This window comes from Butyrivibrio sp. M55 (genome assembly GCF_900116865.1).
Lineage (GTDB): Bacteria > Bacillota > Clostridia > Lachnospirales > Lachnospiraceae > Butyrivibrio.
This window is the reverse complement of record NZ_FPCD01000012.1, coordinates 1-57671: the sequence shown is the minus strand read 5'-3', so window position 1 is coordinate 57671 and position 57671 is coordinate 1. Positions and strand designations below refer to the sequence as shown.

Annotated in this window: 49 protein-coding genes; 36 read left to right on the top strand and 13 right to left on the bottom strand. The window is 41.5% G+C overall.

The genetic code is table 11. The annotated features are described in order from the left end of the window. Position 1 precedes the first annotated feature (1 nt). The 20 genes from BM398_RS12515 (at position 2) to BM398_RS12415 (ending at position 25033) form a co-directional block, all read left to right on the top strand. Positions 2–970, top strand: a complete 969-nt coding sequence (locus BM398_RS12515; protein WP_242949812.1) for an N-acetylmuramoyl-L-alanine amidase — start codon at positions 2–4, stop codon at positions 968–970. A 212-nt stretch (positions 971–1182) separates the two neighbouring features. Further along, entirely contained in the window at positions 1183–2505 is a 1323-nt protein-coding gene (locus BM398_RS12505) for an ABC transporter substrate-binding protein (protein WP_092337962.1), read from the top strand. A 124-nt stretch (positions 2506–2629) separates the two neighbouring features. Beyond that, positions 2630–3508 (top strand): carbohydrate ABC transporter permease, encoded by an 879-nt coding sequence (locus BM398_RS12500; protein ID WP_092337961.1) that lies wholly within the window; start codon positions 2630–2632, stop codon positions 3506–3508. Then, positions 3508–4362: a carbohydrate ABC transporter permease gene (locus BM398_RS12495; RefSeq protein WP_092337960.1), complete on the top strand. Its 855-nt coding sequence runs from the start codon at positions 3508–3510 to the stop codon at positions 4360–4362. The genes BM398_RS12500 and BM398_RS12495 overlap by 1 nt, the downstream gene beginning before the upstream one ends. A 21-nt stretch (positions 4363–4383) precedes the next feature. Continuing rightward, the gene (gene gtfA, locus BM398_RS12490) at positions 4384–5799 is read left to right on the top strand and encodes a sucrose phosphorylase (RefSeq protein ID WP_092337959.1); all 1416 of its coding nucleotides are present in this window, start codon (positions 4384–4386) and stop codon (positions 5797–5799) included. Positions 5800–5833: 34 nt separating this feature from the next. Further along, positions 5834–6814, top strand: coding sequence for a LacI family DNA-binding transcriptional regulator (locus tag BM398_RS12485; protein ID WP_092337958.1), 981 nt, complete (start codon positions 5834–5836; stop codon positions 6812–6814). A 244-nt stretch (positions 6815–7058) separates the two neighbouring features. Next, positions 7059–7916: an ROK family protein gene (locus BM398_RS12480; RefSeq protein WP_092337957.1), complete on the top strand. Its 858-nt coding sequence runs from the start codon at positions 7059–7061 to the stop codon at positions 7914–7916. Between the two features lie 61 nt (positions 7917–7977). Continuing rightward, positions 7978–10443 (top strand): beta-mannosidase, encoded by a 2466-nt coding sequence (locus BM398_RS12475; protein WP_092337956.1) that lies wholly within the window; start codon positions 7978–7980, stop codon positions 10441–10443. Between the two features lie 56 nt (positions 10444–10499). Continuing rightward, positions 10500–11483 (top strand): glycosyl hydrolase, encoded by a 984-nt coding sequence (locus tag BM398_RS12470; protein ID WP_092337955.1) that lies wholly within the window; start codon positions 10500–10502, stop codon positions 11481–11483. Then, positions 11480–12562, top strand: a complete 1083-nt coding sequence (locus tag BM398_RS12465) for an SGNH/GDSL hydrolase family protein (protein ID WP_092337954.1) — start codon at positions 11480–11482, stop codon at positions 12560–12562. The genes BM398_RS12470 and BM398_RS12465 overlap by 4 nt, the downstream gene beginning before the upstream one ends. A gap of 43 nt (positions 12563–12605) precedes the next feature. Further along, complete coding sequence (locus tag BM398_RS12460) at positions 12606–14777, top strand: alpha-galactosidase (protein ID WP_092337953.1); 2172 nt, start codon at positions 12606–12608, stop codon at positions 14775–14777. A 59-nt stretch (positions 14778–14836) separates the two neighbouring features. Further along, positions 14837–15874: a LacI family DNA-binding transcriptional regulator gene (locus tag BM398_RS12455; RefSeq protein ID WP_092337952.1), complete on the top strand. Its 1038-nt coding sequence runs from the start codon at positions 14837–14839 to the stop codon at positions 15872–15874. Further along, positions 15864–16889 (top strand): LacI family DNA-binding transcriptional regulator, encoded by a 1026-nt coding sequence (locus BM398_RS12450; RefSeq protein ID WP_092337951.1) that lies wholly within the window; start codon positions 15864–15866, stop codon positions 16887–16889. The genes BM398_RS12455 and BM398_RS12450 overlap by 11 nt, the downstream gene beginning before the upstream one ends. 276 nt (positions 16890–17165) lie before the next feature. Next, on the top strand, positions 17166–18611 hold the full coding sequence (locus BM398_RS12445; protein WP_092337950.1) for an ABC transporter substrate-binding protein: 1446 nt from the start codon (positions 17166–17168) through the stop codon (positions 18609–18611). 85 nt (positions 18612–18696) lie between these two features. After that, positions 18697–19656 (top strand): carbohydrate ABC transporter permease, encoded by a 960-nt coding sequence (locus BM398_RS12440; protein WP_092337949.1) that lies wholly within the window; start codon positions 18697–18699, stop codon positions 19654–19656. Between the two features lie 44 nt (positions 19657–19700). Next, positions 19701–20537, top strand: a complete 837-nt coding sequence (locus tag BM398_RS12435) for a carbohydrate ABC transporter permease (protein ID WP_027208195.1) — start codon at positions 19701–19703, stop codon at positions 20535–20537. 6 nt (positions 20538–20543) lie between these two features. Further along, the gene (locus tag BM398_RS12430; protein ID WP_092337948.1) at positions 20544–21710 is read left to right on the top strand and encodes an AGE family epimerase/isomerase; all 1167 of its coding nucleotides are present in this window, start codon (positions 20544–20546) and stop codon (positions 21708–21710) included. Further along, positions 21700–22875 (top strand): glycoside hydrolase family 130 protein, encoded by a 1176-nt coding sequence (locus BM398_RS12425; protein WP_092337947.1) that lies wholly within the window; start codon positions 21700–21702, stop codon positions 22873–22875. The genes BM398_RS12430 and BM398_RS12425 overlap by 11 nt, the downstream gene beginning before the upstream one ends. Before the next feature lie 9 nt (positions 22876–22884). Then, on the top strand, positions 22885–23826 hold the full coding sequence (locus BM398_RS12420) for a type I phosphomannose isomerase catalytic subunit (protein WP_092337946.1): 942 nt from the start codon (positions 22885–22887) through the stop codon (positions 23824–23826). Next, positions 23783–25033, top strand: coding sequence for a GDSL-type esterase/lipase family protein (locus tag BM398_RS12415; RefSeq protein ID WP_175531935.1), 1251 nt, complete (start codon positions 23783–23785; stop codon positions 25031–25033). Before BM398_RS12420 ends, BM398_RS12415 begins: the two co-directional genes overlap by 44 nt. Before the next feature lie 13 nt (positions 25034–25046). Here BM398_RS12415 and BM398_RS12410 read toward each other — a convergent pair whose 3' ends face one another. The 5 genes from BM398_RS12410 to BM398_RS12390 are packed head-to-tail and all read right to left on the bottom strand — an operon-like array spanning position 25047 to position 28441. After that, positions 25047–25715: a hypothetical protein gene (locus tag BM398_RS12410; protein WP_092337944.1), complete on the bottom strand. Its 669-nt coding sequence runs from the start codon at positions 25713–25715 to the stop codon at positions 25047–25049. A gap of 45 nt (positions 25716–25760) precedes the next feature. Further along, complete coding sequence (locus BM398_RS12405; protein ID WP_092337943.1) at positions 25761–26447, bottom strand: hypothetical protein; 687 nt, start codon at positions 26445–26447, stop codon at positions 25761–25763. Position 26448: 1 nt separating this feature from the next. Beyond that, on the bottom strand, positions 26449–27117 hold the full coding sequence (locus BM398_RS12400; RefSeq protein WP_092337942.1) for a hypothetical protein: 669 nt from the start codon (positions 27115–27117) through the stop codon (positions 26449–26451). Positions 27118–27133: 16 nt separating this feature from the next. Continuing rightward, a complete protein-coding gene (locus BM398_RS12395) occupies positions 27134–28051 on the bottom strand; it encodes an ATP-binding cassette domain-containing protein (RefSeq protein WP_092337941.1) in 918 nt (305 codons plus the stop codon). Between the two features lie 18 nt (positions 28052–28069). Further along, positions 28070–28441 (bottom strand): GntR family transcriptional regulator, encoded by a 372-nt coding sequence (locus BM398_RS12390; RefSeq protein ID WP_026655267.1) that lies wholly within the window; start codon positions 28439–28441, stop codon positions 28070–28072. A gap of 505 nt (positions 28442–28946) precedes the next feature. Here BM398_RS12390 and BM398_RS12385 point away from each other — a divergent pair. The 3 genes from BM398_RS12385 to BM398_RS12375 all read left to right on the top strand — a co-directional run bounded on the left by BM398_RS12385 (position 28947) and on the right by BM398_RS12375 (position 34008). After that, a complete protein-coding gene (locus BM398_RS12385; protein WP_092337940.1) occupies positions 28947–29627 on the top strand; it encodes a DNA alkylation repair protein in 681 nt (226 codons plus the stop codon). Positions 29628–29825: 198 nt separating this feature from the next. Continuing rightward, complete coding sequence (locus BM398_RS12380) at positions 29826–31574, top strand: nicotinamide-nucleotide amidohydrolase family protein (RefSeq protein ID WP_175531934.1); 1749 nt, start codon at positions 29826–29828, stop codon at positions 31572–31574. Positions 31575–31596: 22 nt separating this feature from the next. Continuing rightward, positions 31597–34008 carry a glycoside hydrolase family 3 protein gene (locus BM398_RS12375; protein WP_027208206.1) on the top strand — a complete coding sequence of 804 codons (2412 nt, stop codon included), beginning with the start codon at positions 31597–31599 and terminating at the stop codon, positions 34006–34008. Positions 34009–34139: 131 nt separating this feature from the next. Here BM398_RS12375 and BM398_RS12370 read toward each other — a convergent pair whose 3' ends face one another. From BM398_RS12370 to BM398_RS12345, 6 genes are all read right to left on the bottom strand, one after another. Continuing rightward, on the bottom strand, positions 34140–34571 hold the full coding sequence (locus BM398_RS12370) for an SH3 domain-containing protein (protein WP_092337938.1): 432 nt from the start codon (positions 34569–34571) through the stop codon (positions 34140–34142). 41 nt (positions 34572–34612) lie between these two features. Continuing rightward, on the bottom strand, positions 34613–35995 hold the full coding sequence (locus tag BM398_RS12365) for a hypothetical protein (RefSeq protein WP_092337937.1): 1383 nt from the start codon (positions 35993–35995) through the stop codon (positions 34613–34615). Positions 35996–36037: 42 nt separating this feature from the next. Continuing rightward, positions 36038–36730: a hypothetical protein gene (locus BM398_RS12360; protein WP_092337936.1), complete on the bottom strand. Its 693-nt coding sequence runs from the start codon at positions 36728–36730 to the stop codon at positions 36038–36040. Positions 36731–36809: 79 nt separating this feature from the next. Further along, on the bottom strand, positions 36810–37343 hold the full coding sequence (locus tag BM398_RS12355) for a hypothetical protein (RefSeq protein WP_092337935.1): 534 nt from the start codon (positions 37341–37343) through the stop codon (positions 36810–36812). Positions 37344–37386: 43 nt separating this feature from the next. Further along, entirely contained in the window at positions 37387–38058 is a 672-nt protein-coding gene (locus BM398_RS12350; protein ID WP_139233819.1) for a hypothetical protein, read from the bottom strand. Between the two features lie 34 nt (positions 38059–38092). After that, complete coding sequence (locus BM398_RS12345; RefSeq protein ID WP_092337933.1) at positions 38093–38695, bottom strand: hypothetical protein; 603 nt, start codon at positions 38693–38695, stop codon at positions 38093–38095. Between the two features lie 149 nt (positions 38696–38844). Here BM398_RS12345 and BM398_RS12340 point away from each other — a divergent pair, with 149 nt between their 5' ends. Then, positions 38845–39516, top strand: coding sequence for a hypothetical protein (locus tag BM398_RS12340; RefSeq protein ID WP_092337932.1), 672 nt, complete (start codon positions 38845–38847; stop codon positions 39514–39516). 103 nt (positions 39517–39619) lie between these two features. On the opposite strand, the gene BM398_RS12335 is transcribed toward BM398_RS12340, so the two are convergent. Beyond that, positions 39620–40159 carry a QueT transporter family protein gene (locus BM398_RS12335; RefSeq protein ID WP_092337931.1) on the bottom strand — a complete coding sequence of 180 codons (540 nt, stop codon included), beginning with the start codon at positions 40157–40159 and terminating at the stop codon, positions 39620–39622. A gap of 185 nt (positions 40160–40344) precedes the next feature. Between BM398_RS12335 and truA the strand changes: the two genes are divergently transcribed. From truA to BM398_RS12320, 3 genes are all read left to right on the top strand, one after another. Beyond that, positions 40345–41094 carry a tRNA pseudouridine(38-40) synthase TruA gene (gene truA / locus BM398_RS12330; protein WP_092337930.1) on the top strand — a complete coding sequence of 250 codons (750 nt, stop codon included), beginning with the start codon at positions 40345–40347 and terminating at the stop codon, positions 41092–41094. 97 nt (positions 41095–41191) lie between these two features. Next, positions 41192–42811, top strand: a complete 1620-nt coding sequence (locus BM398_RS12325; protein ID WP_092337929.1) for a DUF5722 domain-containing protein — start codon at positions 41192–41194, stop codon at positions 42809–42811. A gap of 30 nt (positions 42812–42841) precedes the next feature. After that, positions 42842–44593, top strand: a complete 1752-nt coding sequence (locus BM398_RS12320) for an ArnT family glycosyltransferase (RefSeq protein ID WP_092337928.1) — start codon at positions 42842–42844, stop codon at positions 44591–44593. A 151-nt stretch (positions 44594–44744) separates the two neighbouring features. On the opposite strand, the gene BM398_RS12315 is transcribed toward BM398_RS12320, so the two are convergent. Then, on the bottom strand, positions 44745–46706 hold the full coding sequence (locus tag BM398_RS12315; protein WP_092337927.1) for an ABC-F family ATP-binding cassette domain-containing protein: 1962 nt from the start codon (positions 46704–46706) through the stop codon (positions 44745–44747). Between the two features lie 181 nt (positions 46707–46887). On the opposite strand from BM398_RS12315, the gene BM398_RS12310 reads away from it, so the two are divergent. The 9 genes from BM398_RS12310 to BM398_RS12270 all read left to right on the top strand — a co-directional run bounded on the left by BM398_RS12310 (position 46888) and on the right by BM398_RS12270 (position 57546). Further along, positions 46888–47736: an NUDIX hydrolase gene (locus BM398_RS12310; protein WP_092337926.1), complete on the top strand. Its 849-nt coding sequence runs from the start codon at positions 46888–46890 to the stop codon at positions 47734–47736. Positions 47737–47887: 151 nt separating this feature from the next. Continuing rightward, positions 47888–49078, top strand: a complete 1191-nt coding sequence (locus BM398_RS12305; protein ID WP_026655242.1) for an SPFH domain-containing protein — start codon at positions 47888–47890, stop codon at positions 49076–49078. 39 nt (positions 49079–49117) lie between these two features. Next, entirely contained in the window at positions 49118–50047 is a 930-nt protein-coding gene (locus BM398_RS12300; RefSeq protein ID WP_026655241.1) for a diacylglycerol kinase catalytic domain-containing protein, read from the top strand. 93 nt (positions 50048–50140) lie between these two features. Continuing rightward, a complete protein-coding gene (locus BM398_RS12295) occupies positions 50141–50773 on the top strand; it encodes a CPBP family glutamic-type intramembrane protease (protein WP_092337925.1) in 633 nt (210 codons plus the stop codon). Positions 50774–50828: 55 nt separating this feature from the next. Beyond that, positions 50829–52175 (top strand): NCS2 family permease, encoded by a 1347-nt coding sequence (locus BM398_RS12290; RefSeq protein WP_092337991.1) that lies wholly within the window; start codon positions 50829–50831, stop codon positions 52173–52175. Between the two features lie 93 nt (positions 52176–52268). Further along, positions 52269–53216, top strand: coding sequence for an FtsH protease activity modulator HflK (gene hflK, locus BM398_RS12285; protein WP_242827144.1), 948 nt, complete (start codon positions 52269–52271; stop codon positions 53214–53216). Further along, positions 53203–54096 (top strand): protease modulator HflC, encoded by an 894-nt coding sequence (gene hflC, locus BM398_RS12280; protein ID WP_092337924.1) that lies wholly within the window; start codon positions 53203–53205, stop codon positions 54094–54096. The genes hflK and hflC overlap by 14 nt, the downstream gene beginning before the upstream one ends. Before the next feature lie 246 nt (positions 54097–54342). Then, complete coding sequence (rho, locus tag BM398_RS12275; protein ID WP_092337923.1) at positions 54343–55782, top strand: transcription termination factor Rho; 1440 nt, start codon at positions 54343–54345, stop codon at positions 55780–55782. Between the two features lie 975 nt (positions 55783–56757). Continuing rightward, the gene (locus BM398_RS12270) at positions 56758–57546 is read left to right on the top strand and encodes a hypothetical protein (RefSeq protein WP_092337922.1); all 789 of its coding nucleotides are present in this window, start codon (positions 56758–56760) and stop codon (positions 57544–57546) included. The last annotated feature ends 125 nt before the right edge of the window (positions 57547–57671 follow it).

The following is a 57671-nucleotide window of genomic DNA, read 5'->3' as shown; positions in this document are numbered from 1 at the left end:
TATGAATCTAGTAGAAAGTATTATGACTGAAAACCCCTGCTACACAGAGGGAAGAAAAATTACTGTGAAAGGACTTATGCTCCATTCGGTTGGATGCGCACAGCCCAGAGCGATGGCATTTATCAATAGCTGGAACACACCTGCACACGACAACTCATGTGTACACGGCTTCATAGACGGAAATGACGGAACTGTTTATCAGACACTTCCTTGGGATCACAGAGGCTGGCACGCAGGAGGAGCAGCAAACAATACACATATCGGAGTTGAGATGTGTGAGCCTGCAAGCCTTAATTATATAAGCGGCGCGACATTTACCTGCTCAAACAGACCTGAGGCACTCAAAACTGTGAAGAGGACATATGAAGCGGCAACAGAACTGTTCGCAATGCTCTGCAGATTATATAACCTGGATCCTCTTGAGGACGGTGTTATCGTTTCACACAATGAGGGACATATCAGAGGAATAGCTTCCAACCACAGCGATCCCGAGCACTTATGGAATCAGCTAGAAACCGGATATACAATGGACGGATTCAGAAGTGCGGTAAAAGAACTGATGGACAAAGAGGATGCCGGAAATATAAATGATGATAACGGCAAATATCCGAAGACACCTTTTTCCGTAAAAGTTCTCATTGATAACCTCAATATCCGCGCAAATCCGTACTTTGGAAACAACATAAAAGGTCAGACCGGCCGCGGTACATTCACTATTGTAGAAGTAAGGAACGGCTGGGGAAAGCTTAAGAGCGGAATCGGCTGGATCTATCTTGAGGAAGAAAGCTACTGCACAGTCTTAGACCGCGTGGTTGGGGAAAGCTACGAGAAGAAGACTATTGATGAAGTAGCAATAGAGGTAATCAACGGTAAGTGGGGCAACGGAGAAGAAAGAAAAATGCGCCTTACAGAAGCAGGCTATGATTACAATGCAGTACAGAAGCGGGTTAACGAGCTTATATGGTATTAAAACATGTTAACCGCATAACATACAACTTAATGCCGAGCTGCCAAATAACTTGTGCAACATATACAAAAACCGCACATTACTAATGTAATTAATTCACGAAACGGATAATTTTTTGATAAAAACGTATGTCAACCGATTGACATAAATATACGTCACGTGATAATATCTTTTTACAATAAACAAAGACCTTTTAGAAGGAGGGGTTATTTAAGATGAGAAGGAAAATAGTTTCATTAGTAGTTTGTGCAGCTATGGCATTATCAATGGTTGCATGCAGTACACAGAATCCGGAAGAGCCTGTTGCTCAGACTGCCGGAGAACAGGTTGCAGATAGTAGCAAGGCCGGGGGAGCATCTATCTCAATTTTAAATTCTAAAACAGAGATTCAGACACAGTTCGAGGATATGGCAAAAGAGTATGAAGAGAAGACAGGTGTGCATGTTGAAGTATACAACGCCGATACGGATACAACAGTTGCTTCACAGATTGCAACAAAGTATGCATCACACGATCCTTATACACTTTCAATGGTGGATCCGAAAGATATATATGCAGTAGCAAATGAGTATGCTTACGATCTTTCAAATGAGGACTGGGCAAAGAAAACAAAGCTTGGAATCACGGTTGACGGAAAAGTTGTAGGATTTCCTTTCTGTGTAGAGGCAAGAGGTATCCTCTACAACGCAGATGCGATCGAGAAGATCACAGGAGAGTCATTCGATCCCACATCTGTTGCTAAGCTTGATGATTTCCAGAAGTTACTTGATAAGCTTGTACAGGGCGGAATGGAGAAGCCTGTAGGAATCCTTTCAGAGTACTGGTCACTCGGTGCCCACTGGTTCCCTATGGTATATGAAGAGCAGCAGGATCCCGATGCATTTGTAAAGAGCCTTCTTGATGGTTCAGGCAATCTTATGGAGAATGAGAAATTCAATTCCTTAATGGATTCATTCGATACACTTATTAAATATAACTATGCAAAAGGTTCTGCTTCAAACGCAGATCGTGAAGAGACATCAATGATGCTCGCAGAAGGACAGATCGCATTCATGTTCGGTGGAAACTGGGATTGGTCAGTTATCAACCAGTATGATTACACAGAGCACCTCGGAATGATGCCTGTTCCTCAGAATACAACAGATACAAGCAACTTCAGCATCGTAGGCGGTGCAACAAAGTACTTCTTTGTTGACAGTTCATCAGATACTTCAGATGAGCAGAGACAGGCTGCGCTTGACTTCCTTAACTGGCTTGTAAACGATGCTGACGGAAATGCTTTCCTTACAGAAAAGTGTGCGCTTGTTCCAGCTTTTGAAAATATCAAAGCCGATAAGCTCGATCCATTTTCTCTTTCTGTAAAGACATATGCAGATGCAGGAAATATGATTCCTACATACAATTACCTTCCCGACGATCATATGACGGTAGTAGGACAGGAAATCATGCAGAAATACCTTGATGAGTCAATGGACAGAGCAGCACTTGCTGATGCGGTAACTGAGTATTTCAAGTCTGCAACACCTATTGAGCACTGATATTTTACTCAATAACGATTTAATTAAAACAGATTACATCAGGGCTTCGATAACCAAGAAGCCCTGATAAAAAAGAAAAGAGATTTAAGTGTTTAGTGCACGGGTTTTTTGAAAGGTGAGGCATATGAAAACTAATACACTGGGGTATAAATTTAAGCAGTATCTAATATTTGCGGGATTAACAACAATAATCTTTTGCAGTGTAGTTATAATACCTTTTATTTATGGTTTGTATCTTACATTTACAAGTTGGAACGGAGTATCCAGAAACAAGCCTTTTGTAGGTTTTGAAAATTATGTCAATGCATTTGCGGATGGGGGATATTGGACTTCCCTTGGACGCACATTTATTTATTCGGCAATAGCAGTTGTGTTGGTAAATGCTGTAGCATTTATCATTGCATACATGGTAACCAGCGGAATCAAAGGTCAGAACTTTTTCAGAGCAGGATTCTTTGTTCCGAATCTTATCGGTGGTATCGTACTTGGTTACGTTTGGAAATTTGTATTTAATAAGGCGCTGGTAGAACTTATGGGTCTTATATCAGACGGAAAAGTTAAGTCACTCCTTGCTACGGAAAACGGAGCAATCGCAGCACTTATTATTGTTTCGGTATGGCAGTATGCCGGCTACATGATGCTTATCTATGTTGCAGGTTTTATGAGCGTATCGGAAGATGTTATTGAAGCGGCTAAAATTGATGGCTGTACAGGCAGACAGTCTATCATTCACATATCAATTCCACTTATGACGGCATCATTTGTACAGTGTCTTTTCCTCACAATTACAAGATGCTTCATGGTTTACGACGTCAACCTTTCGTTGACTAACGGTGATCCTTATGGAAGTTCAGCGCTTGCAGCAATGCACGTTTACAATCAGGCTTTCGTAAACAAGAACTATGGAACCGGCCAGGCAGAGGCTCTTATCTTGTTTGTGATCTGCGCGGTGATCGGTGGAATTCAAGTATACGTAGGTAAGAAAGGGGAGGTGCAGGCATAATGGAAAATGAAAAGGCAAGACGCAATAAAATAGTAAAGCATGCCATTATGATCATGATCTTGACGATTATGTTTGTAGCATTTATTTTCCCTTTCATAATGGTAATAATAAATGTATTTAAGGTAAAAGCAGATATAACGGGCAATCCGTTGGCACTTATCGGTAAGCATGGATTTACGCTTGAGAACTTCCCTAAAGCGGTTGAAAAAATGAAATTCTTTAATTCATTCGCTAACTCCTTTATAGTGACAGTGTGCTCAACCATAGGAACAATCGCGCTTTCGTCTATGACGGCTTATCTTATTGTAAGAAATAACTGGAAGGCTAATAAAATATTGTTTGTTCTTATGATCGCATCAATGGTAATTCCTTTCCAGGTACTTATGATCCCGCTTGTTTCACTTTACGGCGGTATTTTCGGTATCCTGAACCACAGGATCACTTTGATATTCATGCACATTGGTTTTTCACTTTCAATGGCAACATTCATGTTCCATGGAAGTATCCACACCAATGTTCCGTGCTCTCTTGAAGAGGCGGCTACAATAGACGGATGTAATAAATGGCAGATCTTTTCCAAGATTGTATTTCCTATACTTAAGCCCACGATCGCAACGGTAGCTATTATCGATGCAATGGCATTTTGGAACGATTATCTTTTGCCCAGTCTTGTACTTGGAAGAAAAGATCTGTATACGATCCCTATCGCGACAAAAGTATTCTACGGCACATATTCAACAGATACAGGTTTGATCATGGCTGCACTTTTGCTTGCGATGCTCCCGATATTGTTGTTATATCTTTTCCTTCAGAGATACATCGTTGAGGGAATTACAGCAGGCGCTGTTAAATAATTATATGAAAGGTTTTATGTTATGAAAAAGCTAGAAAACAAATGTATGTTGATCACATACGCAGACAGCATGGGTGAGAATCTTAAAGATCTAGCGTTTGTAATGGACAAGTACTTTAAGGATGCAGTAGGCGGTATACATATACTTCCTTTTTTCCCATCTTCCGGAGACAGAGGATTCGCTCCGATGGATTATCACGTTGTAGATAAGACGTTTGGAGACTGGGACGATATAGAAAAGTTGTCAGAACAGTATTACCTCATGGCCGATTACATGATCAATCACATTTCGGCGCAGAGTGAGTATTATAAAGATTTCCTTGAAAAAAAGGATGATTCAAAATACAGAGATCTTTTCATACGCTACAAGGATTTCTGGAAGAACGGCGAGCCTACGCAGGAAGAAGTAGACGTTATCTATAAGAGAAAGCCCAGAGCTCCTTATGTTGATGCGATGTTCGCTGACGGAAGCACAGAGAAAGTCTGGTGTACCTTTGATGAGCAGCAGATTGATATCAACTGCAAGTCAGATACGGCAAAAGAGTTTATTAGGGATAACCTTGTAAATCTTTGCGAGCACGGACTTTCGATCATAAGACTGGATGCGTTTGCATATGCGACGAAAAAAGCAGGCAGTTCATGCTTTTTCATAGAGCCCGAAGTCTGGGAGCTTATGGACGGATGCCAGAAGATCGTAGGACCTTACGGCGTTACGCTTCTTCCCGAGATACACGAGCACTATACAATGCAGCAGAAGATTGAAAGTCATGACTATTATGTATATGATTTTGCGCTTCCAATGCTACTCATAAATGCGTTATACTATGGACAGTCTACATATTTGAAAAATTGGCTTAAGATCTGTCCGAGAAAGCAGTTTACGACGCTCGATACTCACGACGGAATAGGAGTTGTTGATGTAAAAGACCTCCTTCCCGATGAAGAGATAGAGAGAACAAAAGAGGACATCTTTAAATACGGAGCCAATGTAAAAAAGATATACAACACGGCTGCTTACAATAACCTTGATATTTATCAGGTAAATTGCAGCTACTATTCAGCACTTGGTGATGACGATGATGCATACCTTCTGGCAAGGGCAGTTCAGTTTTTTGCCCCCGGTATTCCACAGATTTATTATGTGGGACTCCTTGCGGGAAAGAATGATCTCAAGCTCCTTGAAGAGACAAAAGTAGGAAGAAATATCAATCGCCATTATTACAAGCTGGATGAGATAGAAAAGGAAGTTGCGAGACCTGTCGTAAAAGATTTGCTTGAACTTATGAAGTTTAGAAATGAGCATCCTGCATTTGACGGTGAGTTTATCCTTGAAGATTGCAGTGATGAGGAACTTGTTATCCTCAGGAAAAAGGGTGACGATTTCGCAAGACTCAAAGCAAATTTAAAGACTAAGAAGTTCACTATCGAACATTCGTGACAGGCGATCGATATGAAATGACATCGGAGGGAATATGGCTACATTAAAGGATGTTGCAGCTCGTTGCGGGCTGACAGTTACAACTGTATCAAGGGTTTTGAACAATAGAGGATATATCTCTGACAAAACACGGTCCAAGGTATATGCTGCTATGGAAGAACTTAATTATCAGCCCAATGAAGTAGCCAGATCGCTGTCCAAGAAGTCGACCAATACGATAGGCGTTATTATGCCTCATATCAGACATCCCTATTTTTCCGAGATGATAAGTAATATTGAAAATGCGGCAAGTAAGAGGGGTTACAAAATATTACTTGCCAATTCAAAGGGTGCGGATCATAAGGAAAAAGAGTACCTTGATATGTGTACGAGCAATCGCGTTGCCGGTGTCATAGTTTTTTCCAATACGGTAAAGGGACTCGAGTTTGCCAACAGCAATATTCCGCTTATAACCGTTGAGCGTTTTGTTGAGAACGGAACGGCAGCAGTTGAGTGTGATAACGAGCAGGGTGGTATGCTCGCGGCAGAAGAGCTTATAAGAAGCGGTTGTAAGCATCTACTTATAATAAGTGGTGTTTCTAAGAGTGCCATGCCTGCCGATGATCGTCTGAAAGGTTTTGCCAAAGTCTGCGAAGAGCGCGGCGTGGTTTATAAGGCTGTTTCTACCAGTATGAATCAGTACAATAACCTCGAGTATCACTCACTTTTGACTGGAGAGCTTAAACTCGACAAAGATATAGACGGAATCTTTGCAAGTTCAGATCTGATCGCAGCACAGGTTCTTCAGGTTTGCAGAAAAATGGGCAAAAGAGTACCTGAAGACATAAAGCTTATAGGCTTTGACGATGTTCTGCTTTCACAGCTTACAACACCGCCTATTTCAACAATACACCAGCCCATCAAAGAAATGGCTGAAATGGCAGTCAATCTTGTCATTTCATCTTCTGAGGGCAAAGTTGTTCCCAAGCGCACAATTCTTCCTGTTTCTTACATAGAGAGGGAGAGTACCAAGTGACTGATTTGAAAAATAGAATATTTAAAAGATACCGTTCTGACAGGCCTTTAACAGCTTGTTAGAGCGGTTTTTTTAAAGATAAAGAAAAAGATGGAAATACTATTGAAAAATAGATTGATATGTGCAATATTTAAGTAAAATATAAATGCATTGTGATTGAGTTAAGTTAATTTAACTAAATTAAATTCCGGATTGGAGTTTTGGTAGCATATTTACTTTTTAGTGATAACGGAGGGGAATATAGATGTATGGCGCGATAGAAGCAGGTGGGACAAAGATGGTATTGGCTGTTGGGGACGACAAGTCAAATATAGTAGAGACCACAGAGATAAAAACGAGAAGTCCGAGGGAAACAATCCCTGAGATTATGGATTTTTTTGGAAAGTATGACATTGAAGGCATGGGAATAGGCGCGTTCGGCCCTGTGTGCCTTGATAGGAACTCGGAAAGTTACGGAAAGATAGGAAAAAGCCCGAAGCTGGAATGGGTTGGCTTTTCCTGGATGGAAGCTTTTTGCAAGGCAGATTACCCTGTGACAATAGATACCGATGTCAACGCGGCATGTTTGGGAGAAGTCAAATATGGGAATGGAAAAGGGCTGAATAACGTAATCTACATAACAATAGGCACCGGGATCGGAGTTGGAGTTTATGCTGAAGGCAATCTCCTCCATGGAGCGCTTCATCCTGAGGCGGGACATATTCTTTTGCCTGTGAGCGGCAGAGACGGTTTTGAAGGAATCTGTCCGTATCATAAGAACTGTTTTGAAGGACTGGCATCGGGACCTGCAATAGAGGCTCACTATGGCAAGAAGCCGCAGCTTTTGCTCGATGATATGAGCGTTTGGGAGCAGGAAGCAGACTACATCGGAAAGGCATTGATGCAATATATATGTTGCTATTGCCCTGAGAGGATCATTCTCGGCGGCGGTGTTATGCATATAGAAAAGCTCTTTCCCATGATCCGCGAGAAAACACTTTCCTATATGAACGGATATGTTGATACAAAAGAGATGCAGGATATTGAAAGTTATATAACACCTGCGGGACTTATGGGGCAGCAGGGAATAAAAGGCGCATTGTTCTTGGCATCACTTAAGTAAGACAAGGGATGCTGTAACGGTGCTGAGACAGAACACTAGGCAGTAAATACGGAGACAATAGATGGAAAAATTTGCAATAAATAACTGGATACTGAAAAGAGTATCCGATGGCAGCAGCTACAGGACAGAGGTTCCGGGTAGCGTTCTCTATACATTGCAGGATGACGGAGTGATCCCGGATCCGTTTGTGGCAGACAATGAGAAATTTGCTCTGAAAATGATGGAAGAGGATTTTGAATATGAGGCTAAGTTCGATGTTGATCATGCACTGATGACATATTTGAAAAAAGAGCTTGTATTTGAAGGCATTGATACCATAGGCGAGGTGTATCTAAACGGAAGAAGGATTCTATGTGCCTGCAACATGCACAGGACTTACAGAATTGATATCACAGATTTTTTAAAGGAAAAAGACAATGAATTAAAGGTCTGCATCAGGTCACCGCTTAAATATATAAAGGATGCTTATGAAAAAAGTGAGTGCGACGGAACAGAAGATGCCATGGAAGGCTTTGTTCACATAAGAAAAGCTCATTACATGTTTGGCTGGGACTGGGGCCCGAGAATCCCTGATGCGGGACTTTTCAGACCTGTATATATTCTTGGAATAAATACTGCACGTATAGAGAATGTCAGGGTTCATCAGAGACACTCGGGCGGTAAAGCTGGGCTACGTATTTTTATTGACAGAGAAGTTTACGGTGATGATAAAGGCATTTCCTGTGATGTGATTCTTACAGATCCGCAGGGAAAAGAGCTTAAGTATGAAGATTACAGATCAGGCGATGAAATCGTGGTCGAAGATCCTTTGCTCTGGTGGCCGTCCGGATTCGGAGAACAAAATCTTTATAACCTGGATATAAAATTAAAACTTGGAAATACGGAGCTTGATTCTCTGACAAAAAGAATCGGCCTGAGAACCCTTACCATAACCGGAAAGAAAGATGAGTGGGGAGAGAGTTTCGCACATTGCATAAACGGCTTTGATGTATTTGCTTTTGGCGCGGACTATATACCGGAAGATAACTATCTGACAAGAATGACGCCCGAAAGGACAAGGAAACTTCTTGAAGATTGTAAATTGGCCAACTTCAATTCCATCAGGGTTTGGGGCGGCGGCTTTTTTCCGGATGATGCTTTCTATGATATCTGCGATGAGCTTGGAATTATGGTATGGCAGGATATGATGTTTGCCTGCGGTGTCTATGACCTTACCGAGGAATTTGAAGAGAATATCAGGCTTGAAATAAAAGACAATTTAAGACGAATAGCGGATCATGCCTGTCTTGCTCTCATTTGCGGCAATAATGAGATGGAGATGTTTGTAAAAAACGGAGTGTGGGTTAAGACTCATAAGCAAAAGGCTGATTATATCAAGATGTATGAATATCTTTTTCCTAAGTGGGTAAAAGAATATGCACCTGATGCGGCATACTGGCCATCCAGTCCGTCATCGGGAGGATCTTTTGACGATCCCAACGACTTTGACCGCGGAGATGTTCACTTCTGGCAGGTATGGCATGACGGAAAACCTTTTACCGAGTACAGAAAGTACTTCTTCAGATATCTGTCGGAGTTTGGTTTCCAGGCTCTTCCGTCAAAGAAGACCTTGGAAACGGTAATGATAAGCGAGGAAGACTTCAACCTTTTTTCCTATAACATGGAAAAGCACCAGAGAAACAAATCTGCCAATTCCAAGATAATGCAGTACATGCAGGCAACTTTCAAGTATCCTACGGATTTTGATATTTTAATATATGCATCTCAGCTTCTGTCGGGAGAAGCGATAAGATACGGTGTTGAGCACTTTAGGAGAAACAGGGGGAGGTGCATGGGAACTCTGTATTGGCAGCTAAATGACTGCTGGCCTGTTATAAGCTGGGCTTCTGTTGACTATTACGGAAGATGGAAGGCGCTGCACTATTATGCCAGGAGATTTTTTGCTCCCGTGCTTATTAGCTGTGAGGAGACGAGCACTGTATCTGAAGGGATTGAGATCAATTCCGAGAAGAGTCTGTTCGTACCTGCTATAAAGCTTAATATCTCCAATGAGACCATGACGGAGAGAAAGCTTACGGCAGAGTGGAAACTCAGAGATGCTTTTGGAAAAGAGATTGATGGAAAAGGACTTGAAATCGAAACTTCGGGTACTGTCGATGTAACTGTTTCTCCGCTTTCTTCAAAGTGGGTGACTGAGCAAAGCTTCCCCGAAATCGACATATATTCCTGTTACGTGTCCTTTAAGGCCATAGAAGAGGGCGAGGTGGTATCGGAAGGAACGGCTCTTTTTGTGCCGGCGAAATATTTCCGCTTTGAAGATCCGGGGCTCGCAGTAAGAATGCTCTCGGAAAATGAGATAGAAATAAGCGCAAAGGCTTTTGCCAAAAATATAGAAATTAGAAATGAGAATGACAATCTGGTACTCTCAGACAACTTTTTTGACATGAATCCCGGAGTAAAGATTGTCAGGATCATAAGGGGAGATGCCAATAATCTTACGGTCAGAAGTGTTGCTGATATTCACTGAGTGAAAAAAGACTTACCACGAAATGACCTTAAATGAATTTTTACCGGAGGAATTGTATGAGTGACAAGATTTATGAACCGAGTAACGCGAATATGCAGCAGGGAGCAAGAAATGTGCTTAAATATCTGGCCGAGATCACATATGAAAAGATGATCACAGGACAGCATACGCAGACGATGGAGCAGGAAGAGCTTAAGCTGATAGAGGAAAAGACAGGAAAGAGACCGGCGCTTTTGGGCTTTGAACTTTTGTCTTATTCACCGAATATAAACTATCTCGACTCAGATGATGAATGTATGGATGAGATCGTTCATAACAACGGAACGCTTAAAAAAGCCTGGGAATGGGCTGAGGAACAAGGGCTTATCACATTCACATGGCACTGGTTCTCACCTCTTTACGGCAGGTCAAAGGCTTTTTATACGGAGAATACTTCTTTTGACCCTGAAAAAGCTGCAACCGAGGGCACTGCTGAATATAATGCATTGATCTCGGATCTTGACGTAATGGCCGGGATACTGAGGCCTTTTTGCGAAAAAGAGATCCCTATTTTGTGGAGACCGTTCCATGAAAGTGACGGAACATGGTTCTGGTGGGGCGCGAAAGGATCAGAGCCTGTCAAAAAGTTGTACAGAATAATGTATGAGCGCTTTGTGGGCGTGCATCATCTTAACAATCTTATCTGGGTGTGGAATTCGCATATTAAGGAGTTCTATCCGGGAGACGACGTTGTAGATGTGATATCGGTCGACCTTTATACCGATAAACATGTTCATACGGCATATTCCGAGCAGTATAATGCGCTTAAAGAAATAACCGAGATGAAAAAGCCTATGATTCTAGCGGAAGTCGGTGTTCTTCCGGATCCCGAGGCGGTCCACAGCGAGCATATAGGATGGGCGAGCTTTATGACATGGTCTCTGGATTTTTGCAGAACAGAAGAATATAACACATTTGAATTTTTGAAAGATGTATATAACAGCCCGAATGTTGTAACAAAAGATAATCTCCCCAAACTATATGAGGTTAAAAAGATATGAATGAAGTAGAAGGAATAAAGCGGATAAAAAAACTGATTGATAAGGCCAAAGCGGGTGAAGAACTTGTACTTGGCTTCTTTGGAGGTTCGATAACTCAAGGATCTTTGTCATCCAAGCCAGAACTGTGCTATGCACACAGAGTTTTTGATTGGTTTAAAAAAGAGTTTCCGAATGCAAAGTTTCATTATGTGAATGCCGGAATAGGCGGAACCTCCTCATATTTTGGAGTGTCCAGAGTTTATAAGGATCTGCTTATGTACAGACCTGACTTTGTAATCGTGGATTTTTCCGTAAACGATGAAGAGGCAGAGCTTTTTAAAGAAACATATGAGGGACTGATAAGACGAATATGGTACTCAGATACAGAGCCTGCAATGCTGCTTCTTAACAATGTGTACTATGACGATGGCAGAACAGCAGAGGATATACATTTAGAAGTCGGAAAGCACTACGGAATTCCCAACGTGAGCATCAAAGATACGATATATAAGAGAATGCTTGAAGGAAGATATAATAGAAATGATATTACACCTGACGGATTGCATCCAAATGATCTGGGGCACGAACTTCTGGCAAAAGAGATAACGGATAAGATCAGTGAAATATGCGGTATGGATGTACCTGCGGGTGAAAGAGATCAGGGAAAAGAACCTGTAACAGCAAATCGCTTTGAAGATTCTATAAGATATACCATCGAAAACAGCAGTCCGATATTATTGGGCTTTAGAGCCGATGCGAGAGAAAAAGAAGGACATCTTGACTTCTTTAAAAATGGCTGGATAGCTACAAAAGAAGGTGATTCAATTCACTTTGAACTTAGCGGCGCAAGGACGATTGCCATTCAGTACAGAAAGACAATAAACAGACCTGCTCCCGTTGCGCTGGCGGTTTTGGACGGATGCAGGGAAAAAGCTGTTGTACTTGATTCGAATTTTGATGAAGACTGGGGCGATTGTCTTTATTTGCAACCTGTGCTGAGCGAAAACGAAAGAAAAGATCACATATTGGATATAGAAATAGTAAGTGCCTCGGAAGCAGATAAAAACAGCTTTTATCTGTTATCATTAATAGTATCTTAAAGCAAAGCGTGAGCAACAGCGGGGTAAGGAGATTGGAGGAAAGATGGCGATAGTATATAACGACAGAGAACAAATATGGAAACTTGATACGGAAAATACATCATATGTTCTTGGAGTAGTGGATGGGAAGTATCTTTCACATATCTATTACGGCAAAAAGATAAGAAGCAGCGAGCTTTCGTATCTGCTAAGACCTGATGAGATTGTTCCTCCGTCAATCAGGCCTGCGGAGCAGCTTGGCTTCATGGATGCGATACAGCTTGAGTATCCTTGCGGCGGGATTGGTGATTTCAGGGAGTGCTGCATTTCTGTAAAGAGCGATGCGGGACAGATAGGATGTGACCTGTCATACAAGGGGTATGAGATTGTAAAAGGGAAAGCAAAGATTGCGGGACTTCCTACATGCTTTGGAGACAATGCAGATACGCTTGTGATAAGGCTTGAGGATGAGATTTACGGTTTGGTTGTATCTTTGTCTTTTACCGTATTTGATGATTGTGATGCCGTAATACGTTCTGCAATTATCGAGAATAGGGGCTCGAAAATATTATGTATAGAAAGAGCTATGTCTTCCTGCCTTGACTTTGAGATGAGGGACTGCGAAGTTATAACGCAGTGCGGCGCATGGGCGAGAGAGCACATAATTGAAAGGACGGTTCTTAATCATGCGGCTGTAATAGCGGAGTCGACAAGAGGCGAAGAAGGCCATGATTCCATGCCTTTTATGGCTGTCGTTTCCCAAAATACCGACCGGAAAAGCGGTGAAGTCTACGCTTCTCAGCTCATTTACTCCGGCAATTTTATGGCAAAGGTAAAGAAAAATGCTCACGACCAGATAAGGATGGTCATTGGAATAAATCCAGAGACATTCTCATGGAAGCTTGAACCGGGAGACTCTTTTCAAACGCCTGAGGCGGCTCTCGTTTATTCATCCTGTGGTCTTGGAGAGATGACAAGAGATTATCATAAGCTTTTTAGGAAACATCTGATAAGGCAAGACTGGGTGAGCAAGGAAAGACCTATACTTATCAATAACTGGGAAGCAACATATTTTGATTTTGATAAGGACAAGCTTCTTGATATTGCAAAGACGGCAAGGCAGTGCGGAATAGAACTTCAGGTTCTTGACGACGGCTGGTTTGGATATAACAGAAATCAGCCAAGTGGAGGGCTCGGAGACTGGTATGTCAATGAAGATAAGCTGGAAGGCGGCCTAAAGGGGCTGACCGATGAGCTAAAAAAGATAGATATGAAGTTCGGACTTTGGTTCGAGCCTGAAATGGTCTGTGAAGATACGGACCTTTATAAAAAACATCCGGGCTGGATATTACATCAAGTGGGAAGAATACCTGCGCGAGCGCGTGATCAGTGGGTTTTGGATTATTCCAATCCTGAAGTGAGAAACTATATCTATGAAAGTATGGCCAAAATACTGCGTGAAGTTCCTGTTGTATATATTAAGTGGGATATGAACAGGTCTCTTTCCGATGTCGGTTCTGAGTATCTTCCTTCAGACAGGCAGGGGGAGATTTGGCACAGACACGTCCTTGGAGTATATGAGATTCAGGAAAAGATAACCAAGGAATTTCCATATGTTCTGATCGAGAACTGTTCTTCGGGTGGAGCCAGGTTTGATGCGGGAATGCTGTATTACAGTCCTCAGATATGGTGCTCGGATGATATGGATCCTGTTGAGCGTCTTTCGATTCAGGAAGGAACTGCAATGCTTTATCCGATATCAGCGATAGGATCTCATGTTGCAAAAAGCCCCAATGATATTTCGGGAAGAGAAGTTTCTTTTGAGTCGAGAGCTGTGGCGGCTATGTTTGGAACTTTCGGATACGAGCTTGATGTAACCAAACTTTCAGAAGATGAACTAAAGCAGATTCCAAAGCAGATTGCCAGATACAAAAGCATAAGAAGACTGGTCCTTGACGGAGAGTATTACAGGATAGCGTCATGCAGGGAAAATAAAGAATATGATGCATATATGATAGTTTCCGAAGACAAAAAGGAAGCTTTTATGATATATATGCAGGTATTGTCAAAGGCATTTTCAAGAAGCAGATTGCTTAGACTTGAAGGACTTGACTCTGATATGAAATATGATGTAAACGGAAAAGTTTATGACGGAGATGTGCTGATGAATGCGGGACTTTTGATTCCCGGAAGCAAGGACTTTGAAGCACAATTCATTAAAATTACAGCAGTATAAACTGTTATGGATTGATTATTAAGTTAATTTAATTCATAATAAGAGCCGGAGGATAACAGATGAGACCAAAACAGAAGGTAAAACTAAAAGATATTGCTGACAGCCTGGGAGTATCTGTTGTTACAGTATCTAATTCACTGGCGGGCAGACCCGGAGTGAGCGCTGAAATGCGCACGAAGATAAAAGAATGTGCGGCAAAGATGGGGCTTGATTACAGTAAATACGGGAAGACTACGCCTAAAAAGGTTGAAAATCCGGAACTTATAGGAAAGACCATCAGCGTCATTGTTTCAGACAGATATATTTATATAGGCGCTTCTTTTTACTGGGAGATGTATCAGAAGGTCGCTTATGCGGTTTCTGAAAATGAATGCTTTACGTCGCTGAGTATGGTCAAGGATTACGACGATGACGAAATACTTCCGCCTGTAACGGATGCCGACGGAGTGATAATAATAGGACCTATAAAAGAAAAGTTTCTTAACAGGCTGCTGGCGGCAGTTAAAGTGCCGGTAGTTTTCATGGATCAGCAGATTGAGACAGGTAATTACACTTCCGTCTTGTCGGGAAATTATTACGGAATGTACAGAGCAACCAAGGAGCTGGTTAAAGCAGGTCATAAGGAAATTGGATTTGTCGGAGCGCTTGATTATTCCAGAAATATAATCGACAGATACTATGGATATAAAAAGTGCATGCGTGAGAACGGCCTTAAAGTGAATCGCGAGTGGCTTTTGCCGGACAGGAGCGGAAATGACGAAACTCCTATGATAGAGCTACCCAAGAAACTGCCTACTGCATTTGCGTGCAGTAGCGACTTTGCTGCGGGCTTATTGTATGAAACGCTTAAAAAGCAGGGAAAACGGGTTCCGGAAGATATATCAATTGTTGGTTATGACAATTACCTGCTTAACAGCGATCTTGAAGGAAAGCTTACAACTTACAACGTTGATCTTGTGAAAATGGCCAGACTCACAGTGGAGCAGGTCATTAACGAGATAGAGGATCCGTCACTTGCGGGAACGATATTTGAGGTGGATTCCAACGTTGTGAAAAGAACATCGATAAAAGAGTTGAGGGATAATAATGCAGAGTGATGTTACATTGTCTGATATTGCAGAAAAGCTTGGCGTAAGCAGTGTTACCGTGTCGAAGGCTCTTGCGGGGAAAAAGGGCGTCAGTGATGAACTGCGTGAGGAGATACTAAGTCTTGCCGACAAAATGGGATATGTGCGAAAAGAAAAGAACCATCATTCCAAAAAGAATACCGTAATTGGAGTGATAGTTGCGGAAAGATATCTGAATCACAGTAGGTCATTCTACTGGCACATTTATAAAGAATTATCGGTGCAGTCAAATGATAAAAGAATTCTTACTCTTTTGGAGGTTATAAACAGAGAGGCGGAAGAGTCCGAAAGTGTTCCCAATCTCATTGCACAGGAGAGTGTGGATGGACTGATAATTCTTGGAGCTTTCAATGTCGGATATCTTCGTATGCTTAGAAACAAAGCCAAGATACCGATGCTTTCGCTGGATTCTTTATATGAGGAGATAGAAGGTGATGCGGTGATAACCGATAATATCCTCGGAGGGTATGAGATTACCAGATATCTGTTTGATAAAGGACACAGGAAAATCGGATTTGTCGGTACTTTGAAGGTGACACCGAGTATTGACGAGCGGTATATAGGAATGTGTAAGTTCCTGTCATCGGCAGGTCTGGATGTTGAGTTTAGGGATAATCCATTGGTGATCAATGACAGGGATAAATATGGTAATCTTGACGCAGAGGGGACATTTGCGCTTCCTTCGGCAAAAGAGATGCCGACAGCATTTTTCTGCAATTGTGATGTATCTGCGCTTTTGCTTATCGAGCATTTGAAAGAAAAAGGATACAAAGTTCCCAAGGATATTTCTGTCATTGGATTTGATAATTATGTTCCCGATATGAACAAGAGCATTGAACTTTCAAGTTATGAAATAGATCTTAGTGTAATGATAAGTAAGGCAATGGAGCTGTTGACGCAGAGACTTCGTAATCCCGATATGCCTTTCAGCTCCGCGATGATACGCGGAAAGCTGATCGTCGGGGACTCTGTGAGAGCTGTCTGATAGTGGAAAGGCCAATCGTTCGCGCGTGGGCATTTCGCGAGTGATTGGTCTTTTTTTGCTTTAATTAATTTAAGTTAATTTAAGAAGGCTTGTCTATAAATAATTAACAATATTTAAGGAGTCGTTTTGTTGAGGATTAACGAAACGGCTCTTTTTTACTGAATTTTGTAAAAGTGCTATTGAAAAATGGTGATGAACAAATATAATATTAATTAACTTAAGAACAATGTATTGGAACCATGGTTTTACTTAAATTAATTAAAAGGGGTGAATGAAATGAATTTAAAAAGGACTATTGCTCTATTGGCTGCTGCAGCTGTGGCTGCATCTCTCGTCGCATGTGGCTCTTCACCGAGTGCAGGTACGGAACCGGGAACGGCAGGTTCCGAGGCTTCCGGAAATTCCGGTAATGCTGGTAACGGTGGCACTGCAGATACTGCGGATAACAACTATACATCTGTTGTTCTGGGTGAGACGGGGAAAGATATCAAGACTACGATCAAGGTTTTGACTCACAGAACGGACATGCTTGGGGATGATTATACGGGAAAAAGCTGGAAAGACTATATTGCGGAATTTAATAAGATTTATCCCGGAATTACAGTAGATATCGAAGGTATTACAGATTATGCGGAAGATTCGCTTCTTCGTCTTCAGGGCGGTGAATGGGGCGATATCATGATGATCCCGGCAATTGATGCATCTGAGCTTTCAAATTATTTCATGCCGTACGGAACGGTCGATCAGATGAAAGGTGCCATCCGTTTTGCTACGGACAAGCAGTATGACGGAGTATGTTACGGGGTTCCGTCTACGGGAAATGCTCAGGGTGTTCTTTACAACAAGGCAGTATTTGAGAAGGCAGGAATCACAACATTACCAAAGACACCTGAGGAATTCATAAATGACTTAACTCTGATAAAAGAAAAGACGGATGCGATCCCTCTTTATACAAACTATGCCGCAGGCTGGACAATGGGAGCATGGGATGCATATATTGCGGGAACTGCTACAGGTGATGCAACATACATGAATCAGAAGCTTGCTCATACGGCAAATCCCTTCGCAGATCCCGGTGACGGATCACATGCATACAATGTGTACAAAGTCCTTTATGATGCGGTTGCTAAAGGTCTTATCGAGGATGACTATTCAACTACAGACTGGGAAGGCTGCAAGGGCATGCTTAACAGAGGTGAGATCGGAACTATGGTACTTGGCTCATGGGCATATTCACAGATGCAGGCAGCAGGAGACAAGCCTGAAGACATCGGATATATGAGTTTCCCTATCACGGTTAACGGCAAGCAGTATGCTACGGCAGGTCCTGATTATGCATTCGGAATCAACAAGGATGCAAGCGATGACAATCGTATGGCGTCACTTCTCTTTGTAAAGTGGATGACAAACGAGTCGGGATTCTCATACAATGAAGGCGGTATTCCTATCAATGCCGAAGATGACAAATATCCCGATCTTTATGCGGCATTTGACGGAGTTGAATATGTTTCCGACGAACCTGCACTTGCGGGAGAAGAAGATCTTAAAGATACACTGAATTCCGATTCGGAACTTAGCATTAACAACGGTGGTGACAAGAAAGTTCAGGCAATCATTGAGCATGCTTCCAACGGGGATATGACTTTTGATCAGATCATGGACAGCTGGAATAAAGCGTGGACAGAAGCACAGGAACTTAACGGAGTTGATACAGACAACTGATTTATAAATTTTTTTATGAGCTGCGGGGGAGGGGCGGAATTGTATGATTCCGCCTCAACTTATAGAAAGAAAGTGAGATAACCCTATGAACAAAAGAAAGTGGAAACAGGTGCAGGTAATATTAACATTTCTCATTATTCCGGTAGGATTACTGATTTTGTTCACATATTATCCTTTTGGCAAAATGGTCCAGTTCAGCTTTTATAACATGAAATACATAGGACCTAGGAAATTCGTGGGATTCAAAAACTATATACAGATTTTTAAACGTGAAGATATTCTGAGAACGCTGCTACTGTCTCTATATTACATGGTCGGAGCGGTAATTCAGGTATTTCTTGCATTATATCTTGCTACAATATTCTGCTTTAAGGTAAAAGCTGAAAACTTCTGGAAGGGATTTATTTTCTTCCCTTATCTGATAAACGGTATAGCTATCGGATTCATTTTTAAGTTTTTTTACACAAGAGGATTTGTTCTGGACACGGTTCTCCAAGCGATAGGCTTCAATCCGGACAGTCTTCCGTATTGGTTAAAAGACCAATCGATAAACAACTGGTCGCTCGTATACTCGTCGGTATGGAGATACCTGGGCTCGACAATGGTTCTTTTTCTTGGGGCAATGATGTCGGTGGACAGTACGCTTTATGAAGCGGCGTCGATAGATGGCGCAAATAAGTGGCAGACGTTCTGGCACATCATTTTACCGAGCATAAAGACAATAGTAACACTGAATGTAATCTTGGCTATTACAGGATCTCTTTCGGCATTTGAGCCGCCTTTTGTTATAACAAGCGGTGCAAACGGCACGGGAACATTCTTTGTAGTAATGAATGATATTGCTCATACAAGTCAGAAGGTCGGACTTGCCAGTGCGATGGCGGTATTCCTTCTTGTGATTATCTTCATTGCCAAATTTATTCAGGATGCAATATTCAAGTTCCTGTTCAGAAATGCGGGAACGGATATAGATGACAGAGAGTTTAAGAAACAACGTAAAAGGGAAGAGAAGGCAAGAATGCAGATGCATAGAGGAGGTAGATAATGTCATCAGATACAGTAATTGCAAGTGTTGTTCCGAAGAAAAAGATGAGTATTGGTGATATTGTTTGGGGAATCATAAAGTATGCTTCTGTTGCGCTTTGTGCTTTTTTGGCGGTACTTCCAATAGTATCCTGTGTCATAACTTCGCTGAAAACAGAGGTTGAGTATCAGAGCACCAATGTTATGACACTTCCGGAAAACTTTTTTAATTTTAACAATTATGTTCAGGCTTTTGCTCAGGCAAATATGGGACTGGCATTTATTAACTCGGGAATAATTCTTTTATTTGTACTTGCGGGATCGACCATGATAGGCTCTCAGCTTGCATATGTTCTAAATCGCTTTAGCTTTCCCGGCAATGCGCTTATCAGGAATCTGTTTACTTTTGCGGCGCTTCTTCCGGGAATTGCCATGCAGGTTTCGGTATATGAAATAATGGTAAATCTCGGACTTGTAAATACTTTGTACGGCTACATCATCATGATGATGGGAACGGATGTAATGTCAATTTACATCTACATTCAGTTTTTTGAAAACCTTCCCGTTTCGCTTGATGAAAGTGCATTTTTGGACGGTGCGAATTACTTCCAGATTTATGCAAAGATATTGCTTCCGCTCTTAAAACCTGCGATTGTTACGAATCTGATTCTTAAGGGCGTTGGCGTTTACAACGAGTATTATTGCGCGAACCTGTATCTTCAGGATAAAAGAAAACTCTGTACGGTAGCCACATCATTGTACACATTCACGGGCCCCATGGGTAATCAGTATCATCTTATCTGTGCCGGCGTGATCATGTCACTTCTTCCTGCTCTGATAATATTCTTGCTTTGTCAGAAACAGATTTATAACGGCGTTGCAGCCGGTGCGGTAAAGGGGTGATAAGTAATGGTCAGTGAAATAAAGGAGCATCTTCTGAATGGGATCATACCTTTTTGGAAAGGTTTAAGAGACGATGAATTCGGCGGATATTACGGCTATATGGGCTATGATCTTGCCGTTGATAAAAAATATGAAAAGGGCTGCATACTAAACAGCAGGATATTATGGTTTTTTTCAAGCGCATACAAAGTTCTCGTAGATAAAACGCTTTTAAGCGAGGCTACGCATGCGTATGAGTTTTTAAAAAAATATTGCATTGATGATGAATATGGCGGGGTATTCTGGTCGGTATCTTATGACGGAAAGCCTCTTGATACTACAAAACATACATATAATCAGGCTTTTACCATCTACGGACTGTCTGCATATTTTGATGCATCGGGAGATTGGGAAGCACTGAAAATGGCTATTTCGCTCTACGAACTTATAGAAAAGAAAATGCGTGATGAGCGCGGATATCTTGAAGCATTCGACAGAGAATTCAAGCCTGTATCAAATGAAAAACTGTCGGAAAACGGTACCGATGCGGTAAGGAGCATGAATACTCTTTTGCATGTTATGGAAGGATATACGGAACTTTACAGAGTATCGGGGGATGGCAGAGTCAGAAAATCATTATATGAGATCCTGAAAATAGTAAGTACCAAGATATACAATCCAAAGCTTCGCAGACAGGAAGTCTTTTTTGACAAAGATTATAACAGCCTGGTCGATCTTTATTCCTACGGACATGACATAGAAGCAGCATGGCTGATAAATAGGACAACCGATATTCTGGGTGACGGTGACCTTTCGGCAAAGATCGGCAGAATGACGGAGGAGATGGCGAGTGAAGTATATAAAGTTGCTTTTGACGGAAAATCAATTCCCGTCGAGGGACAGAATTCAGTTGTAAAAGAGGACAGAGTCTGGTGGGTGCAGGCTGAAGGAATCAATGGATTTCTTGATGCATACGAAAGACATCCCGAGAAAAAAGAATATCTTGAGGCGGCACGGGCTCTTTGGGATTACATAAAAGAATTTGTCATCGATAAGAGACCTGGATCTGAGTGGTTCTGGTATGTCGATAAAAACGGCGTACCCGCGAAGGATGAGCCTATAGTTGAGCCGTGGAAGTGTCCATATCATAACGGAAGAATGTGTTTGGAGGTAATAACAAGAAATGTTACATGAGAGATATTACATTGAAAAAGACAGACAGGAAAAGCTCATGTCGCGGAAGAATGAACTTACGGATTTTTATAACGGAGTATATACAAGATATAAATATCCGGTTCTTACAAGACAGCATATTCCGCTTACGTGGAAATACGATCTTGATATAAAGAGTAATCCGAATTTTCAGGAGAGGCTTGGGATAAATGCAGTTCTAAATTCAGGAGCCATTAAGCTTAATGGGAAGTATTATCTTGTTGCCAGAATAGAAGGCAATGACAGAAAGTCTTTTTTCGGAGTTGCTGAAAGTGATAACGGCATAGACAATTTCAGATTTTGGGATTATCCGATATTGCTTGATGACACTTGTAAGGAAGAGACAAATGTCTATGACATGAGGCTTACGCAGCATGAGGATGGCTGGATATACGGAGTGTTCTGTTCCGAGAGCCACGATGATTCCACAAACGATCTCTCGGCGGCAGTTGCGGCAGCAGGAATTGTAAGGACAAAAGATCTTAAAAAGTGGGAGCGACTTCCGAATCTTGTTACAAAACGCTCGCCTCAGCAGAGAAATGTTGTTCTTCATCCTGAGTTTGTTGACGGAAAATATGCTTTTTATACCCGTCCAATGGACAGCTTTATTGATACCGGAAGCGGCGGGGGTATAGGCTTTGGACTGTGCGATGATATTGAACATGCAGTAATAGATGAGGAAAAGATTCTTAGCAGAAGGAGATATCATCAGATCACGGAAGCCAAGAACGGTGAATGTGTTGTGCCCATAAAAACAGACAAAGGATGGCTTCATATCGCGCACGGCGTAAGAAATACGGCAGCAGGACTAAGATACGTCCTTTATGCCTATGCAACAGATCTAAACGATCCCGGAAAAGTTATAGCGGAGCCCGGAGGACTTCTTCTTGGACCGCTTGGATGGGAGAGAGTAGGAGACGTTTCAAACGTTGTATTCTCAAACGGCGCGATAGTAGAAGAAAACGGCGATATTCTTCTTTATTATGCGGGCAGCGATACAAGGGTGTATGTTGCCAAAACAAGTATTGAACTTCTTAGCGGTTATGTCTTTGGAACTCCCGAAGATCCGGGCAGAAGCGTGCTTTGCGTGCAGCAAAGATACGAGCTTATAAAGAAAAATCTTGAAGTTTTAAAAAATGAGATTTAAGGAGCAAATATGGCAGTATTGAAACTACAGGCTCCCACCAAAGATTATCTGTGGGGAGGAAACCGCCTTGTCGACGAATTCGGTAAAAGACCGGCAGGCGATGTGACCGCGGAAAGCTGGGAGTTGTCATGTTATCCCGGTTGCGAGTCTGTGATTGAAAACGGTGAGTTTGCGGGAAAGACGCTCACAGATTATATAAATGAAAAAGGTAAGAATGTTCTTGGAAAAAACTGCAAGAAATTCAGGGACTTTCCAATACTTATCAAGCTTATTGATGCAAGAAAAAATCTGTCATTGCAGGTTCATCCGTCAGATGATTACGCTCTGAAAAAAGAAGGGCAGTACGGAAAGACGGAGATGTGGTATATAATTGATGCCAAAGATGACGCTTTTTTGTATTATGGTTTTAAGCGCGAGATTTCCAAAGAAGAGTTTCGAAAGCGCATAGAGAATCAGACTCTTACCGAAGTGCTTAATGCTTATCCCGTAAGCAAGGGGGATGTGGTTTTTATTGAGGCGGATACTCTGCATGCAATCGGTGAGGGGATTCTTCTTGCAGAAATTCAGGAAAATTCGGATATCACTTACAGAGTGTATGATTACGGAAGACGCGATAAAAACGGGAATCTGCGTAAACTCCATATAGAAAAAGCGCTTGAAGTGACCGATCTTTTTCCGGCCAAAAAGGTCCCGAGACCTGAACCGCATATCGGAAATTGCAAATATTTTACGGTTGATAAAGTCAATCTAAGCGGTAAGATCATGAATAAGCTTAGCGGTACGGTTGACGAGAACTCGTTTTTACATATTCTGTTCCTTTCGGGAGAAGGGGAAATAAAGAATGACAACGAGGATGTGAGATTTAAAAAGGGCGACAGCTTCTTCCTCCCCGCCGGTGATGGGAATTATGAGATTTGCGGAGAGTGTGAGGCACTTTTCACGTATATTTAAGGATGAGAATATGCTTAGAGAGTATAAAATTTCAGAAATAGAAAAATTGAAGATTCATGGCAGGAGAACTGCATGTCTTGATCCTTTAACGCTGTTCTGGAATGGTTCGGGAATAGAAATGAATGTACGTGCCACTGTGGTGAAACTTCGTTGTTACGCAGACTATTCAGTCTTTGAGCCGTGGATTGATGTCCTTGTTGAAGGCGTAAGATATCAGAAGAGACCGCTCGAAAAGGGAATAAATGAGATCACGATCTGGCAAGGAAACGCGGGACCTGGCGAAAGCGATATTCCGCTCAGAAATATCAAGATCATACGAGATACACCCGCTATGGCCGCGGATGGTGATACGCTGATCCGGATTGAATCTGTTATTACCGATGGTACATTTGAAATTGTTGATGAACCGGGGCATAGGATTGAGTTCATAGGAGACAGTATAACATCAGGCGAAGGCTGCATGGGGCCTGTCTGTGAACAGGACTGGAATAGCGCATGTTTTGATGCTTTCGATAATTATACATATATGACTTCTCAAAAACTTGGAGCCGACTACGAAGTATTCAGCCAAAGCGGCTACGGTTTTATGTGGTCATGGTATGGCAATCCGAAAGAAAACATGCCGTCATTCTATGAGGAGGTATGCGGTCTTGTTCCGGCAGGAAAAGCTTGCGAGATTGGGGCTCATGAGAAATATGATTTCTCTCTTTTTGAACCTGATATCGTTATCATCAATTTGGGTACGAATGATGCCGGTGCATATTCTTTAAGCAGTCATGAAGCTGCTAGGGATGGCGGTACGTATTCTGAAAGCGATTACGATGCTGCAAGGAGCATGGGAAGTGATAATATTCACTATCTGAATGAAAAAGGTGAGATCCCGTCGGAGGATGTGGCAGCGCTTAAGAACGGCGCAAAAGCTTTTTTGAAAAAGGTCAGAGAGAAGCGCCAAGGTGCCATAATAATATGGGCTTACGGAATGCTGCTTCAGGATTCGGATATAATCAACATTCAGATGACAAACCTGTTGTCAGCGGCAGTTGCTGAGTATTCCAAGCAGGAAAACGACAGCAAGGTATATTATCATCAGCTGCCGCCTACACTTGCAGGAGAGTTTGGCTCGAGATCGCATCCCGGCCATCCGGCTCACAAAAAGGCAGCAGAATCATTGGTGAAGAAGATAGAGGCGATATTGGGGGTACGATAAAAAGAGTTGCTGCTTAGGCTTTGTTGTTTGCTCTCATAACATGTGCGGATATTGGATACTTATAGAATAGGTTTGCTGCCGGAATAGATAGCAGTGCACCTAATATTATTATCACTAATCCTGTGGTGACAGAATTTGTCAGGGTAAGCTTGTATAGAAATGTCGGCATGTGTGAACCAATAAAACTTGTTGAAAATACTATTGGAACTATAGTAAGACTCATAAATATTACTCCTATAACCAAAAATCTGGAACAGATAATTTCAAAAAAAATAGTGAAAAGAATCAATATGCTATACAAGATAATTAAACCACATTGTATAGCATAGTTGCGATTTGCCGGCATATCGTTTAATGGCTTACTTGCAAGATAAATTCTGTGCCAGGAGAGCATTGCAAATATAATAATGTTATAGGGTATTTGTATAATTAATGGATATAGGGTCTGAAATTTTTTGGCAGATGCCGAGGTTTGAACTATGCTGCTTCCGTTTGATATCATAATTGATTGATATATCACGCTTGTACAAGTAATTGTTCCCAATATGCCGGCATTACCTAAAGTTGAAGAAAATTCACATAACGCTCCTGAAGCAAATAAAAGCAGTGCGGTGAAAATCTGGGATTTTAATTGTGGAGCCGCTTTTATAATAGTCATTATTTTCGTTATTTCTTTTTTCATGTCTGATCTCCTTGATGAATAGAAGGCAATTTTTTAGTTTTTTCCTTAAGTTTTATTATTAACCCTCATTACATGTGCTGATATAGGGTATTTATATAGCAGGTTTGCGAAAAGAGTTGAGAGTAGTGAACCTGCTATTAGAATAAGAAAGCCTAAAGTAATAGCAATTGGAAATGTGAGATTAGTAATATTAAAAAAAGATTGAGGATGTACTATTGAATAAGTAATCATAGTTATAAAAATAAATGAAAATAATATCATACCAACAAGAGAAGGACCAAAGAATTTATGACTTAAAATTTCATATATGGATGAAAGGAAGCATATTGTGCTAAACATTAGAATATAAAAGCATTGTAAGCTGATGCTTTCTTTTATAGACATATCAAGCGCAGGTTTACTTGCAATATAAACGCTGTTAAAGGAAACAATAAAAAAGAGGATACTGTTCACAAGTAATTTTATATAAAAGGGAACATTAATTTGGAGTTTTTTTGCTGATGAGGATGTTTGGCCAAGTCCGGTGCAACTAACCGACATTATGGTCTGGTATATTTGTCCGGTAACGTTGGAAAGATAAACTAAGCCCAGAATGTTATATGTACTTGATGTCTTTGCAGTTATCTCGAAACATACTCCTGCAATCAAGAAGAGCAATGCACTGATTATTCGTGTTTTTAATTGTGGAGCGGCTTTTATAATAGTTATTATTTTCTTGATTTCTTTTTTCATGTCAATACTCCTTGATGTTAGTAAAGCAACGATCTGTTGTATAACTAAACGCAAAAATGCTGATTATCACAGATAAAATAAAAGTTATCGGAAGCCATATCATAAATGGTATATGAATGGAATCATGTAAAAACAGGAACATCATGCCTGAGTTAAGTGCGCCAATTATTGCGGTTAGTGTGAGCGATATATACGCGTGTACATTGTTTGACAGAATATTTCTCATAAATGTAATGATGCCTGTCGTAATGCTATAGTTTAGAAAAATAATGGTTGAGATAAATGTCAGAAAACGTATATCTATACCATTGAATGAGCTTATTATTGCTATGATCAGGCTTAGTATCGGAGGAATGGCTATCTGTATAAATCTTCTTATCTGGTCTGCAATTATTGCGTCCTTCATAAAGTTGTCAACGTGAGTTGATGTTTTTATTATTCCAAGGAAAAATCCTTTTGCGGTAATTCCGTTAAAAGGCATATAGTCAGCTAATAAGGTAAAACATGAAAGAAGCGTCATCATGATTACTATACCCAGATAGTTGTCAAATGACATAATTACCAATGCAAAAGGAACAAGAAGAGCAGGCATGATAACAAGCATTGCAATGTTATATAAAAAACTGCAAAAGCAATTATGTGCGGTTATCATTCTTGATAGGTGTTTCATTTATATACTCCTCCGATCAGCGATATGACTTAAGCTTTGTGTATGCGCGCATTATGCCGACGGCAAGCTGTGAAAGGGTGGGAATAGAGGTTTCGACATCCATTCTTGCAAGCTTATCAATGTTTTCGCTGAGGCAAAGGCCCTCATAACCGTAGGTGTTTGAAGTCATATCATAAAGGATATGCTTTGCGGCTTCTTCGTCTTTCTTTTCACCGCGTACAAAGACATACTTTTCCTTTAGGTCTTCGACGAAGCCCTGTTCAACAACGGTTCCGTTTTCGATTATGATCGCATAGTCTGTCACGTTCTCCATGTCAGAGATGTTGTGAGTGGAGAAGATGACCGATCTGTCGTTATCCTCTGAAGAAGCGAGGTATTCACGGAGCATTGAACACAGTCTTTCTCTCATAAGCGGATCAAGCGGAGAAGCGGGCTCATCCATGAGAAGGAGCTTGGTATCTCTTGCAAGAACACCTGCAAGCATGAGCTTTATGCGGTTTCCATCTGAGAGACTACTTACTTTTTTGTCTTTACCCGAACGTGAGCTGCTTGTTACCGCAAGATCTTCTAAGATCTGATCGTATTTTTCTCCGTCGAAATTATCGAACAATACAGACTGGATCTCTTTTGTCTGCTTGAGTGTCCAGTGGGGGAGGAAGTAGTGCTTGTCGGTACCGGTATAGCCGATGTGTTCTTTGACGTAAGGATCGTTTTCCCTGTCTTTTTCCGTGTAATTACCAAAGTAAGTGATTTCGCCTTTATGAACCTGCTTTATACCTGCGATCATTTCGAGCAAAGTAGTCTTACCTGCGCCGTTTTCGCCGATAAGTGCAGTTGCGAATCCTTTGGGAAAATCGATACTGTCAATATTAAGCTCGAAATGACGGTATTTTTTACTGATGTTTTTACATGAGATGACTGCTTCTGCTTTCATAGCTTAATGCCTCCGTTATTAATTATCCAATTTCTGTAATGTCTTTAGTGTGCTGATAAGCTCGCTGTCTGACATCTTCGCGATCTTTGCAAATTTGATCGCATCAAGAAGTGCGTCTTCAACCTTGCGGATATGCTGTTCTTTGAGCATTTCGGTGTCCTGGGCATTTACGTAATAACCTTTTCCTTGGACGGCTGTTACAAGCCCTTCGCTTTCAAGCTGTTCATATGCCTTTATGGTTGTGATGACGCTGATCTTAAGTTCCTTGGCAAGTCCCCGTATCGATGGCAGGTATTCACCCTGACCGATTCGCCCTTCAAGTACCTCACCGCGGAAATAGTCAGCAATCTGCTGGTAGATTGGCACACCTGAATTCTGTGAGATTTTCATATGATTCCTCATTAAAAATACAGTTAGTGTTATTGATTCAGATGAAACTGTTTATGTGTTATATATACACTAATAACACATAGATGTCAAATTCAATATTTCAAAAAATATATTGACATATTACGACTGACGTAGTATTAATACTATTACAGACGTACTACGACAAACATAGTATAGCGGCAAATTAAATGACATGAAGGGATTTATCTGAGAATGAAGACAAAAAAATTTACCTACGGAATACTATTAACTTTTTATTAATCTTTTTATTTGTGCCGTAATTGCTTTTATACAGCTCCGCAGAGAGTTTGGCAAAAGAAAGATGAAATAATCGATAGCTATTGAAAGGGGGTGGTATAAAAACATAATAATCTGATCACACTCTAATAAATGTAAATACCCCAAGGAAAAGCGAGGACATATAGAATGGATGGCCTGTCACTATATGATCCTCGCTTTACTGTTTGCATGTGTATCGGATATAATCTGATATGTGGAGGAAAATATGACAACAGACGAGATAAGAGCAAGGCTCTTTGAACTAAAAGACGATAAGTACGCAGCATTTCACAGAAAGCTAATTCCTACAGTCAATCCCGATAAGGTGCTCGGCGTGAGAACTCCTGCGCTTAAGAAGTTTGCAAAAGAGGTTGCAAAAGATGAGGAAGGGTGCACGGCTTTTTTACAGGAGCTTCCGCACAGATATTACGACGAGAACCAGCTCCATGCCTTCATAATATCCGGGATAAAAGAATATGAAAGCTGCGTTTTTGAAGTTGAAAAATTCCTTCCGTACGTTGATAACTGGGCAACCTGCGATCAGATGTTGCCGGCGGTATTTAAGAAAAACAAAGATGAACTTGTAAAGAAGATATACGAATGGCTCGATTCGGATAAGACATATACAGTGCGATTCGGCATAGGTATGCTTATGAAGCATTATCTTGAGGAGGATTTTAAACCGGAATATCTTGAGAGAGTATCGCTGATCAGGTCTGATGAATATTACATTCAGATGATGATAGCGTGGTATTTTGCGACTGCGCTCAGCTTTCGCTATGACGATGCGCTTCCATACATAAGAGACGATAAACTTGATCCCGATGTTAAGAAAAAGACTGTCAGAAAGGCGATTGAAAGCTATCGGATATCCAAAGAGCAGAAAGACTATCTCAGAAATTGTTGATTAAGCGTAAATTAAAAAAAAATTTACAACACGTAATAATTTGAAGATGCCGATGGATAGGGGGGTTCCGCAAACGGAAACGGTAAAATTTTATGGAAAATCGTACACATTTATGGTGCAGAAGTATAAAATATGTGCGGAATGAAGCAATAAATCAATCTTTATGATACAATAATATGCAGTTAAGGAGAAATGTGTATGCGTATTATTAATATTATAGAAAACACTGCAGGTAAAAATGACTGCATACCGGAGCATGGATTGTGCTTCTACGTAGAGACCAAGAAACATAAGATTCTCGTAGATACCGGAGCATCCGGACTTCTTGTAGAGAATGCAGATCAGCTTGGAATAGATTTGGCGGATGTGGACACTGTTGTTATCACACACGGTCATTACGACCATGGCGGCGGTATCCTTTCATTTGTAGATCTGAATGACACTGCGACGATTTATATAAGTGAACATGCTTTTCAGAAGTTCTACTCGACGTCGCGCGGAAGAAGACCCAGATATATTGGTCTTAGCAGAAAGGTAAAAGACCTTCCTCAATTGGAAATCTTAGAGGATGGCGTAACAAAAATTGACGATGAGCTTACTATCTTTTCCGATATAGGGGACAGATATGAGAACCCTCAGACGAACAGCACTCTTTTTATAAAAGATGGCGGAGAGCTTGTAGAGGATGATTTTGCTCATGAGCAGTGCCTTGTTGTTTCAACCGAAGGTAAAAAAATATTATTTTCGGGCTGTGCACATCACGGTATTCAGAATATAATGGATAAGTATGTGTCGATATTTAAGAGCGATCCCGACGCGGTAATAAGTGGTTTCCATACTGCAAGGGACAGAGGATACTCCAAAGAAGACATCAAGGAGATCCGTAATATCGCAAAAGATCTCACAGAGTACGAATCGGTATTCTATACAGGTCACTGCACGGGCGTTGAGCCGTTTGAAGAGATGCAGAAGATTCTGAAGGACAAGATAAAGTACGTTCACTGCGGCGATGAGATCAAATTCTCTGATTCCAGAAAGAGCAATGATTCGAGAAAGAGCAAGGGCAGAGGCAGGGACAGAGACTTCGATATGGATATGGACATGGATGTAGATAACGACATCGATAATGACATTGATGACGATGAAGAAGATACAAGAACATCCAGATCAAGAAGTGCCAGAGCTTCAAGACGTAAAGAAGAACCTGAATCAAGTCCGAGAGAGAGAAGAGCTTCAAGGGCAAAAGAGTCTGTTGAATCAAGCCCTAGGGAAAAAGCGTCTTCGAGATCAAAAGAAGCCGTGGTTTCAAAGCCTAAAGAGGCTTCGAATTCAAGAGTTAAACAGGCCGTAGTTTCAAAGCCTAAAGAGACAGCAGCTGCTAAGAAAAAAGAAGCAGAACATGTAAAATCAAAGGATACAGCACCTGAGAAGAAAGAAGAAACAGTGGTTGTAAGAGCTGAAGATACCGTAAGGGCAAAATACAGAAGGATAACAGAGACTCTTATCAAAAGAGGATTATCTTTTACATCAATGGAAAGTTGTACGTCGGGGCTTATCGCTTCGCTTATAACAGATACAGAGGGCTCATCGGCCGTAATGAAGGGCGCTTATATTACTTACAGTAATGAAGCCAAGGTTCTCCACGGAGTTCCTAAGGAAACTATCGATAAGTACGGAGTATATTCCTATGAGACTGCCGAAGATATGGCATTCTCCGCAGGCGCTATCTATGAAGCGGATGTGGCTATCGGAGTAACCGGAACGATGGGAAATTCCGATCCTTCAAATGATGACAGCGTTCCGGGAGAGGTTTATTTTGCGATTGCTTCCAAATTTGGAAACAGAAGCTATCATGCGAATATACCCCCGAAACACTCAAGATATGAGTATAAGCTTGCCGTCGCTGAACTTGTGGCGGACAAACTAATAGAGATTATAGGCAAATAATTCACGGAGGGATTCATAAAAAATGCAGAAATGGGCAAGACTTTTATATCAGCCGGCGCTACCTTTAAACGGGAAAGTGCCTGTTACGGGAAGCGAGGAACATATCAGTATTTCCAAAAAAGCTGCGGATGAAAGTGTTGTTCTCTTAAAGAACAATGGGCTTTTGCCTCTTAAAAACGTTGAGAAGGTGGCTCTGCTTGGTAAAGCGTCATATGAGTACGTAAAAGGCGGCGGAGGTTCCGGAGACGTTTACTGCGAATATACAAGATCGTTGTACGACGGACTTAAGATGCGCGGTGTTAAGGTGTACGAGCCTATTATTGAATACTACAAGGAAGAACTTGATAAGCAGTACAAGAAGGGGTGCGTTCCGGGAATGACCAAGGAACCGACTATCCCTTCCGTTATTCTTAAGAATGCTACAAGATTTTCCGAGACAGCTATCGTTGTTATCAACAGATTCTCAGGCGAAGGTTGGGATCGAAGCGATATTGACGGAGACATCGAAACGTTTAATCCATGGCCTGCCGGAGTTAAGATGACAACTTTGTCGAAAGTCATCTTCCCTGATGGGGATTTTTATCTTTCATTTGAGGAAAAAGAGCTTGTCCAGAATGCATGTGATATCTTTGAAAATGTAGTTGTTGTTCTCAACATAGGCGGTGTTATGGACTGCAGATGGATAGAGGGCAATGACAGGATTGATGCGGCTGTTTATATGGGACAGGGCGGAATGGAAGGCGGTCTTGCGGCAGCAGACGTTATTCTTGGAAACATTTGTCCTTCGGGAAGACTTGCCGATACATTTGCGGGAACTCTTGATGATTATCCGTCAACAAAGGGATATCACGATTCTTTTGATTACGTGGATTACACGGAAGATATCTATGTTGGTTACAGATTTTTTGAAACCTTCGAGGGAGCTTCCGACAGAGTTATCTATCCTTTCGGATATGGATTGTCATATACAACTTTTGATATAGAAGTTTTGGGTGCCGTCAAAAAAGAGGACACCATCATTTTCAATGTAAAAGTTACAAATACAGGAAGAGTGGCAGGAAAAGAAGTTGTGCAGCTCTATGTTTCGGCACCTGCCGGCAAACTTCTTAAACCTAAAAAGAGCCTTGTTGATTTTGAGAAGACAAAAGAGCTTCAGCCCGGCGAGGCACAGCTTATGACACTTAAGATCACTGAATACGGCCTTTCATCTTATGATGATCTCGGAAAGTTCAGTGATGCATCTTATGTTCTTGAAAAGGGAAAATATGAATTCTACCTTGGAAGCAATGTAAGAGATGCGGCAAAGATATCTTTCTTCTGGGAGAACTTTGTTGATAAGGTTGTATGCACATTAAGCCACAAGGCTGTTCCCGCAGCGCTTAAAAAGAGACTGTTGGGCGACGGAACATATGAAGAACTGCCTGTTTTTGAGAAACCTGACAAGAATGAAAGCGTAATAGAGAAAATGGAGCCCGGTACAGAGGAAGCGCTTGCTCCTACTGAAAAAGGGCTTAAGAGGCATTATTACACAATGCCTTTGATAGAAGGTGCCAAGCAGCTTTCGGATGTTGCGGAAGGCAAGATAAGTCTTGATGAATTTATGGAACAGCTTTCTGTCAATGATATGATAGAGCTTTTGGGAGGCCAGCCCAACACGGGTGTTGCCAATGTATTCGGATTTGGTAATATGGATGAATACGGCATTCCCAATGCTATGACAGCTGACGGACCTGCAGGCGTTCGTATCATGCCTGAGACCGGAATCAGGACTACGGCATTCCCATGTGCTACTTCAATTGCATGTACATGGAACAAAGAAATCGCTGAAGAAGTGGGAAGAGCAGGCGGAGAAGAGCTTAAAGAGAATAACCTCTGCGTATGGCTTACACCCGCAATCAATATACACAGAAATCCCATGTGCGGAAGAAATTTCGAGTATTATTCGGAAGACCCTTATCTTACAGGTAAGATGGCAGCAGCCATGGTGCGTGGAATTCAGAAGAATCATGTCGGCGCTTGTGTTAAGCACTTTGCTTGCAATAACAAGGAGATTAACAGAAAGCACTGCGATTCAAGAGTATCTGAAAGAGCGCTCAGAGAAATCTATTTAAAGCCTTTTGAGATGATCGTAAAAGAAGAGCAGCCTTACACCATAATGTCATCCTACAATGTAGTTAACGGCGAAAGAGCTTCTGAGTGCAGAGACCTTATAACAGGTATCCTTCGCGAGGAGTGGGGATATACAGGACTTGTTATGTCCGACTGGTGGACAAGAGGAGAGCACTATAAAGAAATCAACGCAGGTAACGACCTTAAGATGGCGACAGGATTCCCTGAGAGAGTTAAGGAAGCCCTTGAACTCGGCGCCGTAAGCGAAGAAAATATTCGTATAAGTGCCAAGAGAGTACTGAAAACACTGCTTAAATTTGATTGATATTATATAGAACAATATGAAAAGGACTAAAGAGGTATGATTCTTTAGTCCCTTTTTGTATGTGAAGGCATTTCGTGTTGCCATGCCGGCAAACAAAATAAAAATATTAGTGGGGGTTTAACATGTGGGGGTTATTTTGTTTCGCCTGAACTTGCCCATATATTGGCATATGCTGAATCAATGTAACCTTCGCTGCCTTCATCATATTCAATTTTTAGCCAGCCTTCAGTTTCATCAAGAACTTTTACTTCTTCGCATGGAGCAAGGTATCCGATATTTTCAGAATCATAATTTGGTTCTTTGCGTACTCTTAGGACTCCGTCATCTGCTTTGATTGTAGCCATCTTGACTCCGTTTGGATCAGAAGATGATAGTGCAGAGGCTGAACTTTCGGTAGCTTCTGTTGGAGCGGCATCGTCGGACGCCTCGTTCGTAGAAGCAACGCTTGCAGAATTATCAGCGGATGGGTCAACATATGAATTCTCGGCGCTGTTGCCGCATCCTATAAGTGTAAATACAATAGCTGAAGTAAATAAAACAGCTTTTATTTTATCCCTTTTCATCTTTTCTCTCTTTTCTCTATTATGTTTTTATTTAGAGCTGTTTAGCTCCACTGGAACTTTTTGTAATTTACATTATTCTGATACTCGATAGAAGCAACCTTTCCGTTTTCGACGGAAAAACTGATTCTGACATCACCAAGTTCATAGACGAATGACTCACCGAAAATGGCAATATATTCTTCTTCAGTCAATTCTTTTCCTGTAGGGCCGTCAAATACCTGGTTATGCTTGCCGTTAGGTGCTCCGTATGCGGCGATAAGATCATCTTTGGAGCTTCCTACCTTTATGTTACGTGCGGTTGTCATTCCTGCTACACGTGTGGATATTGTAATAGGAGTCTCAGTTCCGAAATCACTTCTGCATATCATACCGACTGCTTGATTTTTGCCATATGCATAATAGGATTGCAGGTTCTGTATATTTGAATCTGCAGGAACATATCCGCCCATTGCTTTATTCACCGCATCAAAGCTATCCATTATGGATACAACGTTTCCGTTATAGGTGAACTGATAATCCTTGACGTCGCCCTTATTAGCTGTGTTAGAAGATGCGGTAGCCTTGTTTTCTTCAGGGGCAGCAGGTGTAGTAGAAGTGTTTGCCGCTGCGGTATTGGCTTTTTCGTTAGCCAAAGCCTCTTTATTAGACTTATCTACGTTAGCATTGTGATCAAATGCAAACCATGTTACCTTATCGGTTTTTTCGCTAAAGCAGAAGTATAAGCTGAATTTATCGAACTTATATTTATAACTGTATTCTGTGCCGGTACCGCCTTCAAAATATCCCTTCTCAACAGGCTTTCCATATAAAGATGTTATTTGATCAACTGTGTCTCCGACACCTGCATTGCGGGATGTCTTTATATCTTTCCTGTTATAAACGGAAAGGCTGAGCGGAAGTTCCTTGCCCTCACTTAGATAGGTAGAGTAGTGGATGTTTCCTGAATCATAAGAATAGTTATATTCGTTGAGGGAATAAGTCTTTTTGTCTTCGTAAGTTCCCAGATTGGCAAGTGTTTTTGCTGAATCGTCCAATACTGAAAGAACCTTACCGTTATAAATGATCTCGTTCTCGGCAAGTTTTGTCTGGGGGTGCTGTGAGGTTGCGGTAGCTGCGGCATCTGTTTTGGTCTCGGACTTATCGGCCGATGAAGCAGTAGTAGCTGCGTCTGATACCTCAGAAGATGCGGCTGTTGCTGCAGATGTCTCTGATGAAGCGGCAGTTGCTGCTTCATCAGAAGATGCGTTGGAAGAAGCGTATTCGCCGGCTACCATCTCAGCCTTTGCGATTTCTCTCTTTGCTTCCTCGGTCATTTCCATTTCACTGCTTCCCTCAGTAGCGTTCATTGATGTTCCGTCGCAGCCTACAAGCGCTAACATCATTGTAGATGCCAAAAGGGCTGCTGCTGTTGTGTGTCTCTTCATGGTGCTTCTCCGTTTCTTTTTGGTAATAAATTATGAGTAACCTTATGTGCCCGACATTACCTGTGCATCAACCAGGTTGCTGAAGGTTTCATTATTTGCTTTATCAGTAAAATAGTAATAACCTACCTTGCCGTTCTCGATGCCGAAGGCTACAGAATATGAATCAAATTCATACCAATTTATTTTGCCTTTGTTTCCGTCGCGTTCATATTCTTCTTTATCTTCAAAAGGTTCGCCGTAAGCAGCGATCATTTCTTCTTTTGTACTTCCAACGCCTATGTTACGGGCTGTATTTATGCCTTCTTTCTTTATGTCCATGCAGTATGCATATTCTTTTCCGTCTTTAACATAAGTGGATAGACTAACGCCGGAGTCAAATTTGTATACAGGCATTGTCTCTCCCCAAAACTCGGTGTTTTTATCTGCTGGGGTGCCAAGGTCTGACAATGTCTTTTCTGCGTCGTTAAGAACTGAAACAGCTTTGCCGTTCACGGTGACTGTTGTTTCAGTGATGGCGTCTCCGCTTTCCGATGCGCTTGAATCAGTGGTTTTCTCATTTTCAGTTGAAGTAGTTTCTTCTGTTTCTCCGGATTCTCCGGTCTCTTCGGGAGCGGATTCGGAAAGTTGCAGTTCGCTTTCTGCTTCGGAAGCATCAGATGATGGAGCACTGCATCCCATAAGTGAAAGAATAGTAGATGTTACCAAAAGAACCGATATTATTGTGTTTTTTTTCATAGTTGTTTCCTCCTGTTTTTGTGCTTTTATTTTGAGTTGATAGGAAATACATATAAAATAGAAATTACTTCTATAAAGCTCACTTGGTGTCATTTATTACATATTCAATCTTGTAAACCTTATCATCATCATCAAAATAGAAGATGATGTAGTAATCTTCAAAATCACAAAGAATCCAGTTCCCGATTCGCTCACCGGCATTGTCGTAGGCGGCGATGACTTCTTCCTGTGTGCTTCCTATACTGATGCCGTTTGAAGTACGCATGCTTTCATCGGATATGCTGTACATAAATGTCGCTTCGTTTGACATAGTATAATCAATGGTAGGAGAGTGATAACCATCGAAGTATTCTTTGTTGAAGTGGAGGTATGTAGAGACCTCTCCGGTATCACATGTACTTAATATATCAATGACTGTATTCGGATCGTCGAAAAGAGAAAGCATATTTCCCTTATATTCAAAAGCTGCATCGGCTAAGTTCTTTTCTTTGGTCTGTGGTTGAGACGAAAGTGTGGCAGCGCTTGAAGCGGTGTCTGAAATGTTGCCACAGCCCATAAGTGTTAGGACTATTGCAGATATTGAAATGATCGATGTTACGATTCGTTTACTCATGATAGGGTCTCCTCATTGCATTAACTAAGATAATACTGCTTTTTTAATTGAGCGCACAGCTGTACTTGTTGCCGTTATCGTTGTTTAAGTATGAGAAGGATGTAAGTTTTTTGTCATTATCCAGGCTGAAAGTTATTGAAAAACTTCCCATATCATAATCAAGATCGTATATATTTACCTCGGGAAAATCAGCAATCTCACTGGGCTTTCCATAGGCTGATATTATTTCTTTTTCGGTGTTTCCGAGGCCTATTCCCTTAGATGTTTTTATGTTTTTGTCATGGACAAGAATATAGTCCGGGGCTTCGGTGCCGTTGCTAAGTTTAAAAGCAGAGTACTCAATGATGTCGGGATCTGCTCCGAAGAGGTAGGTCTCAGAATTATTGTATGCTGAAGGTTCGCTACTTGTGGGCGTTCCAAGAGCTGCAAGAACTGTTTTGGTATCATCGAGAATAGAGACTGTATTTCCGTTATATTCAAAAGAGGCATCTTCTGAATTGGTGATTTTTTCAGGTTTAACGGGAATTTCGTCCGAACTATTTTCATTTACTGTTGTTGCTTTAGTGGCATTCATTGCTTCCGCTTTGTCAGCGACAACTTCGGTAGCAGATGTTGTTGCGGCAGCAGAGACACTGTCGGCTGAAGTTACGCCACATCCTACGAGTGCAAGTGCTATAACAGATATCAATAAAAAACTTGTTCTTCTCTTCATCATTTTTCCTCTGGTTTTAACTTATATTCAAAATTATTTACTTGTTTCCGTAATAAATTGCGTCTACTTTATTGCTTTTGTCCACGAAGAATATCATCATAAAATTGCCGAAGTCATAATCAATTTCAGTTGAACCGTCGAGTTTTGATACTTCAGCGTCGCCATATGCGGCAATGACATCTTCAGCGGTACTTCCCATTGATATACCTCTTGATGTTTTAATGCTTGAGTCGTAGACCATTATAGATTCCATTTTTCCGCCGATTACGGTGAGCTCGACTACGTCGGGATATTCACCGTATGAGTATGTTCTGTCACTTGGATCATCGCTGTTAGAGGCCTGGTCTTCAGAAGTTGGTTTGCCGAGTGCTGTCTTTACTGTCTCCAGATCATCTGTAAAAGTAATTGTATTTCCGTTAAATTCAAAAGATGCATCTTCAGCACTTGGATTATTTACCTTGTGATAAGTGAGCTTTTCATCGCTGAAATCTTCTTCGACAGGCGTTTCGTCTGTCTTAGCTTCAGATTCGGCTCCGACTGAAGTTTCGGGCTCAGATCCGGCTGTAACACCGCATCCTGCAAGTGAAAGCATCATAACTGATGATGCAATTAAAATTGTTGTTAAATTCCTTTTTTTCATAATAGACATTCTCCTCAATTCCTGTTAAAATAAATACACGTGTTACGTGTATTAGTGATACTAGTACACTTATAGCACAATACTTTTTGGATGTCAATAGCCTGATAGTATTATGCGGATGAAATTATAGAAATTGGAGGGATAGCAGAATGAAAGCGAGATTAGTGAAAAAAGTATTATCAACAATGATAGTGGCAACAATGGGAGTTGCTGTATTGACAGGATGTAATGTTGGAGAAATCATTGAGGAAACAGGGGTAAAAGATATTTTAACTAGCGGTTCCAAAGACGCCGGTAGCGAAACTAAGGAAGATACCGCTTCCGATGAAAGCATCAACTTAGAGGGAGAAATGGACACTTACACAGATGAGCCGGACGACGGAGCCGCTGCAGGTGAAGAAGTATATACCGATCCAAACGGCTGGAGTGTATCATATGACCCGAGTTATTTTAAGCTTGACCAGCAGAGCGATAAGGTAGTATTTACTTATACCGCCGGAAAAGCTGAGCCCAGCACTGTTACATTCAAATATATGGCAGGCAAGACAAGCAAGGATGTTGCGGATGAAATAGCAAAAGACTGCAATGGTCAGATCACAGAAAGAGATGACTTCATGTACGTTGAGAATGTAAAGACTCTTTTTGTAGATAATGAGCCTGCAGATAAGAAAGGTCCCTATATTTCAGCATTTACAAGAGAGTATAAGGATGGATGCTTCCTGATGGAAACTGTTTCATACCAGACCGGAGACGATATGGATGATATGAATACATCAGACATGATCTCAATGATCATGGGATCACTTAAGTTTACAGAGTAAGTGCAAATTGTAATTTGTAAATGATACAAAAAACGTGGCTAAGTTGAGTAGTTTTTGATATACTCCTTAGCCACGCTTTTTATCTTATGAAATTCTTATGAAATCAGTTATTTCTAAAAATGGCACCTTTTCTTTTATCAAGTGCAAACAGCAAGATCATGCCGAGTACGAAGCATGAGATTACTTCTCCGATACAAACCGTAAGCATGAAGTAGGGGAGTGTTCCTTCGATTTTGTATACGTGGATGAGTATGAAGGGAACGATTATTGTGTTTGCGATGATGGGAGGGATCGGGCTGAGCCATGTTCTTAACTTGCTTGTGCAATAAAAATCGGAATCTGAATATTTTTTTACCCCGTGTGCAATAAAATAAGTTCCTAGCGCACCGAGAAGTGTTGCAATCGAGCCGAAGATGATATCAAGAAGCATACAGCCTGTTGTTATGTTTGCGATGATACATCCGATGAAAAGCCCAGGAATTGCGGCGGGTGTGAAGAAAGGCAGAATGGTAAGTGCCTCCGAAAAACGAACCTGGATCGCGTAATTTGCAAGACCAAGTGCGTTTGCGACGTGTGTGAGCACGACGTAAAGAGCTGCGATAACAGCAGCATGAGTGATAAATAGAGTCTTTTGGTTATTCATTTTAATTCTCCTTTAGTTTTGTTTATTGTCAGGAAGGTCTCGAACTGACATAAAACGCCGATTTAACCGGCGACAGACAGTTTACCATTAAGGAGTGTCTTTGTCAAAAATCATCACATATGCGATAATAAAAATCTCATATTACTAACATCGTTTGGATAAATGACAGGAGGCTTGCGGAATTTATGAGCAGAAACTACAAGTTCTTGATTAGCTATGACGGTACCAGATTTCACGGATGGGAGAGGCAGCCCGGTAAGGATATGACTATACAGGGCAAGCTTGAGAGTGTTCTTAATAAGATGGTAAATCTCCCCGAAGGGACAATCAATCTTATCGGTGCGGGCAGGACGGACGCCGGCGTGCATGCCAGGGCAATGACTGCAAATACCGCTCTTGATACCAATATGACGGAAGATGAGATACGTGAGTATATGAATAAGTATCTTCCTGAGGATATAAGCATAAATGACGTTAAGATCTGCTCGGACAGATTTCATTCAAGATATAACGCACTTGGAAAGACATATCGTTATACCTGTTGGTATGGCCCTTCCAAGCCTGTTTTTGACAGAAAATATGTGACCGTACTGGAGAAAAAGCCTGATGCGGATAAGATGAGACGCGCGGCTGCGATACTTGAAGGAACGCACGATTTTAAGAGTTTTTGCGGTAACAATCGTATGAAGAAATCCACGGTCAGATGTGTTGATTCCATAAAGATAGAAGAGAGCGGAAGTTACATAAGGTTTTATTTCCACGGAAACGGCTTTTTGCAGAACATGGTCCGCATACTTACGGGAACTTTGCTTGAGGTCGGATACGGCAATATTGCTCCCGACGAGGTAAAGGAAATCCTGGAATCATGCGACAGACAGAAAGCAGGACCGACGGCGCCTCCACTCGGATTATGTCTTATGAAAGTAGACTATTAAAAATAACTAAATTTAGTAAAAATACGTTGATAAGTGCATAGGTTTTAGCTTAATATAGTATTATTGTTTATCAAAATTTAAATATGAGGGGACACTAATGACAAACAAAATCTATTCTGCACTAACACGTACTGCGCTTTCTGCGTTAGCGGCACTAAGCGTCTTTTCTTTTGCTACGGTCTATGCGAAGGCAGAGGGAAACGGATCTGTAGCGATCACATCGGCAAGTATCAACAATGACGGCGAAAAGGTAACGGTTAATGCTTCTGTTCAGGCGATGCCTCAGAGCGATAACGGTATGTTATATCTTTTCGCAGAGAAAGTTTATCAGAACGAACCTGCGGGAGCCCCTGTGGCGTCAGTTCCGATGAATTCGGCGGTTACTTTTTCTTTTCCGCTCGATTATAAAACTACTCAGTGTAAGTTATATGACAAGTTTCAGGTTGCAGTGCTTTCGGGAGGAGTGTTCGTTCCTGTTTCGGGAACCCGCTATATAACCAACCCCGAGGTGCTTGCGAAATCATCTCCCAAGAGAAAAAACAACGGTAAAAAAGGTCTTATCCTCGACGGAGCCAAGATTGGTAACGGAAATACAGAGGCTACCCAGCTTGGAGTTCAGCAGGCTGCGTACAATATCAATCTTGAAGATATCATAGGCGGTAACGGAGGCGTTGTTTTCGAGTATAACGGAAAGACTTACAACTATGATTCATCATATTTAAGTCAGTACGACCATGCTGTAAGAACATGTACACAGCAGGGGATGGGCGTTACGATAGTTCTTTTGAATCCTTATGTTCCGGGTGAAGAGTTCATGATCTCACCTTATTCAAGAGGTGCGCACTCACGTTATTACATGATGAACACATCGGATGATGTGGGACTTGAGAACCTCGAAGCTGTAGTTACATATCTTGCTTACAGATATAACGGACAGAATGGATTTGGACAGGTGGATAACTGGGTTATCGGAAATGAAGTAAATGCCAAGAATGAGTGGAATATTGCGAATGTTTCCGATGAAATGTTGTATGCCCAGCTCTATGCCGATGAGCTCAGAGTGTGCTACAATGCAATAAAAAGTAAAAATGCGAACGCACATGTTTGCGCAAGCTTCGATCATAACTGGACTTATAAGAATACACCTTCATATTTTTCAGCCAGAAGCCTTATTGAGGCGATGAACGCGTGCATTGTTGCACAGGGTAATTTTGACTGGGCGCTTGCGGAACATCCTTACAATTATCCCATGGTATGGACTGCATTCTGGTCGCCTAAGAACGAGGCTGCAGCGGCAATGGTAAGACATGATATCGACACACCTTATATGTCCATGCAGAATATCGAACAGCTTACGGATTATATGTGTCAGCCTGCGATGCGTAACACCAAGGGTGCGGTAAGACCTATTCTTCTTACAGAAGTCGGATATTCATCGACTCAGGGACAGGAAGAACAGGCATCGGCTATTGTCTATGCTTATCAGAGGGCTATGACGAACAAGTATATCAATATGATCGTATTTAACAGGCAGACTGACTATCCTGTCGAAGTTGCACAGGGACTTTCTGTCGGACTTACAGGTCAGGACGGATCAAGAAAGCTTGCTTTTGAGTTCTATCAGCAGATGAGCAGTCCCAATGCCGGAGCTTATATTCAAAGAGCTGCCGCAAATGCCGGAATTGCTGACTGGAATGCTGCAATGTATGCTAGATAATCATAAAAAAATCGGTATGGGAAATCGCATATGAGGATAATTGATTATTACAATTATATAGCTACGGCTGCCTGCGCTTTTATAGGCGCAGCAGCCGTTCTTATTTACAAGAAGGGCAAGAATACAGATTTAGATACTGATAAAAATACAGCGGATATTTCCGCAAAAACGGCGCATATTATTCTGACCGGGATAATTCTTTTTGCGGCAGCGGTGCGTCTTATAGGGCTTGGAAGCGTACCTGCCGGACTTCAGCAGGATGAGGCTTCGCTTGGATATGATGCCTTCGCGATCGCAAAATACGGCGTTGACAGAAACGGGTTTGCATACCCGATATATCCGATAACATGGGGGTGCGGTGGCGGAAGCCCTCTTATGATCTATATAAATGTTCTTACGATCAAATTGTTTGGAACTGGTGTCGTGAAACTCAGACTCCTTCCTGCAATTCTCGGAATCGCCACGGTTTATATTTTCTATCTGATATTAAAAGAAATCATTTTATCTTATAAAAAATCTCTTTTTGGAGCTACGTTTCTTGCGCTGTGTCCATGGCACATCATACTTTCAAGGTGGAGCCTTGACAGCAACATAATGCCATTTACGCTTGGACTTTCCGTATATCTTTTTATACTCGGAATTAAGACGGGAAAGACTCTTATTTATTGCCTAAGCGCCGCTGCATATGCTATGTGCATGTACAGCTACGGCTCTGCAACCATAGTGGTTCCGATCCATCTGATTCTCATCAGTATCTATTGCCTTAGGAAAAAAGTTCTCAGTGTAAAGCAGCTTATTTTGGCTGTGCTCACATTTGTTATTGTATTTTCGCCGCTCCTTGTTTTCTATGCGGTGAATTATCTTGGGCTTCCTGAGATAGTGACGGATAGCTTTTCGTTTAATAAATTTACTGCTTCAAGGTCGGATGAAGTCTTCATTCGCTTTGATTCAAGCCTTCCGCGTGAACTTTGGGAGAACATCAGGCAGCTTATCATTACGCTTACGATAGGCGACAACGATGAGATGTTGTGCCATTTCATTCCGGGCTATGCGACTCTTTTCGAGTTTACGTTCCCTATAACTTTCCTTGGAATCTTTCTTGGAAAAAGAGCTTTCTTAAAGTGCGAAGATACTAAGGAAAATAGCGAGAGAGCAATCGATGATGATAAGAGATCCGCAATGGATGCGGTTTTTGTGACACTTCTGATCTCGTGTGTACTGCTTGCTGTCGGAATACGTGCGGATGTAAGCAGAATGGTAATGATATTCCTTCCGCTTGTGTATTTCCTTGTAAAGGGAATCTCATTTATCTGGGACAGACGCGCAGCCTGCGCTTATGCAGTTATGGCCGTTGTTGTTCTTGCTGCGGGACTGTTTATAAAAGATTATTTCACAGGATTTAATGATAAGACTGCTAATCTTTTCATGCCGGGGTACGGCGAAGCAGCTAAGCGTGCCTACGAGATAGCAGGGGATGATACAGAGATTTATTCAACTTATGAGAACCTGTCAGCTCCGTTTGTCATAGCTCTTTATTATACAGATTACAATCCCGTTAAGTTTGCGGACACTGTAGTCTATAAGGATGAAACTGATGAATTCAGGGTTGCCGAGAGCTTTGGAAATTTCAAGTTCGGACTTCCCGAAGATTATGCAAGTTACGCCGGTAAAGATGCGGTGCTTATACTTAGCAGCTCAGAGCTTGACACTATTGACGGAGCTACGGACTGTACAGTAGAAAACTTTGGAAGATACTCGGTGGTTTATGGTTCCGGTGAATAAGTTTTTTTATATCATAGGAAATTGCTTTCCTATGATATAAAAAACGCTCCGCTATGGATGCGACCGATGCGCAGAAGTATTATGCAAGCTAAAGCTTGCGCGCATCGGCGCGCAAAGAGTTGCAAAGCAACTCTTTGTTATGTTTATTATTTTAGATTTCCTCAGATGAAAGTTCTTCCCATTCGTCATAGAGTGCGGAGAGCTTTTCTTGTATCTCGGTCTGCTCGTCGGTGAGCTTTCTGAGCTTTGCAAGGTCGGATCCGACAGCGGGATCGGAGATGAGCTCTGTGATCTCATTATCTCTTGCTTCGAGCTTTGCGATGTCTTCCTCGCATTTTTTAAGCGCTGCCTCGATCTTTTTTCTTCTTGCCTTGGCTTCTTTTTGCGCCTTGTAATCGTTACTTCCCGATGACTGCGCCGTAGCTGCTGAAGGAGCGGAAGATGAGGCTGCGGGAGCACCGATTGAGCTTGTGCCTGTATCGGATGTTCCGAAAGTGTTCTGCATCTTTTCTTCGACATGCTCGATGTAGTAGTCGTAGTTTCCGATGTAATTGACCATGCTCTTACGTGTGAGGTCAAGGATTCTGGTCGCTGTCTTATTTATGAAATATCTGTCATGGCTTACATAGAGAACAGTTCCCTCATAGCCTGAAATAGCAGATTCAAGGATTTCCTTACTTGTTATATCAAGATGGTTTGTGGGCTCGTCGAGGATAAGGAAGTTAGCATCGGAGAGCATAAGCTTTGCAAGGCTGACTCTTCCTTTTTCTCCACCCGAGAGGTCACCGATCCTCTTAAATACATCGTCGCCGGTAAAAAGAAATGCCGCGAGAGTGTTTCTTATCTCGGTATTATTGAGCGACGGATATGCGTCCTGAAGCTCGTCAAACAGAGTCTTGTTGTCGTTTAGAACGTGGTGTTCCTGATCGTAGTAGCCTATCTCAACTTTGGTTCCAAGTGTGATCTTACCGCTGTCGATGCTTTCAAGTCCGTTGATCATTTTAAGGAGAGTGGTCTTACCCGTTCCGTTGTCGCCGATTATCGCAACGTGCTCGCCCTTTTTGATCTCGAAACTTATATTGGAAAAGAGCTCCTGACTTCCGAATGATTTTGAAAGATTATCTGCTTCAAGGACATCTTTTCCGCTTTCGCACGAAGGCTTAAGAGAAATCTTCATGCTGTCATCAATCGTTATGGGCTTATCGAGACGTACAACCTTATCCAGCATTTTTTCACGGCTTTCGGCGCGCTTTATGGATTTCTCGCGGTTAAAAGTTTTTAACTTGGCGATTACTTCTTCCTGATGCTTGATCTCTTGCTGTTGCTTCATGTACGCGCTCCACTGCGCAAGTCTTTTCTGTTCTTTCTTGACGGAGTAAGCGCTGTAGTTACCTACAAAGCTTGAAACGAGCGTGTTCTCAACTTCTATGACTTTCCCTACAATCTTATCAAGGAAATATCTGTCGTGGGATACGATGAGTACGGCTCCTTTATAATTGAGAAGGTAGTTCTCAAGCCATCTGATCGAAGTCATATCAAGGTGGTTTGTGGGCTCGTCGAGGATGATAAGATCCGGGGAGCTGAGAAGAAGCTTACCCAGAGCAACTCTTGTCTTTTGTCCGCCCGAAAGGGTAGAGATTCTTTTATTGAGTTCATCTTCCGAAAAACCAAGTCCCTTTGCGACGCCTGTAACTTCGCTCTGCCATGAATAACCGGACATCCTCTGGAACTGTTCGTTCATAAATGTGTATCTGTCCATAAGGCGTGTGAGCTCGTCACCTGTGACGTGCTTCATTTCTTCCTCGGCGGCTCTGATATTTTCCTCGAGCTCGATTACGTGCTTTTTTACCTCCATGAGTTCTTCAAAGATGGTATTCTCTGTCTGAACGTTCTGGTTCTGTGCAAGATAGCCCCATGTAACGTCCTTGGAAAATGTTACGTCACCGCTGTCTGCCGCAAGTTGTCCGATAATTATCTTAAGAAGGGTTGTCTTTCCTGCGCCGTTGATTCCGACGATGGCAGCCTTCTCATTATTTTCAATATGAAAAGAAGCATCTCTTAAGATGTCCTTTCCATCAAAACTCTTATTTATGTTATGTACCGATAAAATCATAATAAATCTCCGAAATGTTTAGCCTTTGATTTTGCTTTCAAGGTATGATGTGCACTTTGCAACAACACATTTTAGCATGCACGCGGCAAAATGGCAAAGTCACAGCTTGTCAAAAATGGTTGAAAAAGTCACGGAAGAAGGGGAAAATGTAACTAAAGCAGAAAAATGATTTGGAGCATATATGACACTGAAAAAAGACAAGAATGGATTAACTGAAAAGGAGTTCCTTAAGGATTATAAGGCGGGAGATTATGAGAGACCGTCGGTGACTGCGGATATTTTGGTGCTGGGAACAAGTGCGGATTTAAGGACACTTAAGATTCTTCTGGTAAAAAGAGATGAGCATCCGTATCTGGAGCAGTGGGCTTTGCCGGGAGGTTTTGTGCGCAAGGATGAGACTGCGTATCAGACTGCGGAGAGGAAGCTTTCACAGGAGACGGGGCTTGAAGGAGTGTATCTTGATCAGATTTATACTTTCACTAATCCCAAAAGAGATCCAAGAACCTGGGTTATGACTATCGCTTATCTTGCGCTTGTTTCCGATACGAGTGATGATGTGCTTCGCGGAATTACTTGTGCGGGTGTCGGGGAAAACGACGGCGGCGTGCAGGATGCGGCGTGGTTTGATCTTGTTATTGATGATGGAGAGATCAGATTCAGTAATTCCGAAAGAAATTTTGAGATCAAGTATTCTATTGAAACCAAGAGGTTTAAGAACGGCAGGATCTATTATGAGAACTGGGTTTCTAAGCCTGCAAGCAAGGAAGAGCTTGCTTTTGACCATATAGAGATCATCATCGAATCGATTCTTAAGTTAAAGGCAGAGTTTGAGCACACAGATCTTGCCTTCAATATGATAGGAGAGAAGTTTACGCTTCCGGATCTTCAGGCGCTGTTTGAGCTTGTTCTTGGAAAAAAACTCTACAAGACAAACTTCAGAGCTATGATCGCACCCAAGGTTGAAGCGACCGGTGAGAAGATGAAGTCAATTATCAGCAACAAAATGTCTGCTGAGTACATATATAAATGATGCTTGGAAAATGCATAGATGGAAAGAGCCAAAAACAAATTGGCTCTTTTTTTATTTTAGTGTTGACAAAGTAGTAAAATGCTACTATTATAATCTTGAGAAATAAATAGTAGTAAATAACTACTATTTTGAATAGAAAGGAGAAAGCAGTATGAAACTCAGAAAATTTAAGCCAAACGATTATGTAATGGTTATCAAGAACGGAAAGGTGATCAAGGAAGGCTTGGGATTGTCGGTGTTCTATAACAATCTGACGACCAGCATCATGGTAGCGCCATCAACTGCTTTTGACGGAGCATTTGCATTTGATGATGTGGTTACAAGCGATTATCAGAGTGTATGTGTTCAGGGCGTTACGACCTACATGATCACCGATTATAGTAAGGCTTCAAAGATGCTCGATTTCGCATATCAGACAAATGTTCCGACAGAGCAGAAGATAGCTGAGCAGATGGCTCTTTTGGAGAAAAGAATAAACAACATAATCAAAGCGATAGTCATTCGCGAAGTCAGCAAGAAAGATGTAAGGACGATCATAAGACTTGCGGATGAGATGGCTCAGACAATACAGGATGCGCTTACAAATGATGAGGCGATAGAAAAGCTTGGAGTAAGCATCGTAGCGATCAATATCCTCGGCATCAATCCAAAGACTGAGACAAGAAAGGCTCTTGAGGCAGCAGCCCGTGAGCAGATCTTAAAAGAACAGGATGATGCGATATATAAGCGCCGCAATGCAGCAATAGAGCAGGAACGCACGATCAAGGAAAACGAGATCAACACAGAGATCAAGGTTGCCGAGAAGGAAAAAGAGAAGGAAGAGAAAGAGCAGGAAATGAAGCTGTATGTACAGCGCTGCGACCTTGATATGATGAAAGAACGCGAAGAAAGAGAACAGGAAATGCGCATGAGAGCTCTTAGAAGCGAGCTTGAGATGAGCACCGAGAAGCAGGAAAAAGAATTTGCGTTAAAAGAGATGGCTGCGACCAAGAAACTTGAGATTGAGAACAAGGAAATGCTTGGAAAGCTTGAAATTGAGAATAACGAGATGCTCGGAAAGATTGAGCTTGAAAAGAAGAACAGCGAGTACACCGCTCTTGAAGCAGAAAATGAGAGAGTAAAGGCAGACCAGCAGGCATATGCGCTTAAGGGACTTGTAGATGCTTACAACAACCTGAATGTGGCTCTTGTTGAAGCTTGCGCAATGGCACAGACAGATCCGAGCACCCTCATGGCTAAGGCATTCATGAACATCGGTGAGAATGCGGACAAGATCGGAGCACTCAATCTCACACCGGATCTTTTACAGACTATTACAAACGGACTTGCACAGAAGAACTGATCGGTAATCTAACGAGATACTCATAAAACGGAGGTCACTATGGACAGGGGAATGAATAAGGTTGTTTTGATAAAACGCCGCACAAGATATGAAGAACTTAAGAGAAGATATAACACCGTAGAGCAGGCAAGGTTCTACATCGAGCACCTTGGAGCCGATTTCTCCGACTACGAGAGAGAAGACAAGACCTATAATGCGGCTCTTGAAAATATCAGAAACCTGATTCGCCCCTGTGCAAGACTTCAGGAGATCGACAGAGAGTATCTTCCCAACATGATCTTTGGAAAAGATGACATCGTGATAGCGGTCGGTCAGGACGGGCTTGTCGCAAATGCCATGAAGTATCTGGACGGACAGCCTCTGATCGGCGTAAATCCCGATCCCGCGAGGTGGGACGGAGTTCTTTTACCCTTTGAGACCGGAGAAATCGGTAAAGTTCTACCGAAGGTGATTAATGGCACATTTGATACAAAAAATGTTACAATGGGAAAAGTGGAGACTAAGGATGGTCAGGTATTATATGCGGTAAATGATTTCTTTATCGGAGTATCTAATCATACCTCAGCAAGATATAACATTAACTATCGTAACCGGGTTGAAAATCAATCATCATCGGGAATAATCATATCTACAGGCTTTGGAATGACAGGCTGGCACAAGTCGATCATGGCAGAGTTTGTGGGAATTGCCAAAGCATTTGGCCTTAATTACGTCACTGAACTTCACGCGGACTGGGGAGCAAGACAACTTATCTTCCAGGTAAGAGAGCCGTATCCGAGTAAATTTACACAGGCGGATATAGTATTCGGGAAGATATTGGACAATGAGAAGCTGGTGATCACGTCAAACATGAGTGAAAACGGAGTTGTTTTCTCTGACGGCGTTATCGATGACACTATTGATTTCAATGCGGGAATGGAAATTACAATTGGTGTCTCGGACCGAATCGGAAGGCTCGTGACCGGTTAGGGACTAATGTTAGCGTGGCAGAAAAAATAAATTGACCTAAATATACGGAATATTTATAATATAGCTTGATTGTACATTCAAAGGAGCACAGCTGTGAAACGCTTATACATACCGTTTATTTGGGAACTGATCCTGATTATTTCAACAATTATTTGGGAAAAACAGTCATTTTATTTTTTCTTTGTTTTTTACGTTGGACTGATCGTATACTTTTACTTTATAAATAAACAGTTCTCATTCAGAGAACTGAGCAGTAATTTCAGTGAAGTCAAAAATTTTTGGATTCCCGTTATGGTGACGGTTGCAGCCATGGTGCTGGCATATTTTTTCCAGGAAAGAATAGTTGTCGGAATGTACAGTGAATATTATGACAGTATAGTTCATATACCTATCAGAAATGAGCTTGCGCCGCTCTTGCTTAAGTGCCTTTTGTTTATGGTAATTAAGCCTGTTGCGGAAGGACTTTTCTATAGAAAAGCGATTATTTTGTTTGACAATAAGAAAAAAATGGTACTTTTGACAATAGCAAGCCTTTTACTTTGCTCTATAACATTGGCACACGGATTGGTCGGAATAACGACATTCATATTGATGGCGCTTCCCGTTACAATTGTTTACCTTGTTACAAAGAATGTATATGTTTCAATAATGGCACAGTTTCTTTTTGAGGTTTATAACACCGGATATGAGACAGTTTATGATCTCGCAAGAATCTATTTCAGATAATGCGAGTTGATAAAGGTTATAGTCATTATAATGCAAAGGAGAGGTAAAAAGTATGTTGGAGAAGTTTTTCAAGCTCAAAGAACATGACACCACGGTGAAGAGGGAAATACTTGCAGGTGTCACGACATTCCTTACTATGGCGTATATCCTTGCCGTAAACCCTAATATCCTGGGAACTGTAATGAATGCAAACGGTGTATTTGTCGCTACGGCGATCGCATCGGCAATCGCAACATTTATCATGGCTTTCTTAGCTAATTATCCTATCGGACTTTCCGCGGGACTCGGACTTAATGCATATTTTGCATATACGGTTTGTCTTTCGGAACTGGCCGCCGAAGAGAACCCTTTTACGATCGCACTCACAGCGGTTTTTGTAGAAGGTCTTTTGTTTATTATTCTTTCTTTTTTCAAATTCCGTGAACAGATTATAAATAGTATTCCTCAGAACCTTAAGTTCGGTATTTCCGCAGGAATTGGTCTTTTCATTGCATTTATCGGAATGCAGAACGCGCATATCATTGTTGCAAATGAGGCTACGGTAGTAGGACTCGGAAGCTTCAGCGATCTTGACATGGTGCTTGCACTTGTGGGACTTATCCTGATAGCTGCGCTTGTTCATTACAAAGTAACGGGCGGCGTTCTTATCGGAATTATCGGAACATGGATAATCGGTATGATCCTTCAGGCAGCAGGAGTTTATACAGCGGGAAATCTTTTCCCCGATTTTTCACAGGGACTTCAGCTCGGAGCGATTTCTGAGACAGCGTTCAAGCTTAATTTCGGCTGGGCGGCATCACATCTCATTCAGTTCCTTGCAATTACATTCAGCTTCCTGTATGTAGATCTTTTTGATACGGTCGGAACAGTCGTAGGTGTTGCCGATAAGGCGGGCCTTCTTGATAAGGACGGTAATCTTCCCAGAGTCGGACAGGTATTTCTTGCCGACGCCGTAGGAACAACAGCAGGTGCCGTTCTCGGTACATCAACCATCACAAGTTTCGTAGAGTCAAGCGCAGGCGTTGCTGCAGGCGGAAGAACAGGACTTACGGCTCTTACAACAGGTGTGATGTTCCTTGTTTCACTTGTACTTAGCCCGTTATTCCTTGCTATTCCTTCATTTGCAACGGCTCCCGCACTTATCTATGTCGGAATGCTTATGCTTATGAGTGTTACCAAGGTTAAGTTTGACGGAGACATCGCTGATTCTGTAGGTGCTTACCTTGCGGTAGTAATGATGCCTCTTTCATATTCAATCGCTACAGGTATTATGTTTGCTGTTCTTGCATGGGTAATCCTTAAGGTTATCGTTAAGAAGGCTAAGGACGTAAGCCCTGTTATGTGGATTGTATTTGTACTTTTTGTACTCAGGATAATAGCCCTTATTACCAACTTCCAGTGATGACATAATATTATTGACTACGGGCACCGCCAATGTTTTGTGACGGTGCCTGTTTATGTCATAGATTATTATTTGATGAGAATGGAGAAAATGATGATCAAGAAAAAAAGAAAATTTGATCCCAAGCTCATACTCGTAGGCATTATAGCTGTTTTTGTACTGCTTACGGTAACGGGAAGCTTCTATTCCGTTAAGGAACAGGAGCAGGCAATCCTTACAATGTTTGGTAAGGTTGTCAGAGTTGACACTGCAGGTCTTTATTTTAAAGTTCCTTTTATTCAGAGTGTTCATCACATTGATATGACCACTCATGGTGTGGGTATCGGCTACACTATACAGGATGGACAGAACATTACTGTAGAAGATGAAGGAATCATGATCACTTCAGATTTTAACTTTGTAGATATTGACTTCTACCTTGAATACAAGGTAAGTGATCCCGTAGCAGCATATTATAACTGCGAGAATCCCGAAGTTGTAATGAAGAACATGGCTCTGTCATGCATCAGAAACACGGTTGTAAATTATCCTGTTGATGATGTAATTACAACGGCAAAGGGACAGATCCAGGCAGAAGTAAAAGAAAAACTTCAGGGCGAACTTACCAATAAGGACATAGGACTTATGGTGGTAAATCTTTCTGTACAGGATGCAGAGCCGCCCACAGAGGAGATCGTTCAGGCATTTAAGTCTGTTGAAACAGCCAAGCAGGGCAAAGAGACAGCTATAAACAATGCCAAGAAGTATCAGAGCGAAGAGCTTCCCAAGGCAGAAGCTACGGCAGATAAGATCGTTCAGGATGCTGTTGCAAAGAAAGAGTCCAGAATTGCGGAAGCCGAAGGACAGGTTGCAAGATTCAATGAGATGTATGAGCAGTACAAGCTTCAGCCATACATAACCAAGAAGAGACTGTTCTACGAGACAATGGAAGATATCCTTCCCGAACTTAAGGTTATTATCACAGACGGAAAGACACAGGAAATGCTTCCTCTGGAAAGTTTTAATTCTGTTGAAGGAGGGGCAAAAGATGGAGAAAACTAATAATAAAGGTAAGATTATCGGAACAGTAACAGCTCTGATCGTTTGTGTACTTGCTTTCCTTGCATTGTCCGCAACTTATGTTGTTCATCAGAAAGAGTACATTGCCGTAAGAAGATTCGGTAAGATCATCAGCCTTGCAAAAGAGCCGGGACTTTATTTTAAGACCCCTTTCATTGATGATACACAGTCGATCAGCGCACAGATAGTGCTTTACGATATTCCTAAGTCAGATGTTATCACTAAGGATAAAAAATCTATGATCGCTGATACTTATGTGATATGGAAGGTTGTAGATCCTGTAAAGTACATCCAGACTCTTAATGCGATAGATGCAAGGGCTGAAGAGCGAATTGAGGCATCTGTTTACAATGCTACAAAGAACGCCATTTCTTCAATGACTCAGGATGAAGTTATTGAGGCAAGAGGTGAGCAGCTTACAAAGCTCATTTCAGATGAAGCCAATTCAGATATGACAGGATACGGAATTGAAGTCGTACAGGCTCAGATCAAAGCTTTGGATCTTCCCGATGACAACAAGCAGGCTGTCTATGAGAGAATGATCTCAGAGAGAAATAATATCGCAGCATCCTACACAGCTCAGGGTGATGCCGAAGCTCAGAAGATCCATAACGAGACAGACAAGGAAGTTGCGATCGTAAAAGCAAATGCCGAGAAAGATGCGGCAGTGCTTGAGGCTGAAGGAGAGTCAGCTTACATGTCGACACTTTCCAAGGCATATGATACAACAGAAAAGTCAGAGTTTTACAGCTATATAAGAGGTCTTGATGCCATCAAGAAATCACTTGTCGGAGACAATAAGACACTTATTCTTGATAAGAATTCAGAACTTGCGAAGATTCTTTACGGAAATTTTAATTAAATAAGTATCGTGTATTTACGGCGGCCACACTTGATTGTGTGGTCGCTTTTCAGTTATTTAATATTTCTAATTTAATTTTTTTCTTGCAATAGAAAAAAATATGGTGTATGGTACATATATCGAAAACGAAATATTCCGTAAGCAAACGCGTAGTGTTACGCATTCGTTTGTTTATCCCACTTAATTATTTTAACCTTTATAGTTTATAGTCTTGCGATTGAGTGCGCAGAGGATAGGAGTTTAAATTTGAGAGAGAAATACGAAACACTGAAACTTAATGACCTTAGGGATATTGCCAAGAAGAGAGGAATCAAGGGCGCATCTGCTATGAAAAAATCAGAGATAATCGATCTTATGTGCGAACTTGATGAGAAAGAGAAATCTTCCGCTGCAGATGTTGAAGAGAATACAGAAGCAGTTTCAAAGCCTCGCAAAAAGAACATCGTGGTAAAGTCTCAGAAGGATGAACATAGTCATAAGAACGATAACGCTGATGACAGAGACAGAGCTGAAAAGAAGCCTGAATCATCGGCAAAAGAAGAAAGCGAAAATGAGGTTCTGGACGGCGACAGCGCTGACGGAATCCTTGAGATAATGCAGGATGGATACGGATTCATCAGATGTGAGAATTATCTTCCCGGTGAGAACGATGTATATGTAGCACCGAGTCTTATCAGAAAGTTTAATCTTAAGACAGGAGATATCCTCAAGGGAACATGCAGGGCAAAGAAGGAAACCGATAAGTTTGCCGCACTTCTTCGCCTTGATACAGTAAACGGATACAAGCCCGAAGTTGCTATGGGAAGATGGAACTTTGAGAATATGACACCTATTTTCCCTAATTCAAGAATCAGACTTGAACAGCCCGGTGCCAGCGTTGCAATGAGAATCATGGATCTTATCAGCCCTATCGGTAAGGGACAGAGAGGAATGATCGTATCTCCTCCTAAGGCAGGTAAGACAACACTTCTTAAGGAAGTTGCAAAGTCTGTTCTTAAGAACAGCCCTGAGATTCATCTCATCATTCTTCTTATCGATGAGAGACCTGAGGAAGTTACAGATATCAAGGAGTCAATTGAGGGACCCAATGCAGAAGTTATCTACTCTACATTTGATGAGCTTCCCGAGCACCATAAGAGAGTAGCAGAGATGGTAATGGAGAGAGCTAAGAGACTTGTTGAGCACGGAAAGGATGTTGTTATCCTCCTTGATTCAATAACAAGACTTACAAGAGCTTATAATATCGTTGTTCCTCCTTCAGGAAGAACACTGTCAGGTGGTCTTGATCCCGCAGCTCTTCACATGCCTAAGAGATTCTTCGGTGCAGCAAGAAACATGAGAGAGGGCGGAAGCCTTACAATCCTTGCAACAGCACTTATAGAGACAGGCTCCAAGATGGACGACGTTATCTACGAGGAATTCAAGGGAACAGGTAACATGGAAATGGTTCTTGACAGAAAGCTTCAGGAAAAGAGAATTTTCCCTGCCATCAATATTCCGAAGTCAAGTACCAGAAGAGAAGACCTGCTTCTTGACAGAGAAGAACTTACAGCCATCAATAATCTCAGAAAAGGCTTTAACGGCATGAAGGCCGACGATGCAGTAGATCAGTGCATCAACCTCTTCTCAAAGACAAGAAACAATACTGAATTCGTAAGAATGGTAGAGAAGCAGATTCGTTTCTAAAATGGTAGAGAAGTAGAGTTGTTTCTAAAATGGTAGAGAAGTAGAGCTGTTTTTAGATGTAATTTATTGGTTTGATTCTATATAAATTAGGCTGATCGGTCACGGTCAGCCTAATGATTTCTTATAAAGCAAGCGTGAACGCGCAGAGCTTTTTTCTATCAGCAGTCAATTTCATGCTGCAATTCAAATTCACTATGAAGGAATACTTTTTGATGTTTTTGGTCGCTTTATGCCTGCCGTTATTCCTGTTTCAAGAAAATAGGCAGGGTTATTTCAAGGCAAAAACCTGCCTCTAATTTGAATAATTGAAAAGGAGGCAGGAGAAAACCGAGGCAACATTCTGCTCCTAATTCAGAAAATCAAAAAAGAGGCAGGAAAATTCAAAGGCAAATTCCTGCCTCTAATTCGCACAATCGAAAAAGAGGCAGGAGAAAACCGAGGAAATGTCCTGCCTATAATTCGCATAATCGAAAAAGAGGCAGGAAAAAACCGAGGAAATGTCCTGCTCCTAATTCAGATAATCCAAAAAAGAGCAGGAAAAATAAAAGGAAATACCCTGCCTATAATTCGCATATTCGAAAAAGAGGCAGGAGAAAACCGAGGAAATGCCCTGCCTATAATTCGCACAATCGAAAAAGAGGCAGGAAAAAACAGAGGCAACATCCTGCTCATAATTCGGAAAATCAAAAAAAGAGCAGGAAAAATCAAAGGCAAATTCCTGCCTATAATTCGAATAATTGAAAAAGGGGCAGGAAAAAACCGAGGAAATGCCCTGCCTATAATTCGAATAATCGAAAAAGAGGCAGGAGAAAACAGAGTAAATGCCCTGCCTATAATTCGAATAATCGAAAAGAAGGCAGGAAAAATCAAAGAAAATGCCCTGCCTATAATTCGAATAATTCAAAAATAGGCATGGAATAAAGCGAACAAGCAATTCAAGACAAATAATTCAAAACAAGTAATGGAGGAAATACAATGCATGGTTTAAAAGATTTATTGATAAAAGAGGAGGAAAGACTGCGTTCTATAAAGGATGTAGTTGATAATCGCCTTATAGAAGCACCGGATGGGCGATTGAGGATAACTACTGCCAAAAAGAATGTTCAATATATGCATTGTACGGGCGATAAAGAAGGTGCATATATTAAAAAGGATGACATGGGAATAATTTGGGGATTGGCTCAAAAATCATATGATCTCAAGGTAAAGAGACTTGTAGACAGAAGATTAAAACAGATTGAGAAGGTTGCGGAAGAATACAACGACAATGAGATTGAGAATATCTACGAACAACTTCATCCCATAAGAAAGGAACTGGTAAAAGCTGTTGAAATGCCATGGGAACAGCGGCTTTGTGAATGGAAGAGCATTCCTTATACCGGGAAAGAGTTTGCTGAAAATGTACCTGTGATTTATACAAAGAAAGGAGAACGTGTACGTTCAAAGTCTGAGAAAATACTTGCTGATAGCTTTTACGACATGGGAATTGAATATAAGTATGAATGCCCGCTAAAATTGAAGGGAGTTGGCACAATCTATCCCGATTTCACATTCCTTAGAAAGAGAGATGGAAAAGAAATATACTGGGAACACGATGGAAGAATGGATGATTCTGTCTATGCTGAGAAAGCAATTCGAAAGATAAATTCATATATATCAAATGGTATATTTCCGGGAGATAGGCTGATTCTGACTTTTGAATCCGGCGGAGTTTTAATAAGCGATAGAATCATTAAGAACCTTATTGAAAAGACTCTGGTTTAATAAAATAACACGGTGTGAGATATTCACACCGGAAAATGTAAAATAAAGTGTGTAAGTTAAGCAACCACTAACTTACGCACTTTATTTATGTTATAGGGTGCGGTACATTAGAAGAAAGGACTGAA

Bases quoted from the DNA above. Each gene is read 5' to 3' on its own strand.
- BM398_RS12355 (WP_092337935.1), bottom strand. From the start codon at position 37,343: ATGAGTAAACGAATCGTAACATCGATCATTTCAATATCTGCAATAGTC.
- BM398_RS12420 (WP_092337946.1), top strand. From the start codon at position 22,885: ATGGCAGTATTGAAACTACAGGCTCCCACCAAAGATTATCTGTGGGGA.
- BM398_RS12470 (WP_092337955.1), top strand. From the start codon at position 10,500: ATGAGTGACAAGATTTATGAACCGAGTAACGCGAATATGCAGCAGGGA.
- BM398_RS12440 (WP_092337949.1), top strand. From the start codon at position 18,697: ATGAACAAAAGAAAGTGGAAACAGGTGCAGGTAATATTAACATTTCTC.
- BM398_RS12400 (WP_092337942.1), bottom strand. From the start codon at position 27,117: ATGAAACACCTATCAAGAATGATAACCGCACATAATTGCTTTTGCAGT.
- BM398_RS12380 (WP_175531934.1), top strand. From the start codon at position 29,826: ATGCGTATTATTAATATTATAGAAAACACTGCAGGTAAAAATGACTGC.
- BM398_RS12305 (WP_026655242.1), top strand. From the start codon at position 47,888: ATGAAACTCAGAAAATTTAAGCCAAACGATTATGTAATGGTTATCAAG.
- BM398_RS12370 (WP_092337938.1), bottom strand. From the start codon at position 34,571: ATGAAAAGGGATAAAATAAAAGCTGTTTTATTTACTTCAGCTATTGTA.
- BM398_RS12395 (WP_092337941.1), bottom strand. From the start codon at position 28,051: ATGAAAGCAGAAGCAGTCATCTCATGTAAAAACATCAGTAAAAAATAC.
- BM398_RS12320 (WP_092337928.1), top strand. From the start codon at position 42,842: ATGAGGATAATTGATTATTACAATTATATAGCTACGGCTGCCTGCGCT.
- hflC (WP_092337924.1), top strand. From the start codon at position 53,203: ATGGAGAAAACTAATAATAAAGGTAAGATTATCGGAACAGTAACAGCT.
- BM398_RS12325 (WP_092337929.1), top strand. From the start codon at position 41,192: ATGACAAACAAAATCTATTCTGCACTAACACGTACTGCGCTTTCTGCG.
- BM398_RS12365 (WP_092337937.1), bottom strand. From the start codon at position 35,995: ATGAAGAGACACACAACAGCAGCAGCCCTTTTGGCATCTACAATGATG.
- BM398_RS12410 (WP_092337944.1), bottom strand. From the start codon at position 25,715: ATGAAAAAAGAAATAACGAAAATAATGACTATTATAAAAGCGGCTCCA.
- gtfA (WP_092337959.1), top strand. From the start codon at position 4,384: ATGAAAAAGCTAGAAAACAAATGTATGTTGATCACATACGCAGACAGC.
- BM398_RS12375 (WP_027208206.1), top strand. From the start codon at position 31,597: ATGCAGAAATGGGCAAGACTTTTATATCAGCCGGCGCTACCTTTAAAC.
- BM398_RS12390 (WP_026655267.1), bottom strand. From the start codon at position 28,441: ATGAAAATCTCACAGAATTCAGGTGTGCCAATCTACCAGCAGATTGCT.
- truA (WP_092337930.1), top strand. From the start codon at position 40,345: ATGAGCAGAAACTACAAGTTCTTGATTAGCTATGACGGTACCAGATTT.
- BM398_RS12435 (WP_027208195.1), top strand. From the start codon at position 19,701: ATGAGTATTGGTGATATTGTTTGGGGAATCATAAAGTATGCTTCTGTT.
- BM398_RS12340 (WP_092337932.1), top strand. From the start codon at position 38,845: ATGAAAGCGAGATTAGTGAAAAAAGTATTATCAACAATGATAGTGGCA.
- BM398_RS12270 (WP_092337922.1), top strand. From the start codon at position 56,758: ATGCATGGTTTAAAAGATTTATTGATAAAAGAGGAGGAAAGACTGCGT.
- BM398_RS12385 (WP_092337940.1), top strand. From the start codon at position 28,947: ATGACAACAGACGAGATAAGAGCAAGGCTCTTTGAACTAAAAGACGAT.
- BM398_RS12500 (WP_092337961.1), top strand. From the start codon at position 2,630: ATGAAAACTAATACACTGGGGTATAAATTTAAGCAGTATCTAATATTT.
- BM398_RS12425 (WP_092337947.1), top strand. From the start codon at position 21,700: ATGTTACATGAGAGATATTACATTGAAAAAGACAGACAGGAAAAGCTC.
- BM398_RS12455 (WP_092337952.1), top strand. From the start codon at position 14,837: ATGAGACCAAAACAGAAGGTAAAACTAAAAGATATTGCTGACAGCCTG.
- BM398_RS12505 (WP_092337962.1), top strand. From the start codon at position 1,183: ATGAGAAGGAAAATAGTTTCATTAGTAGTTTGTGCAGCTATGGCATTA.
- BM398_RS12300 (WP_026655241.1), top strand. From the start codon at position 49,118: ATGGACAGGGGAATGAATAAGGTTGTTTTGATAAAACGCCGCACAAGA.
- BM398_RS12430 (WP_092337948.1), top strand. From the start codon at position 20,544: ATGGTCAGTGAAATAAAGGAGCATCTTCTGAATGGGATCATACCTTTT.
- BM398_RS12310 (WP_092337926.1), top strand. From the start codon at position 46,888: ATGACACTGAAAAAAGACAAGAATGGATTAACTGAAAAGGAGTTCCTT.
- BM398_RS12345 (WP_092337933.1), bottom strand. From the start codon at position 38,695: ATGAAAAAAAGGAATTTAACAACAATTTTAATTGCATCATCAGTTATG.
- BM398_RS12480 (WP_092337957.1), top strand. From the start codon at position 7,059: ATGTATGGCGCGATAGAAGCAGGTGGGACAAAGATGGTATTGGCTGTT.
- BM398_RS12460 (WP_092337953.1), top strand. From the start codon at position 12,606: ATGGCGATAGTATATAACGACAGAGAACAAATATGGAAACTTGATACG.
- BM398_RS12485 (WP_092337958.1), top strand. From the start codon at position 5,834: ATGGCTACATTAAAGGATGTTGCAGCTCGTTGCGGGCTGACAGTTACA.
- BM398_RS12315 (WP_092337927.1), bottom strand. From the start codon at position 46,706: ATGATTTTATCGGTACATAACATAAATAAGAGTTTTGATGGAAAGGAC.
- BM398_RS12495 (WP_092337960.1), top strand. From the start codon at position 3,508: ATGGAAAATGAAAAGGCAAGACGCAATAAAATAGTAAAGCATGCCATT.
- BM398_RS12335 (WP_092337931.1), bottom strand. From the start codon at position 40,159: ATGAATAACCAAAAGACTCTATTTATCACTCATGCTGCTGTTATCGCA.
- BM398_RS12465 (WP_092337954.1), top strand. From the start codon at position 11,480: ATGAATGAAGTAGAAGGAATAAAGCGGATAAAAAAACTGATTGATAAG.
- BM398_RS12405 (WP_092337943.1), bottom strand. From the start codon at position 26,447: ATGAAAAAAGAAATCAAGAAAATAATAACTATTATAAAAGCCGCTCCA.
- hflK (WP_242827144.1), top strand. From the start codon at position 52,269: ATGATCAAGAAAAAAAGAAAATTTGATCCCAAGCTCATACTCGTAGGC.
- BM398_RS12450 (WP_092337951.1), top strand. From the start codon at position 15,864: ATGCAGAGTGATGTTACATTGTCTGATATTGCAGAAAAGCTTGGCGTA.
- BM398_RS12445 (WP_092337950.1), top strand. From the start codon at position 17,166: ATGAATTTAAAAAGGACTATTGCTCTATTGGCTGCTGCAGCTGTGGCT.
- BM398_RS12360 (WP_092337936.1), bottom strand. From the start codon at position 36,730: ATGAAAAAAAACACAATAATATCGGTTCTTTTGGTAACATCTACTATT.
- BM398_RS12415 (WP_175531935.1), top strand. From the start codon at position 23,783: ATGAGATTTGCGGAGAGTGTGAGGCACTTTTCACGTATATTTAAGGAT.
- BM398_RS12475 (WP_092337956.1), top strand. From the start codon at position 7,978: ATGGAAAAATTTGCAATAAATAACTGGATACTGAAAAGAGTATCCGAT.
- BM398_RS12515 (WP_242949812.1), top strand. From the start codon at position 2: ATGAATCTAGTAGAAAGTATTATGACTGAAAACCCCTGCTACACAGAG.
- BM398_RS12350 (WP_139233819.1), bottom strand. From the start codon at position 38,058: ATGATGAAGAGAAGAACAAGTTTTTTATTGATATCTGTTATAGCACTT.